The sequence below is a fragment of the Rathayibacter sp. CAU 1779 genome (assembly GCF_054551755.1).
This window is the reverse complement of the sequence record NZ_JBTOLK010000002.1, coordinates 627,710-685,380: the sequence shown is the minus strand read 5'-3', so window position 1 is coordinate 685,380 and position 57,671 is coordinate 627,710. Positions and strand designations below refer to the sequence as shown.

Below are 57,671 nucleotides of genomic sequence, written 5' to 3'. Positions count from 1 at the left end.
AGCAGATCGTGTCGATGAACGGCACGAAGACGTGGAAGCTGTCCGACCTCATCAGCGTGCCATCGGGACGACCGGCGAAGATCACGGGCCGCTCCGGAGTCACGACGACGCACTCGATCTCGGGCTATGTGGACAACCAGACGCTCACGTTCACAGCGGAGAAGGACTATCGGGGTCCGGCAGCCATCACGTTCAAGGTCGACGACGGCCGCGAGCCCGGTCAGTCCGGCGATCGGGTGACGTCGCTCGTGCTGCCGATCACGGTCGGCAACCCCGATCAATCGGATGTCGCGCCCACCTTCACGCCGCCGAACGTCACCATCGAGGCGGGGGAGAACCCGACGACGGTGGATCTGCGTGCGTCCAGCTACCACCCGAATCCGGACATCCTCAGCAAACTGACGTACACCGACTTCTCCGGCGCCTCCGGGGGCATCGTGGCGACGCCGAGTGGATCGACGCTGTCCGTCTCCGCGCCCTTCGGCACACAGCCGGGCACCACGGCGACCATCCACTTCAAGGTCAACTCGGCGACCACCTCCATCGATGGATCCGTGAACGTCAAGGTGGTCAGCTCGACGAGGCCGCTCGCGCAACAGAAGAATGCCCCGAAAAGCGATAACACGAAGCGCGGGACGAGTAAGACGTGGTCGGCGGCCGCGAGCGACTCGACGTGGGTCAATCCGTTCCCCGGGCATCCGCTCACCATCACGAGCGCGAAGATCGTCAGCGGGCCGACGCAGCCGACGGTGAAGTTCACGGGGACGTCGATCACGGTGGACGTGCCGTCCGGCTCCACGATCGGAACGGTCAGCGTGCAGTACACCGTCGAGGATGCGACGAAGGATCCGGCCCGCACGAAGGCGACCATCGGTCAGTACGACGTGGTCATCCACGACGTGCCGTCGACGCCGTCCGCCCCGACGGCGAAGGCCAACGGTGACGGATCGATCAACGTCACCCTGAGCAAGGCTCCGGCGAACAACGGTCTGCAGATCACGTCGTACGACATCTACGCGAACGGCTCGAAGGTGAAGAACGTCACCTCGCTCGACACGTACGCCATCTCCGTGACGAACGGCACCGCGTACACGTTCAAGGTCGTGGCGAACAACGACGACGGACCGAGCGCGCAATCAGCTGCGAGCAATTCGGTGACGACATACGGCACGCCCGCGGCGGTGGCGAAGCCATCTGCGAGCGAGACGGGTGATTCGCCCAACGGAAAGGTCAGCTTCAGCTGGACCAAGTTGACAGACGCTCAAACCAAGGGCGGGCTGCAGACCTATGAGTGGCAGCTGAGCGGCAGTGCGAGCAGGTCGGGACAGACGACCGGGGCCAGCGCCTCGGTCAGCGGTCTGAGCAAGGGCAGCTACTCCGTGAAGGTGCGCGCCGTGAACAAGGGCGGCATCCAGGGGCCTTGGTCGACGGCCAGCAACACGGTGAGCGTTCCCGAGCCGCAGCCCACCGCGGCTGTGGCCAAGGGTGCGTCGAGTGGCGTCGGGATCGACAGGTACCTCTGCGTCAGCTACACGAACCTGCCCAGCGGCAGCTACAACCTCGTCGGAGCGATCAACGGCGACTCATCGTGGGCATCTGGGAACAAGAGGACGGCCACGCTGAGCGGCAACGGCCACTTCTGCTTCACGTCCTACCTGGGCCAGCGCAACTCGGACAACATCTCCGTCTCACTCTCCGGACCGTGGACCTACACGGCCAGCACAACGAGCTGGGACTCCCTTCCCGCGAACAACTGGGGACCGAACTGATGTCGACGACACGACTCAAGAGAAGAGGATCACCATGGCAGTGACTGCGGAGCAGGCGGCGTGGTTTGCTGGTGCGTTTGGTCAGTTGGTGGCGAACGTTGACAAGGCGATCCTGGGGAAGGAGCACGCGATCAAGCTTGTCGTGACGGCGATGTTGTCGGGTGGTCATGTGCTTTTGGAGGATGTGCCTGGTACGGGGAAGACGGTTCTTGCGAAGGCGTTGGCGAACACGATTCAGGGGACGCAGTCGCGTGTTCAGTTCACGCCGGATCTGTTGCCGTCCGACGTGACGGGTGTGACTATCTACGACCAGTCGAACGGTCGTTTCGAGTTCCATCCGGGTCCGATTTTCGCGTCGGTGGTGTTGGCGGACGAGATCAACCGTGCCTCCCCGAAGACCCAGTCGGCGCTCCTGGAGGTGATGGAGGAGGGCATCGTCACGGTGGATGGTGTCTCCCATCCGGTGGGCAGTCCGTTCATGGTGATTGCGACGCAGAATCCGATCGAGCAGGCGGGGACGTATACGTTGCCGGAGGCGCAGTTGGATCGGTTTCTGATTAAGACGTCGTTGGGGTATCCGGATCATGAGACGACGGTGCGGTTGTTGATGGAGTCTTCGAATCGTGCGCGTGCGGCGTCGGTGTCGGCGATTATTGCGTCGGAGTCGGTGACGACGATGTCGCAGTTGGCGGCTGATGTGCATGCGGATGGTGCGGTGATGGGGTATCTGTCCGAGTTGGTGTCTGCGACGCGTGTTGATAAGGATGCGGCGTTGGGTGTGAGTATTCGTGGTGCGTTGGCGTTGGCGCGTGCGGCGAAGACGTGGGCGATTGCTGCAGGTCGCACGTATGTGACGCCGGATGATGTGCGGGAGTTGGCTGTTCCGGTGTTGGCGCATCGTGTGATCGTGGATCCGGAGGCCGAGTTCGCTGGGGTGACGGCGGAAGACGTCGTCTCGCGTGCTATCGCCACCGTCAATCCACCCGCCTACCGAGCAGCATGACCAACGTGACGACGGCAGGGCAGCGCACGGGCTCGCAGGCATCCTTCGCCCTGCGGGAGCTGTTGCGCGCGCTCCTGGGTGGGCTGGCGGCGATCTGGCGTGCGCTGCGCCGGCTCATCGACGTGCCGTTGACCGTCGTCATCGGTGCTGCGAGGACGATCACGCCGCTCGGCTGGATCGTCGTCGGCTCCGCCGTCGTCTCGTTCGCACTCGCCTTCGTGCTCGGCTGGGCCGAGTTCGCGTACATCGGCTTCGCCCTGGCCGCGGGGATGCTCGCGGCGTGCGGCTACCTGTTCGGTCGCGCCACCTACCGGGTCGCCATCGAGCTCAACCCTCGTCGCGTCACGGCCGGAGACCGCGCGATGGGCCGCATGGAGGTCGTCAACACCGGACACCGGCCCGTGCTGCCCACCCGCATGGAGCTCGCCGTCGGCGAGGGCCTCGCCGAGTTCGTCGTGCCCAGGCTGGCGCCGGGAGCGGAAGACGAGAACCTCTTCGCAATCCCGACCGAGCGCCGTGCCCTCATCGTCGCGGGCCCCGCGGTCAGCGTCCGCGGCGACCAGCTCGGTCTGCTGCGCCGCACCACCACGTGGACGGAGCAGGTCGAACTGTTCGTGCATCCGAAGATCACGCGGATCGCCGCCACGGCCCGCGGCCTGGTGAAGGACCTCGAGGGTCAGACCACGAAGGCCATCACGGACAGTGACCTCGCGTTCCACGCGCTGCGGTCGTACGAGCCGGGTGACGACATCCGCAACGTGCATTGGCGCAGCTCAGCGCGCACCGGTCAGCTCATGGTGCGCCAATATCAGGAGACACGTCGTTCGCAGCTGCTCCTGCTGATGAGCGCCGACCGACGGTTCTACGTCTCCGACGACGAGTTCGAGCTCGCCGTGTCGGTGCTCGCGTCCATCGCCGTCGAGGTGGCGGCGGAGGAGTCCGAGCTCGACGTGGTGTGGGAGAACGCGCGCCTGCGCGAGCGGACCCCGATGACGCTGCTCGACGACACGTGCCGCATCCAGCAGATCGACAGCCGCTACGGCTCGCTGCGCGAATTCGCGCGCACGATCGGCGCACGACTGCCCGACCCGAGCCTCGTCATCGCGGTGGTGGGCAGTACCGCGACGCACAAGGAACTGCACGCGCTGTCCACGCTGTACCCGACGGACACGCCGGTGATCGTCGTGCGCACCGCTGTGGACGAGGACCCGGGGCTGCGCAAGGTGGGCAACGCCGTCGTGGCCACCGTGACAGCGCTGCCCGAGCTCGCGGGTCTGCTGCAGAGGGCAGGACGATGACGGCCGCGACCCCGACGGCCGCCATGCCCGCGGCCGGTGCGACACGCACGAACACGACGGCAGGGCGGGCCGGCCGGATCGGAACGCTGACGGCGTCCGTCTGGGTCGATCTCGGCGTGTTCGTGGTGCTCGCCGGCATCGCGATCCTCGGCTTCGCCACTGCTTTCGGGCACCTGGGCTACCTCGTCTCCGGGTTCGGCGGTCTCGTCGTCGGCTCCGCTGTCGCCCTGGCATGCGCCCTGTTCCGCGTTGCGATGCCGATGACAGTGCTTGCGGGCATCGTGGCCTACTTCCTCTTCGGCACCGCCCTCGCCCTGCCAGGCGAGGGACTGGTGGTCGTGGTCCCCACTCTCACCTCGCTGGGCGACCTGGCCACCGGCGCCGTCTTCGGCTGGTCGGATGCCGTCACCCTGCGCGCCCCGCTGGAGGCGCCGCCGTACCTCGCGGTCGTGCCCTTCGCGGCGGCACTGGTCGTCTCGCTCGTGTGTGTCTCCGTCGCCGTGCGGATGCCGTCCCGCGGACGCCGCGCGACGCTGCGGGCCGCGCTCCTCGTCGCCGGGCCGACACTGCTGTTCCTCGCGAGCATCCTCCTCGGCACCCGGGACAGCGTGTTCGCAGGCGTGCGCGGGATCGCGTTCGCCGTCATCGCGCTGTGCTGGCTGGGGTGGCGCATCCGCTCGTCCAAGCGTTCGATCGCCACCGACAGCGGCCTCACGCGGCGTGCGATCGTTGGATCCGCGGTCGTGGTGGCCGTCGCGGTCGTCGCCGGCGGCGCATTGGGCACGATCACGGCCCCGGCATCCTCGCAACGCTTCGTGGTGCGGGATGCCGTTCAGCCGCCGTTCGATCCGCTCGACTACCCGGCACCGCTGGCCTCGTTCCGCAAGTACGCGAACGACCTGCGCAAGACGAAGCTGTTCTCGGCCACGAACATCCCGAGCGGCACGCTCGTGCGGATGGCCACCATGGACAGCTACGACGGCATCGTCTGGAGCGTCACCGGCCCAGGCGAGCAGACGAACGGCTCCGGCAGTTTCGAGCTGCTCGGGAGCACGATCCCGTCGCCGTCGCTGTTCACGGCCGGTGCGACCTCCACCTCCACATTCTCGGTGCTCGGCTACGACAACGTGTGGCTGCCGACGCTCGGCTACACGAACAACCTCGAGTTCGACGAGTCCGCGGGCAATGCGGATCCGCGCGAGACGGTTCGCGTGAACACCGCGACCGGCACGACCGCCGTGACGAGTGGAGTGTCCCGCGGCATGACGTACACGGTGCAGGCGACCGCGCAGAAGATCCCGAACGACAAGGCGCTGAAGAACGTCCCCGTCGCGACGCTCGCGATGCCGAGCGTGACGAACGTGCCCGACGTGATCGCGTCGAAGGCGGAGGAGTACGCGGGCGGTTCGGCCAGCGCCATCCAGAAGCTGCGCAACATCGAGCGGTCGCTGAAGAAGCTCGGCTACCTCAGCCACGGAAGGGCGACGGATCCGGTGCCGTCCCGTGCCGGCGAGGGCGCCGACCGCATGAACGATCTGCTGCAGAAGACGCCGATGGTGGGCGACCAGGAGCAGTACACGTCGGCGTTCGCGCTCATGGCAAGGCACCTGGGCTATCCGGTGCGCGTGGTGATGGGCTTCAAGGCGCACAGCGACGGCAAGGGCACCGTGACCTACACCGGCGACGACATCACCGCGTGGGACGAGGTGGCGTTCCAGGGCGTCGGCTGGGTGCCGTTCTTCCCCACTCCGACCAAGACGGATGCGCCGAAGGACCAGACCGTCAAGCCGAAGCTGCAGCCGCAGCCGCAGGTGCGTCAGCCTCCGAACACGCCGCCGAAGGCGGACGACCTGCTCACGCCGGTGAAGACGAAGGACACCAAGCCGCCGAAGGACAAGACCGTCTTCTCCTTCCCGGTGTGGACGTACTACGCGTCCGGGGGTGTGCTGATCGTCGCGGCGGCGGTGTTCGTCCCGATGCTCGTCGTCGCGGTGCGGAAACGACGGCGGCGGCGACGCCGGGCCCGAGGCCCCGGCGACCGTCAGGCCGCAGGAGCGTGGGACGAACTCGTCGACACGTTCGGGGAGCTGGGCTATCGCGTTCCCTCCGTCGCGACGCGTCGGCAGACGGCCGCGGCGCTCCAGACGCAGTCCGCCGAGCAGGGCATCCCCCTGGAGGCCGACGCGTTGAGCAGCATCGCCGGGGAGGCGGATGCCGCCGTCTTCGACGGCACGATCGTCTCCGACGAGCGCAGCTCGCAGTTGTGGCAGCGGGTTGAGCAGATCCGCAGTTCCGTGTCGACCTCTGCCGGATGGCTCCGCCGTCGCATCGCGTCCTATCGGTTCACGAGGAGTCGCAAGCCGGGAGCCGCGTCGAGCTGAGCGCGTGCTCCCGGATGCTTCGGCGGTCGTGACCCGTGACGGACCGACCCGTGACGACGTGACGCTCGAGGCCGTGACCCGCGACGGGTGAGTGGGCAGACAGCTCGGTTCGTCCCGCATTCAGCTGCGTGCTAGCCTGCTTTCAGGCACGGCTCGGGGGAGCGCGAAGCCATCCCGTCCGACCTCGTCCACCCAGGGGGCCAGAACCCGATGCTCTCCGCCCTTTCGGCGTGGATCCGCGCGCACAAAACGCTGTCGTCGCTCATCCTGATCGCCCTTGTCGCGGCGTTGCCCGTGACGCTTGCGGTCGTGCATCAGGGATTCCCGGCCGAGGATGTCGACCTTCAGTCGCGTGACGTCTGGGTGACGAACGGCGACGCGCTGCGCGTCGGTCGGCTGAACCACCAGATCGACGAGCTCGACACCTCTGTCGCAGCGGCGTCGAAGAACCTCGACGTGCTGCAGAACGGCGGAGCGTACTTCCTCGCCGACCGGCAGAACGGCACGCTCGAGAGAGTCGACCAGGCGTACTCGACCCTGACGAACCGCGTCACGATCCCGGCCGGTGCCGCTGTCTCGTACGGCGGTGACACCGTTGCAGTGCTGTCTCGGCAGGGGAAGCTGTGGCTGCTCGACGCCTCGGGGCGCCTCTCCTTCGACCCGGCGAAGACGAAGCCGACGGCGCGTCTCGGCAAGCACGCGGCGGTCGTCGTCGCGTCCAGTGGCAAGGCGTTCGCCGTGTCGCCGGCCGACGGCAGGCTGATCGCGTTCGATCATCCGGGTGCGAGCGGATCCGCGCGTTCGTTCCGCGTCGCGCCCTCGTTCCAGCTGACGGCGGTCGGTGACACCGCCGTGGTGCTCGACAAGGCCGGGCGTCGCATCCGCACCGCCGACGGAACAGCCGTGACGCTTCCCGCCAAGGGCCTCCAGCTGCAGCAGACGAGCGAGGCGAGCGACCGCGTGGTCGTGGCATCGGGCAACTCGCTCATGGAGGTGCCGCTGAAGGGCGGCGAGGTCACCACGATCGGCTCGGGCGGATCCGCGACGTTGACCGATCCCTCTGGCGTCTCGGCGCCGGTGTGGCTGAACGGCTGCGCGTACGGCGCCTGGGCCGGTACCGCCAGGTACCTCTACGCGTGCGACGGTAAGCCGGCGCAGGCCCAGCACATCGAGCAGGCCGTGACGGGCGCCGACCTGCGATTCCGCGTGAACCACGGTGTGATCGCGCTCAACAACGTGCGTACCGGCGACGTGTGGAGCGTGGCATCCCGCATGCACCTCGTGAGCAACTGGACCGTCACGCATCCCGACGACACCGAGACGCAGAGCCAGGACGGCCAGGACAAGCCGATCGTGCAGTCCTACATCGACACCCTGGCGCAGCGCACCGCGACGAATCGGCCGCCGACGGCCGTGCCAGACACGTACGGCATCAGGGCCGGGCGTTCGACGATCCTGCCGGTGCTGTCCAACGACACGGATCCCGACGGCGACGTGCTCACGATCATGGACGTCACACCCATCTCGGCATCGCAGGGGTCGCTCGTGGCCATCGATGGCGGCCGGGCGTTGCAGCTCACGCCGGTTTCCGAGCTCACCGGCGGCATCGCGTTCCAGTACACCGTGACCGATGGTCGGGGCGGCACGTCGCACGCCCAGGTCGTCGCGACAGTGCGACCGGACTCCGAGAACGACGCACCCGCGACGGCGCGAGCGAGCGCGGTGAGCATGGAGGTCGGGCAGCGGGTCTCGTACAACGTGCTCGACGACTGGCTCGACCCCGACGGCGATCAGCTGACGCTGGTGTCGTCCGCCACTTCGACGGGCGACACCGTGAGCTTCACGCCCGACGGCACCGTCACGTACGAGAACACGACCGCCCAGTCCGGGGCGAAGACCGTGACGGTCACGGTCTCGGACGGGCGCAAGAGCGCGACCGGCGAACTGGATGTGACGGTCAAGCCGGCAGGGTCGCTGGATCCGGTCGCCACACCCGACTTCGTCACCGCCCAGCCGGGTCAGCACGTCACCGTGTCTCCGCTGCAGAACGACCGTTCGCCGTCCGGACAGCCGCTCAGTCTCGTCGGGGCGGCCGCGGACGAGGGTCCGTCGGGCGCCATCCTCTCCGCGGACGCCGACAACGGCACCGTGGACTTCAGCGCGACGACGTCCGGCACGTACTACGTGAAGTACACGCTGGGTGCCGGCTCCAAGACCGTGCCGGGGCTCATCCGCGTCGACGTGGCAGCTGCGCAGAAGGATGCCCCGCCCATCGCCGTCACGGACGTCGCCTACGTGCGCCCCGGCACATCCACGACCGTGGCGGCGCTGGACAACGACATCTCGCCCGCCGGGCGCGTGCTCGTCGTGCAGTCCGTCGCCAAGGGCCTGGATGTCGTCTCGCAAGGCATCAACGTCGAGGTGCTGGACAACGCGTACATCAAGCTGACATCCGACTCGCTGCTGCCGTCACAGGTGCAGCTCACATACACGATCTCGGATGGGCTGCACAGCGCCTCGTCCGCCATCGTCGTGATGCCTGCGGCCCCGCTCGTCACCCACCAGCCGCCTGTCGCCGTGGATGACACGGCCGTCGTCCGCGTCGGCGACATCGTCAGCATCCCGGTGCTGGACAACGACGTCTCACCCGACGACGAGTCGTTCTCGCTGATGCCGGAGCTTGCGGATGTCTCGCAGGCCGGCAAGTCTGCGACCGCGTTCGTGAGCGGGTCGCTCCTGCGCTACCAGGCGCCAACGGCTCCCGGCCAGTACAGCGTGTCGTACCGCATCACGGACGACTACGGCCAGACCGCCCAGGCGACCGTCGCCATCCAGGTGACGGCGATGAACGCGGCCAAGAACCGTCCGCCGGCACCCAAGCCGTTGACCGTGCGGGCGTTCGCCGGATCCGCGCTGCCTGTGACAGTTCCGTTGTCGGGCATCGATCCCGACGGCGACTCCGTGGTGTTCTCGGGTGTCGAAGCCGATCCGAAGCTGGGACGGATCACCGCCACCACCAGCACGTCGTTCACCTACCAGGCGTATCCCGGATCCGGCGGCACCGACGAGTTCGGCTATACGGTCGTGGACGCCCTGGGCAAGAAGGCGACGGGCACGGTGCGCGTCGGTGTGATCCCGCGTCCCGAGACGCTGAGCCCGCCGGTCGCCGTGAACGACAAAGTCGAGGTCAAGCCGGGCAGGACCGTGTCGATCCCTGTGCTGGCGAACGACTCGGACCCGAACGGCTACCCGATCTCGCTCGTCAAGAAGCTGGGCAGCGTGGACGAGGGTGTTCAGGCATCCGCTCACGGATCCCTCGTCATCGTTCGCGCGCCCCAGAAGGAGGGCGCGTACCTCGTCGGCTACAGCATCGCGAACGGCCAGGGCGGGCAGGCGAGCGCCGTCATCCAGGTCACGGTGAGCGACAAGGCCAAGCCGCAGTATCCGACGGCCGTTGACCACATCGTCGACGATGCGCACGGCCACGACACGGTCACCGTCGACGCGCGGGCGGGTGCGGTGAATCCGTCCGGGCTGGCCTCCGACCTGAAGGTGAGCGTCTCAGGCCCCGAGTCCTCTCGTGCACAGGTTGGCGACGGGCTCGTCACCGTGCGGCTGGGCGACGCGCGCACCACCATCACGTACGGCGTCACCGACCAGCAGACCGGTCTCACCGGGTCGGCGTTCATCGTCGTGCCGCGTTCTCCCGTGCACGCCTCGAAGGATGCCGCGGCGCGCGATCAGCCGACGGCAGCACCGACGAAGACGGCGACCTCGAAGCCGACCAACGCACCGAAACCCACCCCGAAGGGCACGACCACGCCCTCGAAGAAGCCGGAACCGACGCCGACGCCGACGAAGAAGCCGCCGGTGACGACGGCGCCGCCCCACATCAAGTCCGGCCTGGCCGCGCAGTTCGTCGACATGAACGGCACGAAGACCTGGAAGCTCACCGACCTCGTGACGGTGCCGTCCGGTCGCGCCGCGAAGATCACCGGCACGGCGACGGCAACGGGTGGCAGCGCGACCGGAACCGCCGGACAGTCCGTCGCCTTCGCCGCGAAGAAGGACTTCCGCGGTCCGGCGTCGATCACGTTCACCGTGGACGACGGCAAGGAAGAGGATGCGACCAGCGACCGCACGACGAAGCTGACGCTGAACTTCACTGTGGGCCGCTCCGACCAGTCGGACATCCCGCCCACCTTCACGACGCCGCCCACCATCAAGGTCGGCGCGGGTGACGCGGCGAAGACGATCGACCTGAGGAAGTCGACGTCGCATCCGAACGCGAAGATCCTTGCCGCCGTCACGTACAGCGGGCTGAAGAATCCCAACACGAGTCTGAAGGCAGCGGTCAAGGACTCGATCCTCACGGTGTCCGCCCCCACGTCCGCCAAACCCTCGACGTCGGTGATTCCGCTGACCGTGCAGGTGAAGTCCGACACGTTCACGATCAGCGGCACGGTCAACGTGATGATCGTGAGCTCGACCAAGGCATTGGCGACACAGAAGACCAAGCCGTCGGCATCCACGATGCGCAACAAGACGGTGACCCTGCAGGCGGTGAGCTCCACTTACTGGTCCAACCCGTTCACGACGCCGCTCACCATCGTGAGCGCGAAGCTCGTCAACGCTCCGTCCGGCGTCACGTTGCAAAGCACGTCGAGCACGATCTCGGTCGTGGTGAAGTCCGGTGCAGGCACCGGAACGGCCAGCATCTCGTACACCGTGCAGGACGAGACGAAGGATCCCACCCGCAACGTCACGGGAACGGCGAGCGTGACCATCCACGACGTGCCGTCGGCTCCGGCGGCGCCCACGATCGTGTCGTCCGGATCCGGATCGGTCACAGTGAAGTTCGGCTCGGCCACCGCCAACGGCCTGAACGTTACGCGCTATGACATCGTCGCCCGCAAGGGCGGTTCAGCGGTCAAGACCGTCACGGCGACAGCTCCGGGAACGGTCACCGTGACCGGGCTCACGAACGGCACCGCGTATACGTTCGTCGTGCGAGGGCACAACAGCGACGGCGACGGCGCGTACTCGTCCGCGAGCGCGTCGCGCACCCCGTACGGAACGCCGGGCGCACCTGGCAGCCTGAGCGTCTCCTCGAGCGGATACGCACCGGCGACTCTCACCGCCAGTTGGAGCGCGCCGACGATCACAGGCGGCGGCTCGATCAGCTACCAGTACAAGCTGAACAGCGGGTCGTGGACCTCGACGGGCAGCTCGCGCAGCGTCAAGCTCAGCGGCAAGGGGGCCGGAACCTATACGTTCCAGGTCCGTGCGTACAACCCGGGCAGCGGCGACTACAGCTCTGCGGGACCCTCGAAGTCGATCTCCGTGACGGATCCGCCGCCCACCGTGTCCATGGCGAAGGGCGGCACGAACCCGTACGGTGCACCGGGTCATCTCCTCTGCATCCAGTACAGCAACTTCAAGAGCGGCACCTACAACCTGACCGCGCTGTACAACGGCGATGCGTTCAGCAGCCAGGGCACCGTGAGCGTGCACCTGTCAGGCGATGGACACTACTGCCTCACGGGATCGGTCGACACTGCCGTCGCGAGCTGGGACGTGGCGGTGAAGATCACCGGCACCTTGTCCAAGACACCGTCGGTGTCTGGCAAGACCTGGAACGGCATGGCATCCAACGGCTGGGGCGTCGGATGACCCGGCCGCCGATCACCCACGACGAAAGACACCCGGTGCTCTGCACCGACGCGAGGTAAGGAACACGGATTATGGCGGTATCTCAGGAGCAGGCGGCGTGGTTTGCTGGTGCGTTTGGTCAGTTGGTGGCGAATGTTGACAAGGCGATCCTGGGGAAGGAGCACGCGATCAAGCTTGTCGTGACGGCGATGTTGTCGGGTGGTCATGTGCTTTTGGAGGATGTGCCTGGTACGGGGAAGACGGTTCTTGCGAAGGCGTTGGCGAACACGATTCAGGGGACGCAGTCGCGTGTTCAGTTCACGCCGGATCTGTTGCCGTCCGACGTGACGGGTGTGACGATCTACGACCAGTCGAACGGTCGTTTCGAGTTCCATCCGGGTCCGATTTTCGCGTCGGTGGTGTTGGCGGACGAGATCAACCGTGCCTCCCCGAAGACCCAGTCGGCGCTCCTGGAGGTGATGGAGGAGGGCATTGTCACGGTGGATGGTGTCTCCCATCCTGTGGGCAGTCCGTTCATGGTGATTGCGACGCAGAATCCGATTGAGCAGGCGGGCACGTACACGTTGCCTGAGGCGCAGTTGGATCGGTTTCTGATTAAGACGTCGTTGGGGTATCCGGATCATGAGACGACGGTGCGGTTGTTGATGGAGTCCTCGAATCGTGCGCGTGCGGCGTCGGTGTCGGCGATTATCGCGTCGGAGTCGGTGACGACGATGTCGCAGTTGGCGGCTGATGTGCATACGGATGGTGCGGTGATGGGGTATCTGTCCGAGTTGGTCAGTGCGACGCGTGCTGATAAGGATGCGGCGTTGGGTGTGAGTATTCGTGGTGCTCTTGCGTTGGCGCGTGCGGCGAAGACGTGGGCGATTGCTGCTGGTCGCACCTTTGTGACTCCGGATGATGTGCGGGAGTTGGCTGTTCCGGTGTTGGCGCATCGTGTGATCGTGGATCCGGAGGCCGAGTTCGCTGGGGTGACGGCGGAAGACGTCGTCGCCCGTGCCATCGCCACCATCAACCCACCCGCCTACCGAGCAGCATGACCAACGCCTCATGACGACCATCGCGAGCCCGCCGCCGGCGGCGCACCCAGCCCCGCCACCGCCACCGGCACCGCCGACCGGCGTTTCTCCGCAGACCCCGGGATCTCCGCAGCCCTCCGCGCAGCAGGTCACCCAGGATGCCGAGAGGGGCACTGGTCTGTCTCGTGCCGATGGTTCCGAGCGCGTCGACGGCGTCGAGCGTGGCGCCGCGAACCGTCTCGCCGCAGTGCTGCGCGCGGTCGCGCATTTTCTGGCTCCGGTCACCGCGGTCGGCTGGCTTGTGCTGGGCACCGCGGCGGTCGCCTTCGTTCTCGCCTTCGTTCTCGGCTGGGCAGAGTTCGTCTTCGTCGGCCTCACCCTGTGCGCGGCGTTCGCCCTCGCTCTCTTCTCCCTCATCGGTCGCATGTCGTTCGAGGTCTCGGCCGAGCTCGAGCCGCGCAGAGTCACGGCCGGACAGCGCGCCCTCGGCCGCCTCACCGTGCGCAACTCCGGCGGCCGTCCGACGGCGCCGACCCGTCTCGAGCTCCCCGTGGGGGCAGCGGTGGCCGAGTTCGTCGTTCCGCGGCTGGTCGCCGACGCGGAGGACGAGAACCTGTTCGCGGTGCCCACCCAGCGGCGGGCCGTCGTTGTGGCGGGCCCGGCCACGACGGTGCGCGGTGACGCGCTCGGGATTCTGCGACGAGCATCCGTGTGGACGGATCGCATCGAACTGTTCGTGCATCCGGTCGTCGTGAGGATCGCCTCGAGCAGCCAAGGTCTGGTGCGCGATCTGGAGGGCAAGGAGACCGCCCTGCTGTCGAACAGCGACCTGGCCTTCCACGCCCTGCGCGAGTACGAGCCGGGGGATGACATCCGCAACGTGCACTGGCGCACGTCGGCACGCACGGGCCGCCTCATGGTGCGTCAGTACCAGGAGACCCGGCGCTCCCAGCTGCTGCTCCTGATGGACACGGAACGCGAGCACTACGCGTCCGATGACGAGTTCGAGCTGGCGGTGTCCGCTTTCTCGTCGGTGGGTGTCGGAGCGCTCCGCGACGAGACGCCGATGCGGGCGTGGTCGACGGCGGGCGCACTCCGCACTCGCACGCACGTCTCGCTGCTCGACGACTCGTGCCGGATCGTCCCCACCGACTCCCTGCACCCTTCGCTGCGGGAGTTCGCCCGGGTGGCCGGCATGCGCGCGGCGACGCCGAGCCTGGTGGTCGTGGCCGTCGGATCGTGCACGCCCGACGAGGACGTGGCCGCCCTGTCTGCGCTGTACGGCGGGGAGACCCGGATCATCGCCCTGCGATGCGCCCCCGAACGTCCCGCCGGACAACGCCGCGTCGGACGCGCCACCGTGGTCGACCTGCCCTCTCTGGACCAGCTCAGCGGCCTCGTGGACAGGGTGAGCCGATGAGCGGGGCAACGGTCACGGCCGCGGGCACCGGAACCCGGGCGAACGTCGCACGTGATCGGGCCATTCCTGCTTCAGCATGGATCGACCTCGCCTTCCTCGTCGTCCTCACCGTGATCGCCGCCATCGGATTCCAGACCGTCTTCGGCGCCGGCACGTACGCGCTGGCCGTGGGCGGCGGCATCCTCGTCGGCGGCGGATGCGCCATCGTCGCGCGACTCCTGCGTTTCCCGTTGGTCGCGACCGCGGCGCTCGGCGTTGCGGCGTTCGTGCTGTTCGGCACGGCGTTCGCGATCCCGGGGGAGGGGCTCGACGGCGTCGTGCCGACCTTCGAGAGCATCCTCGACCTCGGCAGGGGCGCGATCTTCGGCTGGAGCGATGCCGTCACACTGCACGCGCCGCTCCAGGCGCCTCCGTACCTCGGGGTGATCCCGTTCGCTGCGACGTGGCTGACCTCGCTCGTCGGTGCGTCGATCGCGGTGCGGATGCGCCCCACCGGCTCTCATCAGGTCGCGCGTGTCGCGATGATGGCGGCCGGGCCCGCCGCGATCCTCGTCGCGACGGTGCTCCTCGGAACGAAGGACCCGGTGTTCGCCACCGCCCGAGGAGCGGCGTTCGCGGTGATCGGTCTGGTCTGGATCGGCTGGCGTGTGCGTGCCGCCCGTCCGGCGGTCCCCGGCGGATCCCGACGTGCATGGCGGACGGCCGGCAGCGCCGCAGCTCTCCTCACCGGCGCTCTCGTGGTGGGCGTCGTCGGGGGAACATTCGTGGCGCCGCCCGCGGCATCCCGAGTCGTGGTGCGGGACAGCGTTCAGCCTCCGTTCGATCCGCTGCAGTACCCGGCGCCGCTGGCCGGCTTCCGCAAGTACACGCGCGAGCTGAAGGACACGAAGCTCTTCACGATCGACGGCATCAGGCAGGGCCAGTACGTGCGGCTCGTCACGATGGACAGCTACGACGGCGTGGTGTGGTCGGTGACGGATGCGAAGGGCGGCGCCAGCTCAGGCGGCTTCCGTCTCTACGGAGGCGACATCCCCGTCTCGGCGCTCAACTCGTCGGTCTCGAGGTCCTCCGCGACGGTGACCGTCGACGGATACTCGGACGTCTGGCTGCCGACGCCCGGCTATGCGACCGGTCTCGGATTCGCCGGTCCCGACGCGGATGCGCTGGCGCAGTCCACCCGCGTCGACACGTCGGGCGGATCCGCGGCGGTCATGAAGCGCCTGAGCCGCGGTGACAGCTACTCGATCGACGTCGCGACGCTGAAGGTCCCCTCCGACACCGCTCTGCAGGACGTCGCCGTTGCGACGGTCCCGCTCGCGTCGGTGACGAACGTTCCTGACGCGATCGGCGCGAAGGCCGAGGAGTACGCGGCCAAGGCGTCGACGGCCATCCAGAAGCTGCGCAACGTCGAGCGCTCGCTGAAGAAGCTCGGATACCTGAGCCACGGCCTGGCCTCGGATCCCGTGCCGTCGTCGGCGGGGGAGAGCGCGGCCCGCATGACGGATCTGCTCACCGCCTCGCCCATGGTCGGCGACCAGGAGCAATACGCGACGGCGTTCGCGCTCATGGCCCGTCATCTCGGATACGCGTCGCGCGTGGTCCTCGGGTTCAAGCCGGCGGTGAAGGACGGATCCAGCACCGCGACGGTCACCGGCGATCAGGTGACCGCGTGGGTCGAAGTCCCGTTCGAGGGCGTCGGATGGGTGCCGTTCTTCCCGACGCCCGACAAGATGGACACCCCCCTCGAGAAAAGCGTCAAGCCGAAGATCGAGCCGCAGCCGCAGGTGCGTCAGCCGCCGCGGACCGTGCCGAAGGACGACGACCTGCTCACGCCGGTCAAGACGAAGAACGAGAGCAGCAAGAAGAAGAAGGACAACGACGTCGGCTTCACCGTTCCGGTCTGGGCGTACTACGCGGGCGGAGTCGTGCTCGCGCTGGCGCTCGCCTACTTCGTGCCATTGACCATCATCCTGGCGGTCAAGAGGCATCGTCGGCGCCGACGGTCGCGAGGTCCCGGCGACCGGTCCGCGGCCGGAGCCTGGAGCGAGCTCGTCGATCGCTACACGGAGCTCGGTCTGAAGCCGCCGTCGACCGCCACCAGGCTGCAGACGGCGCGGATGCTCCGCGGCCAGGCGGCGCAGCGCAAGCTCGACCTCTCAGCCGACGGCATCGAGTCGCTCGCCGCCGAAGTGGACGCCGCGGTGTTCGGCGGCGACTCGGTGTCGCCGGAGTCGGCGAGCGATCTGTGGTCGAGCGTGGATCGAAACGTCGGAACGACCCTGAGCGGGCTCACCTGGCTGCAGCGCAGGATCGCCGCCTTCCGGATCGCCCCTCGGCGCCGCCGCGCGACGCGCCACCCGCTCTCGGTATAGTGACGCGGGTGGACACGTCGGGTTTCATCACGCCGCCGCCGGGGCTTGTTCCTCCGCGCGACGACACGGACACCCGCACGGAGCGGATGCCACGTCGCGGCGCCTCCTTCCCGTCCTTCAACGCGCCGCCAGCGCCCGCCGTGCAGACGCCTCCTGTGCCGCGCACCTGGCTCGTCATCCTGCCGACGGGCGCGCGGATCCCCGTGAACGGATCCCTCCTCGTCGGGCGCAATCCCGTGCGCTTCGAGCCGTGGACGCGTGCCGAGCTGCTCCCCGTGGACGACCCGGTGCGCAGCGTGTCGAAGACGCACGCGCTGATCGAGGTGGTGGGGGACGGCATCCGCGTCACCGATCTGCACTCTACGAACGGAGTGAGCGTTCTGGATGCCTCGGGTGCTGCCATGCCGCTCAGCCCCGGCGCGGCGACGGCGGTCGCAGCAGGTGCGGCCGTGCTGTTCGGCAGCTACCGCGTGCAGCTCGTCGTCGCCTGACCGAGCGCGCAGGAACCGCCCTGTCCAGGGTGCTAGCCTGATCGGGTGCTGGTTGCCTCCCTTCTTCTTAGCCGCCGCGACGAGTCCTAACCTTCAGGCCTTACTCGTCGCGGAGTTTCTTCGTGGCTGAATTTCCCGGGTGCAACACCCGGACGATACGCAAGGAGATTCGACAGCATGAGCACAGCATCCGATGCCGTGCGCGCAAGCGGCACCGTCGCGGGCGCACGACCTCGCACGCAGCATCCTCGTACTTTGGCCGAGAAGGTCTGGGACGACCACCTGGTCGTGAAGGGTGAGGACGGCAGTCCCGACCTCATCTACATCGACCTGCACCTGGTGCACGAGGTGACGAGCCCGCAGGCCTTCGACGGCCTGCGTGCCGAGGGCCGGCAGGTGCGCCGGCCCGACCTCACCATCGCCACCGAGGACCACAACACCCCGACGATCGGCATCGACAAGCCGATCGCCGACCTCACCAGCCGCACGCAGATCGAGACGCTGCGCAAGAACGCCGCCGAGTTCGGCATCCGTCTGCACTCGCTGGGCGACATCGAGCAGGGCATCGTGCACGTCGTCGGCCCGCAGCTGGGCCTGACCATGCCGGGCATCACGGTGGTCTGCGGCGACTCGCACACCTCGACGCACGGCGCGTTCGGCGCCATGGCGTTCGGCATCGGCACGAGCGAGGTCGAGCACGTGCTGGCAACGCAGACGCTGCCGCTGAAGCCGTTCAAGACGATGGCGATCAACGTCGAGGGAACGCTGCGTCCCGGCGTCACGGCGAAGGACATCATCCTCGCCGTCATCGCGAAGATCGGCACCGGCGGGGGACAGGGCTACGTGCTCGAGTACCGCGGCAGCGCCATCCGCGCACTGTCGATGGATGGCCGCATGACCATCTGCAACATGTCGATCGAGGCGGGCGCCCGCGCAGGCATGGTCGCCCCCGACGAGACGACGTTCGAGTTCCTGAAGGGCCGTCCGCACGCGCCGGAAGGCGAGGACTGGGATGCCGCCGTCGAGTACTGGAAGACGCTGCCCACCGACGAGGGCGCGACGTTCGACGCCGAGGTGTTCATCGACGCCGACACGCTGGAGCCGTTCGTGACCTGGGGCACCAACCCGGGCCAAGGCGTGTCGCTGAGCGGCGTCATCCCGGCGCCTGCGAGCTTCGAGGACCCCAACGCGCAGGCCGCGGCGGAGCGCGCCCTGGAGTACATGGATCTGGCAGCGGGCACGCCGCTGAAAGACATCCACGTGGATGCCGTGTTCATGGGATCCTGCACGAACTCCCGCATCGAAGACCTGCGCGCCTTCGCCTCGATCATCAAGGGCAAGAAGAAGGCCGACGGCGTGCGCGTCATGGTCGTGCCCGGATCCGCGCGCGTGCGCTTGGAGGCCGAGGCGGAGGGCATCGACAAGGTCGTGGAGGCATTCGGAGCCGAGTGGCGTTTCGCCGGATGCTCCATGTGCCTGGGCATGAACCCCGATCAACTGGCACCTGGCGAACGCTGCGCGTCCACCTCGAACCGCAACTTCGAGGGACGACAGGGCAAGGGCGGACGCACCCACCTGGTCTCGCCGGTCGTGGCTGCTGCCACCGCCATCCGCGGCACGCTGTCCAGCCCGTGGGACCTGCGCGCTGGAGCTGAAAGCGAGAGCCCTGTGGGCTCTCGCCGCGACGCCAGCGCCGACGGGGCTGCGCCTCGTCGGGTGAACGAAGGGGAGAACTGACATGGAGAAGATCTCGACGCTGACGGGCGTCGCCGTTCCGCTGAAGCGGTCGAACGTCGACACCGACCAGATCATCCCCGCCGTGTTCCTGAAGCGGGTCACGAAGACCGGATTCGACGATGCGCTGTTCTACGCGTGGCGCCAGGACCCGGAGTTCGTGCTCAACCAGGAGCCGTTCCGCCAGGGAAAGATCCTCATCGCGGGGCCGGACTTCGGTACCGGATCGTCGCGTGAGCACGCCGTCTGGGCGCTGCGCGACTACGGCTTCACGGCCGTGCTCAGCCCGCGATTCGGCGATATCTTCCGAGGCAACTCGGGCAAGCAGGGACTGCTGACCGGAACGATCAGCGAGGCCGACCTCGAGAAGATCTGGGCGGCGATCGATGCCGCTCCGGGAATAGAGGCCACGGTCGACCTGGTTGAGCGAAAGGCGACCGTGGCCGGCCTCACCGTCGATTTCGACATCGACGATTACACTAGGTGGCGGTTGCTGGAGGGGCTCGACGACATCGGTCTCACCATGCGTGACGAGGCGCAGATCACAGAATTCGAAGCACGCCGCGAAGCATGGCGGCCCAAGACATTGCCGGTGAAAATCTAGTGAACTCTCTTCTTCAGGATGCGCAGGCGGCGGGAGCCCGAGTGGGTCTGACTGCCGAGAAGATCACCATCAACGGTGGACGTCCCCTTCGCGGGCGCATCCAGTTGAAGGGGGCGAAGAACCTCGTCACGAAGGCGATGGTGGCCGCCATCCTCGCCGACGGACCGAGCGAACTCCGCGACGTCCCGGACATCAGCGATGTCCGGGTCGTCCGCGGTCTGCTCGAGATCCACGGCGTCAAGGTCACCGACGGTCCCGACGAGGGCGTGCTGCTGCTCGACCCGACGGGCGTCGAGAGCGCCCACATGGCCGACATCGACGCTCACGCCGGGTCCAGCCGCATTCCGATCCTCTTCTGCGGACCGCTGCTGCACGCGCTCGGTGAGGCGTTCATCCCCGACCTGGGCGGATGCCGCATCGGCGACCGTCCGATCGACTACCACCTCGAGGTGCTGCGTCGGTTCGGCGCTGTCGTGGAGAAGCTGCCCAGCGGCATCCGCATGACCGCGCCGAACGGCCTGCACGGCGCGAAGGTGGAGCTGCCGTACCCGAGCGTCGGAGCGACGGAGCAGGTGCTGCTGACGGCCACGAAGGCCGACGGCATCACGGAGCTGCGCGGAGCGGCGATCGAGCCAGAGATCATGGATCTCATCAACATCCTGCAGAAGATGGGTTCCATCATCACGGTCGACACCGACCGTGTGATCCGCATCGAGGGCGTGCAGCGTCTCACCGGCTACAGCCACACGGCACTCTTCGATCGCAACGAGGCCGCCAGCTGGGCCGCAGCCGCCCTGGCAACCGAGGGCGACATCTTCGTGGGCGGCGCCCACCAGGCGGAAATGCTCACATTCCTCAATGTGTTCCGCAAGGTCGGCGGCGCGTTCGACATCCACGACGACGGCATCCGGTTCTACCACCCGGGCGGAGTGCTCAAGCCGGTCATCATCGAGACGGATGTCCACCCCGGCTTCATGACTGACTGGCAGCAGCCGCTCGTGGTCGCCCTCACCAAGGCGCACGGCGTGTCCATCGTGCACGAGACCGTGTACGAGCAGCGCTTCGGATTCGTGGACGCCCTCGTCGAGATGGGTGCGACGATCGAGATCCACAAGGAGTGCCTGGGCGGCCACCCGTGCCGTTTCGGCCAGCGCAACTTCGACCACTCCGCCGTCATCTCCGGACCGACCACGCTGCACGCGGCCGACGTCGAGGTTCCCGATCTGCGCGGCGGCTTCAGCCACCTCATCGCGGCGCTGACGGCAAACGGCACGTCGACCGTGAGCAATGTCGGCATCATCAGCCGCGGCTACGAGAACTTCATCGGCAAGCTCGAGCAGCTCGGCGCCGACTTCACGCTCGAGGGCTAGGGCAACGCTGAGCCCTTCGGCGTACTCGCCAAGGCCGGGGCGGCATACGGCATAGCGGATAATGGGCGGGTGCCGAAAACACCCGACGAACCGGATGCCGCAATCGTGCCTGCCGACCGCACCCCGAAGAAGCACCGGATCCGCAAGGAGACATTCCGCCCGAGCGTGTTCTGGGTGGGAGCCGGCATCGTCGTGCCTCTCATCGGCACGATCTCCTCGTTCAAGGTGCGCGGCAAGGAGAACCTGCCGCTCGAGGGATCCTTCGTGATCGCACCGAACCACTACAGCGAGATCGACCCGCTGGTGGTCGGGTCCATGCTGTGGCGTCACGGCCGCCAGCCGCGGTTCCTCGCCAAGGAGAGCCTGTTCAAGGTCCCGGTCGTCGGCTGGTTCCTCAGGTCGTCCGGCCAGGTGCCGGTGAGCCGCAGCCACGGGGGACGCGGCGCGCCCGTCGCGCAGGCACAGCACATCGTCGACGAGGGCTACATCGTCGTGGTCTATCCGGAGGGCACGCTCACGCGCGACCCCGACCTGTGGCCGATGCGCGGCAAGACGGGAGCCGCGCGGATCGCGCTGGACTATGACATCCCGGTGATCCCCGTCGCGCACTGGGGAACGCAGCAGATCATGGCGCGCTACTCGAAAAAGATCAGCCTGTTCCCGCGCAAGAAGATCACGTTCTCGATCGGCAAGCCCGTCGACCTCGATGAGTTCAGGGGCAAGCCGATGACCGCCACCGTGCTCAACGAGGCGACGGAGAAGATCATGCAGGCGATCACGCACGAGCTGGAGGCGCTGCGAGGCGAGAAGGCGCCGGAGACGCGCTGGGATCCGGCCGCGCACGCGCAGAGTGAGACGGGGCGCTTTGAGGGCTAAGCCGGCGCCCGCGCGGCGCGTCACGGTGCTCGGCGCGGGCAGCTGGGGGACCACGTTCGCCAAGGTGCTCGCGGACGGCGGATCCGACGTGACGCTGTGGGCACGCCGGCCAGAGGCCGCACGCGAGATCCGCGAGGCACGACGCAACAGCCAGTACCTGCCGGGCATCAACCTGCCACGGAATCTCACCGCCTCCTCGGACCTCGCGGCGGCGCTGCGCGGTGCGGACCAGGTCTTCGTGTCGGTTCCGAGCCAGACGCTGCGCGAGAACCTCATCGCCATCGAGCCGGTGCTGCCGCCCGACATCCCCGTCGTCAGTCTCATGAAGGGCGTCGAGAAGGGCACGGGGCTGCGCATGAGCGAGGTGATCGCTGAGGTGCTCGGCATCGACCCGGATCGCATCGCCGTGGCATCCGGTCCGAATCTCGCCCTGGAGATCGCCAAGAAGCAGCCGACGGCTGCCGTGGTCTCCTCGAGCAGCATCGAGACCGCGCACGAGGTGGCTCTCGCGGCGCGCAACCCGTACTTCCGGTCGTTCGTGAACACGGATGTCATCGGAACCGAATTCGGCGGCGTGCTGAAGAACCTCATCGCCGTCGCCATCGGCATCGTCGACGGCGTCGGCTACGGCGAGAACACCAAGGCGTCGATCATCACGCGCGGCCTCGTCGAGATGACGGACTTCGCTGTCGCGCACGGAGCAGAGCGCGAGACGCTGGCGGGCCTGGCCGGCCTCGGCGACCTGATCGCGACGTGCCAGTCCCCGCTGTCGCGCAACAACACGGCAGGCAGGCTCCTCGGCCAGGGCTACGCCTTCGCGGAGGTGGTCAAGCAGATGAATCAGACCGCGGAGGGACTGGCATCCGTCGCGCCGATCCTCGCCCTCGCGAAGGCCAAAGGCGTGCAGATGCCGATCGTCGAGCAGGTGGGACAGGTGCTAGCCGGTACGCTTGCACCTGCGGATCTGGCCCCCCACCTCACCACGGACGACACCCCTCGGGGTGAAAGGACTACGGATGACTCACAAGCGCGTCCTCGTGCTTCTTTTCGGCGGGCGTTCGAGCGAGCATTCGATCAGCTGCGCCACGGCGGGCGGGGTACTCGGGGCGCTTGATCGCGACCGGTACGACGTCATCCCCGTCGGCATCACGCGCGACGGCTCCTTCGTGCTCGAACGCGACGACCCCGCGGCGTTCGCGCTGGACCCGGATGCCCTTCCGGAGGTCCGCGATGACGGAAGCCGCGTGCGCTGGCCGGACTCGGCGCGCTCGCGCGAGTTGACCGTCGAGCGGGACGGCGTCGTCACATCGCTCGGGGAGGTGGATGTGGTCTTCCCCATCCTGCATGGGCTCTGGGGCGAGGACGGCACGATCCAGGGCCTGCTTGAGCTGGCCGGGATCCCGTACGTCGGATCCGGAGTGCTCGGCAGCGCGCTCGGCATGGACAAGCACTACACGAAGATCGTGCTGCAGGCAGCAGGCATCGAGGTGGCGCCGTGGGTCACGGTGACCCGCGAGGAGTGGGAGCGCTCACAGGATGCCGTTGCCGACCGGGTGCGCACCCTCGGCTCGCCCCTCTTCGTGAAGCCGGCACGTGCCGGGTCCAGCGTCGGCGTGACCAAGATCACCTCTGCCGAAGGCCTGGGCGACGCACTCGAGGTCGCGTTCGCCGAAGACGGCAAGGCCCTCGTGGAGTCTGCTGTTGCCGGGCGGGAGGTGGAGATCGGAGTGCTCGGGGCTCGTCCAGGGGAGCGACCACGGGCATCCGTCGCCGGAGAGATCGTGGTGTCCGCGCGAGGGTTCTACGACTTCGAGGCGAAGTACCTCGGCGCACTGGGCGTGGACCTCGTCTGCCCCGCGGACCTCACGCACGACCAGCTCGCCGAGATGCAGTCGCTCGCGGTGCGTGCCTTCCAGGCGATCGATGCCGCCGGGTTGTCCCGAGTGGACTTCTTCCTGACGGACGACGGCTGGGTGATCAACGAGGTCAACACCATGCCGGGCTTCACGCCCATCTCGATGTTCCCGAAGGTGTGGCAGGAATCGGGATTCAGCTACCCGGCACTCATCGACGAGCTGATCGACCTCGCGCTCCAGCGCGGCTGATTTGCGCACGTCCTGAGCTGTCTGCCGCAGATCGGTCGACGCGGCAAAGGGCAGCGGATCGCCCTTTGCCGGAACAAGTCGCGATGTTCTGCCGCCGAATGGTGGTCCCGGTCGCTGCGCCCGGGTACCCTTGAACAGTGCGATCCCGCTCGTCGCCCATCGGCGTGCGGAGGATGCAGGGCCACGCACGCGCTAGGCTCGAAGCTCCATCACCCGAACCTACGTGTTGGTGGAAAAACAACAGTCGGCTGAACACGGAGAACGCAAGGTGCGTTTTCCGCAATGAAGCGCCGATACGAAAGAGAGACAATCGTGGCCACTGGCACGGTCAAATGGTTCAATTCCGACAAGGGCTACGGGTTCATCACGCCTGACGACGGCGGCGCCGACGTGTTCGCTCACTTCTCGGCCATCACCGGGGGCGGATACCGCAACCTCGAAGAGGGCCAGAAGGTCGAGTTCGACACTGAGGCGGGTCAGAAGGGCCCGCAGGCGACGAACATCCGCGCCCTTTAAACAACAGCCTCGAACACAGCTTCGAAGCAACGTCACGGCCGGCCCGGGCGCATCCATGATGGACGCCCCGGGCCGGTCGTCGTGGTTTGTGCATCACCGCGGTGGCGACCACTGCGGTGGTGGCTGTTCCGTGCGTTCGCGCACGTGAACCCGCGCGCGCTGGCGGCTCAGTTCGTCGGAGCCGGAGTGGACGTCGCCGTCGGTGTCGCGGTGGGAGTGCCCGTCGGGGACGTCACGTCGGACGTGTCGAGGCATTTCTGCTGCTTCTGCTGCGGGATCGTGCCGATGGCATCCGCGAGCGCCGGGAGCACGTCCGCGTCCGTGACGCCGTTCTTGCCGTGCGCGATGACCACTTCGGTCGCCGGGATGCGGCCGAACGTGATGTAGCGCAGCGAAGACGACGCCGGATCGTTCTCCAGCACCCAGTCGATGCCGTTCACCGTGATGCACGGCTTCGTGGTGGGGCCGATGGGTGCGACGCCGCAGCGCAGCAGCACGACGGCGGGATCGCCCCAGGCGCCCGTCGCCTGTGCGTTCGTCTCGCGCTCTGCCTTGTCTGCAACCGTGTCGGGCAGATGCACGGTCACGTCCGCGCATCGCGGGTTGTTGGCATCCGCAGCCGGATCCAGCGCTACCGTTGGCGCGCACGCGGCGAGCAGAAGGGCCGCGGAGCAGGCGACGAGGGCGGCCAGAAGCCGGCGGGGGCGGTGGGAGGACATCGTCCTCAGAATATCCGCGGCCCCGGGGAGAGCCCTGGACGCGTCCTTGGCGTCAAGGGCCGACCCGATTGAGCTGGTGAGCGACGCACGTCGCGATGTCTGCGACTGAAGTGGGAACCCTGGGGCGCGCATTCGTCGCGTCCGGGGCCGAGCCGACCGGGTGGGTGAGCGACGCACGTCGCGATAGCGTGGCGGCATGGCGCATTCTGGGCGGGGCATGCACGACGGACCGTTCGACGATGCGGATGCTCTGACCCTCGCCCAGGCGGGGGAGCTCGCGACGCTGCGTCGCATCTTCCCCAGGCTGCCGGACTCCGCGGCGACGATCGTCGGTCCCGGCGACGACGCGGCGGTGCTCGCCGCACCCGACGGCAGGTACGTCGTGACGACGGACATGATGATCGCCGGCCCCGACTTCCGCTGGGCGTGGTCGACGCCCGAGGACATCGGCTGGAAGGCCGCAGCCACCAACCTGTCCGACGTCGCGGCGATGGGCGCGCGTCCGACCGCGCTCGTGGTCGCGATCGCGGCGCCGAACGAGACACCGGTCGCCGTGCTCGAGCAGATCGCGGACGGCCTGCGCATCGCCTGCGACGCGCTGGCGCCCGGATGCGGGGTTGTCGGCGGCGACCTGTCCGTCTCGGATGTCTTCACCCTCGCCATCACGGCCTTCGGCGACCTCGAGGGTCGGGTGCCCGTGCTCCGCTCCGGCGCCAGGCCGGGCGATGTCGTTGCGCACGCCGGCACAATGGGGCGCGCTGCGGCGGGTCTCCGCGCCCTCTTCGCCGACGGGGTCGACGGCGACGGGGTTCCGGATGCCGCGCGCGCGGCATCCGTCGCCTCTCGCGTTCCCGACGTGGCGCTGCAGCGTCGACCGGTGCCGCCGATCGAGGCCGGCCCGGCGGCGGCGTCGGCAGGAGCGACGGCCATGCTCGACGTGAGCGACGGGCTCGCGCTGGACGCGGCACGGATCGCTGCCGCATCAGGCGTGCGGATCGACCTGCACGCGGCGGCCCTCGGCGACGACCCCGCGCTTGCTCTGGCCGGCGGCGAGGATCACGCGCTGCTGGCGTGCTTCCCGCCTGACGCCGTGCTGCCGGATCCGTTCCGCACCATCGGCCGGGTCCTGTCTGCGGACGCTACCGGCACGGTCGGGGACGAATCAGCAGGGCACGAACCGGCAGGGGATGGATCCGCGGATGTCGTGCGCGTGAGCGTCGACGGTCATCCGTATCGGGGAGCGGGCGGCTGGGATCCCTACTCGGGCTGGGACGGCGTCGCCGGCTGAGCGAACCACACCGCGGTCTCGCCGTATGAGCGCCTGCGCAGCGGCTCGAGACCCTCGGGCCACGTCGGCTCGGGGGAGCGTCCGCTGCGCTCGACGAGCACGAGAGCATCCGCATCGAGCAGCGGAGTCAGGGCGGCGAGCACGTCGGCGAGCTCGGGCTCACCCACGTCGTACGGCGGATCGAGGAACGCGAGATCAACGCTCCGGTCTCCCGCGTGTGCCAGGTAGGAGCGCACCGACGACGTCCGCACATCGATGCGCGGACGGATGCCGTCGCCCGCCTTCGCCGCGGATTTCAGCACGGCAGCCGCGTTCGCCCGGCACACCGCAGCGGCCTGCGCGTTCTGCTCGACGAGCACGGCGGATGCCGCACCGCGGCTGACGGCCTCCAGCGCGAGCGCACCGGATCCGGCATACAGGTCGAGCACGTGCATGCCGTGTACGGCATCCATCGACTCGAGAGCGGAGAACATCGCCTCGCGCACGCGGTCGCTCGTCGGCCGGGTTCCGGACTTCGGAACGCTCAGGCCGAGGGATCCGGCGAACCCGGAGACGATGCGCGTCATGCCGTTCAGGCTACGGGGTCGGCGGGTTCAGAGAGCCTCGCGCACTGCAGCGATGGCGTCGGGCGTGACGCTGTAGCTGCCCACGGCGCCCGACGACAGCCGAGCGACGGCACCGGGTCGCACGAGCACTGAAGCAGTGGCGACTGCGAACGGCACGATGCTCGGCGGATCGCGCAAGACCGGCGTCAGCACCTCGGTGGTCGCAGTCAGCGGCGGACGGCGTGTGACCGAGCGGAAGAGGGCGGCGACGACCGCACGACGCGTCGCCTGGCGCTCCGCCGCGCCGAGCGCCACCGCCATCGTGGAGCGCGTACGCACGCCGGGGCGAGTGAGGACCCTCGCGTCGGGCAGGTCGTCCCCGGTCGCTCCCGCGAGCAGGAGACCAGGCAGGTCGACGCCCGCGGCCGCGACATTTCCTGGTTCGGTGATGCGCGGGTTGCATTCGATGAAGACCGGTTCGCCCCCGACGTCGAAGTAGTCGAGATCGAGGCCGCCGTGCCAGTTCAGTGCGGAACCCACCCGTGACAGGGCGTCGACGGCGGCGTCGTCCCGCACGCTGAGGCGAGCGGCGGCGCTGCCGCCGACGCCCACGGCGAGCTGTTCGCTGACGGCGACGCCCAGCGGCCGCCCGTGATCGAAGACGCCTTGCACCTGCCGGTAGCGGCCTGGAGTGCCGCGTTGGATCATGACCTCGCCGAGCGGAGCGAACTCCGCGAGGCACCGTTCCGCCTCTGCTCGGCTGCGAGCAAGGCGCACGCCTCTGCCGGCCGTCGAAACGGCCGCCTTCACCCACACCGGGTATCCGAGGAGGCCCAGGTCGTCTGCGCCGTGCACCTGACGCCACTCCGGCTGTCTGAGCCCCAGCGCATCGATGGTGCGAGCGAAGGAGATCTTCGATTGCAGGCGATCGAAGCCGGCGGCATCCGCGACCATGACAGCGGCGTGCGGGATCAAGGCCCGGCCGACGGCGAAGAGCCAGGACTGCTCGTGGGTGGGCAGCAGTGCGTCGAACCGGCCCGTCGACATCAGCCGGTCGACGGCGCGGAGGTAGCCGACGGGATCCGCGCCGGGAGCCGGCACCTCGTGCACCCGCGCGCACCAGCGACTGAACCGGGCGATGGGCAGCGCCGACCAGCAGACCGCCTCGACGCGGACGCGCCGCGCACCGAGCACGGTGACGAACTCGCGTGCCGTGAGGCTGGATGACTCCGACAACAGCACCGCCCGCCGGCTCACGATGCGCTCGGCTCGATGAACGGTTCGATCAACGACATCAGACCGGCGGCGACGAAGGTGCTCGTCGCCGCAAGGTCGCGGTCGCGGGGTGCGGGTGTGAGGCGGCCCGTTGCGTATCCGGCCGCCACGCCGAGAACCGTGCTCGTGGTCGCGCGCTCCGCAGCGATGAGCGCGCCGGGCGGAACGCCCGTCCGGCGGAGCAGGTCGTGCACTCGAGCGCGGACTTCTGCCGACGCCTCGGTGACGACGGGTCGGATCAGCAGCAGAGGGAACACCGACGGATGCCGCACAGCGACCGCGACTGCGGCATCGAGGAACGCGCGAACGGTCGTCTCGAGGTGCTCGTCGGCGAGGGGCGCTCGGATGCCGTCCACGAGTTCCACGAGGACGCCCTCGACGAGACCGTCGAGGAGCTCGTCCTTGTCTCTCACGTGGCGGTACATCGCCATGGTCGACACGGAGAGCTCGCCGGCCACGGCTCGTGTCGTCACGGCGGACAGGCCGTCCCGGTCGGCGACGGCCATGGCAGCGGCGAGCACGGCCGAGCGGTCGATGGTTCTTGGCCTGCCCATGACGCCTCCCTTCAACGATTCAGGCGTTTGTTTACAATGTACGCTTACTGAGACGACCCCGTCGACGGTTCGTGGTCGGCGGTTGCCCTTAGCCTTGTCGCATGCCGGAGGCGCGATCGAACCCAGACTCGGGTTCCCCTGTCGTCGCGTCCGCCCTGAATCTGTTCACTCCGCTGACGACCGCGATCGGAGAGCGGCAGGCTGCGGCCTTCGCTCGCGCGTTCGGACATCGCACCGTCGGCGACCTGCTGGCCCACTACCCGCGCCGATACGCGCACCGCGGAGAGCTGACCGCACTCGCCGAGCTCCCGGCGGGGGAGGACGTGACGATCGTCGCCGAGGTGAAGAAGTGCGGAACGCGGCCCATGCGGCAGCGCAGGGGGTCCATCCTCGAGGTGGCCATCTCGGACGGCACTGGCCTCATCACGCTCACCTTCTTCAACCAGGCGTGGCGGGCCAATGAGCTCGTGCCGGGCAGGCGGGGGATCTTCGCCGGCAAGGTCAATAGGTACAAGGGGGCGCTGCAGCTCACGCATCCGGACTACGAGCTCTTCGATGACGGCGCACGCGGCGACCCGTCGACTCCCGCTCCGTCGACACCGGACTTCGAGGCGTGGCAGAGCCAGCCGATCCCCATCTATCCGGCCAGCGGCACTCTGCCCAGCTGGAAGGTCGCTCGAGTGGTGCGGGAGGTGCTGCCGCACCTCGGAGCGGTGGACGATCCCGTGCCGCAGGACGTCGCGCGCGAGCACGGACTCGAGGAGTTCGGGGCGGCGCTGCGCGGCATCCACGTGCCGACGAGCGACGCCGACTGGCGACGCGCCCGAGACACGTTGCGGTACCAGGAGGCTTTCGTGCTGCAGGCGGCACTGCTTCAGGAGCGCGAGCGGCTTCGCGAGACCGCCGCAACCGCACGGATGCCTGTGGCCGACGGCTACGCGGCCCGCTTCGACGCGCACCTGCCCTTCGAGCTCACGGCCGACCAGCAGGCGGTGGGCGAGCAGATCGAGCACGACCTCGCGCAGCCGGTTCCGATGAACCGGCTCGTGCAGGGAGAGGTCGGCAGCGGCAAGACCGTCGTCGCGCTGCGGGCCATGCTGCAGGTCGCGGACAACGGAGGCCAGTCGGCGTTCCTCGCCCCCACCGAGGTGCTCGCCTCACAGCACCTGCGCTCCATCGTCGCGTCGCTCGGCCCCGATCTCGCTGCCGAGCTCATGCCCACGTTGCTCACCGGCCGACTGACCGCATCCGAGCGCAAGAAGGCGATGCTGCGCGCCGTCAGCGGTCAGGCGCAGATCGTCGTCGGGACGCACGCCCTCCTCGGCGACGCGGTGTCGTTCTTCGACCTCGGGCTCGTGGTGGTTGACGAGCAGCACAGGTTCGGCGTCGAGCAGCGCGATGTGCTGCGCGGCAAGGCGGCAACACCGCCGCACCAGCTCGTGCTCACGGCCACGCCCATCCCGCGGACCGTCGCGATGACGGTGTTCGGCGACCTCGACGTGTCGACGATCGCACAGCTGCCGGCAGGGAGGCAGAAGATCGAGAGCTTCGTCGTGCCGCTGGAGGAGCATCCGCGCTGGGAGAACCGCATCTGGGAGCGGGCGTCGGAGGAGATCGCCGCCGGCCATCAGGTGTTCGTCGTCTGCCCCGCGATCAGCGCGAAAGAAGCGGAGGACGACGCCGGTGAGCTGGTCGACGACGCGGATGACGCGCCATCGGCCACCCCCGTCGCCTCCGTCGAGCAGACGCTCGCCGCCGTGCAGGCGAACCCGTTGCTCGCCGGCAAGCGGGTGGCGGCGCTGCACGGACGGATGCCGGCAGACGAGAAGGACGCCGTCATGCGCGCCTTCGCCGCCGGCGCGCTCGATCTCATCGTGGCGACGACTGTGATCGAGGTGGGCGTCGACGTGCCGAACGCCTCGGCGATGATCGTTCTCGACGCCGACCGTTTCGGGGTCTCGCAGCTGCACCAGCTGCGCGGACGTGTCGGCCGTGGCGGCGTGCCAGGTCTGTGTCTCTTCGTCACGACCGCCGAGGCGGGCAGCCTCGCACGGGAGCGTGTCGACGCCGTCGCGGCGACCCTCGACGGATTCGAACTGGCCGAGGCCGACCTGGAGTTGCGCCGCGAGGGCGACGTGCTGGGCAGCAACCAGTCAGGCGGCCGATCCTCACTGCGACTGCTGCGCGTCGCCCGTGACGGCGCCGTGATCGAACAGGCTCGAGCGGATGCCGCTGCCGTGCTCGAGCACGATCCAGGGCTGCAGGATCACCGGGAACTGGCATCCGCCATCGCCGACCGGCTCACGGACCGCTCGAGGGACTTCCTGGCCCGAGCCTGACGGCGCGCGTCCGGAGCGGAATACGGCTCGGGATGCGCATTCGAGCACTCCCCGAACATCCCCTGCGAGTGTGCCGACGAGGGTAACAATCTGATAACCCCTCACCGCTATTCTGAAGACCTATGAGCAGGATCGCCGTTGTCCCTGGTTCGTTCGACCCCGTCACGCTGGGTCACCTCGACGTGATCGCGCGCGCGGCGCGCCTGTTCGACGAGATCCACGTGCTGGTCGTGCACAACCCCGACAAGTCGGCGATGCTCCCCATCGCTCAGCGTGTTGCGCTCATCGAGCGCTCCATCGCCGACGAGCGACTGCCCGGCAACATCCTCGTGGCAGCGTGGAGCATGGGCCTGCTCGTGGACTACTGCACGGATGTCGGAGCGAACGCGCTGATCAAGGGCATCCGCTCGCAGGTCGATGTGTCGTACGAGACGCCCATGGCGATCGTCAATCGCGATCTGGCCGGTGTCGAGACGGTCTTCATGCTGCCCAATCCGGCGAACGCTCATGTGTCGAGCTCGCTGGTGCGTCAGGTCGCCGCGCTGGGTGGCGACGTGAGCCCGTACGTACCCCGTGCGGTATACGACTATCTGCAGGAGCTATGAACAGTCTTCCGACCAAGCACCCCACGGATGCCGTGGCCGAGCTCTCCGACACCGAACCGACCATCACACCCGAGCAACTACAAGCCGCTGCCGACGAGATCGCCTCGAACGTCGAGGCGGTGATCGACGGCAAGCACGAGGCGGTGCGGGTCGCGCTCACCGTGCTGCTGGCGGAAGGCCATCTGCTCATCGAGGACGTGCCGGGTGTCGGCAAGACGATGCTGGCCAAGGCGCTCGCCAAGTCGGTCGACTGCAGCGTGAGCCGCATCCAATTCACGCCGGACCTGCTGCCATCGGACGTGACAGGCGTTTCGGTCTACAACCAGCCAGAGCGCCGGTTCGAGTTCAAGCCGGGCGCGGTGTTCGCGAACATCGTCATCGGAGACGAGATCAACCGCGCTTCTCCGAAGACGCAGTCCGCGCTCCTGGAGTGCATGGAGGAGCGGCACGTCACCGTCGACGGCTCCACGTATCCGTTGCCGGATCCGTTCATCGTGATCGCCACGCAGAATCCCGTGGAGATGGAAGGCACGTACGAACTGCCAGAGGCACAGCGCGACAGGTTCATGGCGCGCATCGCGATGGGGTATCCGGACGAGCAGGCCGAGATCGAGATGCTCACCGGACGCGACACCTCCAGTCCGCTGTCGCGCATCGGCGCTGTTGTCACCAGCGATCGCCTGCGGGAGATGATGGCGCTCGCCAGGCGGGTGTTCGCATCCGACGCCCTCAAGCAGTACGCCGTGGCCATCGCGCACGGCACCAGGGATGACGCCGATCTTCGTCTGGGCGCCAGCCCGCGCGCGACGCTCCAGCTGGTGCGTGCGGCGAAGGCGAGAGCGGCGCTCGACGGCCGGGACTTCGTGCTGCCGGACGACGTCGATGCGCTGGCCGTACCCGTGCTGGCCCACCGCTTGCTGCCGACCAGCAGGGCCATGGGGCAGCATCACGAGAGGGCCGCCGTGCTGGCCGAAGTCGTCACCCGCATCGTCGCCGCCACCCCGGTGCCGACGGGGCAGCCGAAGTAGCCTGAAACATCATGGGAGCCACACGTTCCCGGTCCGCAGCGCAGCGGCCGAGGCCGACCTGGCGTGGTGCCGGGTTGGCGATCGCGGGCGTCCTGGCGATGGTCGGAGCGGCGGTGTTCGGCCGCGTCGACCTGCTCGTGCTGGGCATCGTCCTCCTGCTCCTTCCCTTGGCCGCCGCGATCGCAATCACGATCGATCGGCCGTGGGTGAGTGTCAACCGGATCTTCGAATCCGACGTCGTGACCGCGGGCGAGAAGGCCAGGGCACGGGTGACCGTGCGCAACGAGTCGAACCGTCGCACGCCGACGTTGCGCTGGCGGGATGCGCTGCCGCCCGGGCTGACGGCATCCGGTTTCGCTCCGCTTCCGCCGCTCGGCGAGCACGCGCTGGCCAGCAGGGATCGCTCTGACACGGTCGCCGTGACGTACACGATCGGCACGCACGCGCGTGGCGTGTTCGCTGCGGGTCCGTTGCTGCTGGAGCGCACGGATCCGTTCGGGCTGGTGCGCTGCCGCTACGCGGTGGGTGCGGCGAAGCCGTTGATCGTTGTCCCGCGCATCGTGGATCTCGGCGAGGGGGAGTTCGACGTCTCTCGGAGCGAGGGATACGAGCACGAACTCGTGAAGCACAGCATCCCGAACGCGGACGAGCTGATCGCGCGGGAGTACCGGCCGGGCGATCCGATGCGCCGCGTGCACTGGAGGGCAACGGCGCGTCACGACAAGCTCATGGTCCGGCAGGAGGAGCCGCGCAGCAACCCCGAGACATGGATGCTGCTCGACACCGACGCCGGACGCCGTAACGGGCACCATCATCCGCACGGCGACGACGGCGCACGATTCGAGACGGCGGTCGATCTGGCGGCATCCGTCGGTGCCCACCTCATCGATCAGGGCTTCGTGCTGGGCGTGGCCGAGACGTCGCCCATCCAGCTGCAGGGGAGATCGGGTGCGGGCCGGGCCGGCCTCTCCGGCTTGCCGGTGTCGTCCTATGATCCGCCGAGCGGCACGTATTCGCTGCTCAACGGCCTCGCCGGCATCGCGCAGCACCCCGCAGAGTCGACGGATGCCGCCGGCGTGCTCGGCGCGGCGCTGCGACGCAACCCGCAGGCGGTGCCGGTGTTCGTGATCGTCGTCGACGGGGATCACGACGAGCTCGCGGCAATCGCCGGTCTGCGGATGCTCTGCGATCCGGCCGTCGTCTTCTTCGTCGGAGAGCGTCCGCAGTTGCGTGAGCGCTTCGAGCGGCGCGGCTGGGAGTGCGTGGACGTGCAGCCGGGCGATACGCCGGCCGTGGCGTGGCAGCGCGCAGGGATCCGATCGCAGGTGGCGCATCGTGGTTGACACGACGGCGCGGCCGACGCGCACGGACGAGACGGCGACGCGGACGACCGGCCCTTGGCAGCATCCGCGCGGCGGATCGTCATGGGACCAGCGCCCGGCATCCGACCGCTCGGTGGCCAGAGCCCGGGCGGACGAGCTGCGTCTGAGCCTGTCGCTCCTGGCCGTGATGGCGGCGCTGACCGTGGCGCTCGGCGGGCTGATCAGCGGTGCCGCCTGGTGGCTGGAGCTGCTGCTGGCCTCCGTGGTGGTGCTCGGTGTTGCGGCCGGATGCCGCGCAGCGCGTCTGCCGCGCGCGCTCGCTCCGATCCTCTCCCTGGCGGCCCTCGCACTGCTGGTCACCGGGCTCTTCGCCCCGCAGACGGCGCTGTTCGGCTTTCTGCCGACGCCGGCGACCGTGGCGGAGTTCGTGCGCCTGAGCGCCAAGGCGCAGCTGTCGTTCTACAACCAGGGAGTCCCGGCGGATCCGCTCCCCGAGTTCCTGTTCCTCATGGTCGTCGCGGGCGGCGTGATCGCGTGGGCGTCCGACATCGTCGCCATCGTGCTGCGCAGGCCGGCACTCGTCGGCGTGGTGATCATCGCCGCGCTGCTCGCGCCCGCAGCGCTCCTCGACGGCGGGATCTCGCCGTTCGCCCTTGTACTCTGCCTCATCGCCTACCTGCTGCTGTTGCGGGCGGACGTGCGCCGCACCCGCCGTTCGGGAGCCGAACTCGGCACCTCCATCGCCATCGCGGCGGGTGCGATAGTGGTGGCGCTCGTGATCGGCACGACAGCACCGGGCTTCCAGCAGGTGGGTCGGCAGGCCATCCCGTCGGCGGGCGTCGTGTTCGGACAGGGCGTGAGCGCGCTCATCGACCTGGGGGCCGACCTCCGGAGGCCCGTTCCTGTGACGGTGATCGACTACTCGACGTCGGCGTCGACGCCCGGATACCTGCGCATGACGACGCTCGACACGTTCTCCGGAGAGATCTGGCGGCACACCAAGTCGAAGTCGACGTTCTTCAGTTCCGAAGCGTCGATCGACGCTGTCCCCGGTCTGAGCAAGAGTGTGAAGACGGCGAAGACCACGACGACGGTGCACGTGCACAACATGACGAGCCAGTGGCTGCCGGCACCGTATCCGGTGCAGCGGGTGTCCGGTCTCGACGGCAGCTGGGGCTGGGAGCAGAACGACCTCACGATCTCCGGCTACACGGCGACGACCGACGACCAGATCTACACGGTGACGACGAAGACGGTGCAGCCGACGCCGCAGCAGCTCCGCACTGCGGGGGAGGACTACCCGGCGTCGGTCGAAGGGGACCTGCTCGTGCCCTCCGGCTCGCCGTCCATCATCCGCTCCACCGCGCTCGCCGTGACAGCGGATGCCGCCACCCCGTATGACAAGGCCGTCGCGCTGCAGGCTTATTTCCACGACGGCGACTTCCGATACTCGCTGAACGCGCCCAAGGACGGCGGATACGACGGCGACACCCCGGGAACCGTCGCCACGTTCCTCAAGCAGAAGGCCGGCTACTGCGTGCACTTCGCCGCAGCGATGACGCTGATGGCCCGCGACCTCGGCATCCCTGCCCGTATCGCCGTCGGGTACCTTCCCGGCAACGAGACGGGAACCACGGGCAACGCGTCGGACTACGAGGTGAGCTCGGACGACCTGCACGCCTGGCCGGAGCTGTACTTCCCTGGGGTCGGCTGGACGCCCTTCGAGCCGACCGTGGGGCGCGGCACCATTCCGTCGTACAGCACGGCGCAGGCGGCGACGCCCGAGCCGACCGACACACCGACGGGACCGTCGACGACGGCGCCGCAGAAGCGGTTCGCCACCGACGCGCCCGGAAGCACGGTCTCCAGCGCCCAGGCTACGACGGAGGCGATCTCGTCGAGCACGAGCGTGGCGGCGGTCGTGCTGATCATCCTGGGCGTGCTCATGACACCCGCGCTGCTCAGGCGGCACCTGCGCAGACGACGGCTGACGGACGTGCGCGACGGCGCGGGGAACGCGTCGGATGCGTGGGCAGAGCTGCGGGCATCCGCTCTCGATCTCGGTCTTGCCGCACCGCCGACCGAGACGCCGAGGGCGTTCGCCGAACGACTGCGGCGCACGTGGGAAGACGCACCGGAGGCGAAACCGGATGCCGTCCAGCGCCAGGACGCGACGGCCGCGTTGGCCGAACTCCTGTCGGCACTGGAGGAGGAGCGGTTCGGGCCGCCGGACACCGTCTGGGCCGATCCCGTTCTCGCGGACGATGTCGCGACCGTGGTCGGCGCCATCGCCGCGACCGCGGGCGTTGCCCGCCGGATGCGCGCGGCGCTCGTGCCGGTCTCGCTGTTCGAGGGACGACCGAGGAGCCCGGCGACGTCGCGGTCCGACGGGTAGAATCGTCGTTCGTGTCTGCAGCCGTTCGTAATCCGTACTCCGTCAATGTGCGCGACCTCCTGCACCGCCCCGGCGAGATGCGCGAGGAGTCGCTGAGCATCGACGTGCCCGACAAGCTCGGCGAGGGTCTCATCAGCGTGGACGCGGGCGAGGCGATGGAACTGGACCTGCGACTGGAGTCCGTGCACGAGGGCGTCCTGGTCTCCGGCGAAGCGACCACCGTCGCCAAGGGCGTCTGCGGCCGGTGCCTGATCGACATCAGCGAGCCCGTCCAAGTCGACTTCCAGGAGCTTTTCGCGTATTCTTCTGGGGAAGCTTTTGACTTCGAGGTTCACGACGACCACGTGGATCTTGAACCTCTGGTCAGGGATGCGGTGGTGTTGTCACTGCCGTTCCAGCCGGTGTGCCAACCGGATTGCCCTGGTCTCGATCCCGAGACCGGCGAGCGGTTGGCCGATCTGCCGGATCGCGAATCCACGAAGACCATCGATCCACGATGGGCTGCGCTCGCGGACTTCCCGGCTTCCGATGACGCCGTCGGCCAGGGCAGCAGTGCTGAGAACAGCAGTGCTGGTCGGGTCGGCTCCCCAGACAGAGAAGAGTAGAGACATGGCTGTTCCCAAGCGGAAGAAGTCGCGCGCCAACACGCACGCCCGTCGTTCGCAGTGGAAGGCGGAGGTTCCCAACCTCGTCAAGACCGTCGAGAACGGCAAGGTGACCTACAGCCTTCCGCACCACGCGAAGGTCGTCGAGGACTCGGCCGGTACCCCGCTGTTCCTGGAGTACAAGGGCCGCAAGGTCGCCGACGTCTAGTCACGTGCCGGACGCCGAACAGCGCACGGAGTCCCAGGCGCGCATCGAGAACGATGCGCGCCTGAGTCGTGCTTCGGCGGAATCGGGGGACCCTGCCGAGTTGCAGGCCCGTCTCGGTGTGAGCATCGATCCGGGGCTTCTCGAGCTCGCGCTCACGCACCGTTCGTACGCGTACGAGCATGGCGGCATCCCGAACAACGAGCGCCTGGAGTTCCTGGGCGACTCGATCCTCGGTCAGGCCGTCACCGTCAAGCTGTATCGCGACTATCCGCGGCTCGACGAGGGTGAGCTCGCCAAGCGCCGCGCGTCGCTGGTCAGCAGCGTCGCGCTCGCCGAGGTGGCGCGCGGCATCGGCCTCGGGGTCTTTGTGCTGCTCGGCCGCGGTGAGTCGCAGAGCGGCGGGGCGGACAAGTCGTCGATCCTGGCCGACACCGTCGAGGCGATCATCGGCGCCGTGTACCTGGACGCCGGGGGCGACGTCGCGACCGCTCTCGTGCTGCGGCTCATCGAGCCGCTCCTCGACGACCCGGATCGCTTCGGCGCGGCCATGGATCCCAAGACCAGCCTGCAGGAGCTCGCGGCGCACAACGAAGCGCCTCCACCGCAGTACGTGGTCACCGACACCGGACCGGACCACAACAAGACCTTCCACGCCACCGTCACCGTCGAAGGCCTCGTCACGGCCTCCGGTGAGGGGACGAGCAAGAAGAACGCCGAGATGGCCGCCGCGCTGAAGGCGTGGTCGATCGCCAACGCGGATCGTTCCGGTGCCAGAGCTTCCCGAGGTTGAGGTGGTGCGTGCCGGTCTCGAACCGGCCGTCACCTCCGCACTGATCACCTCCGTCGAGGTGCTCGACGACCGCGCGCTCACCAGGCACGACCGCACGCGCGGCGACCTGTCCGACCTCTTGACGGGCCGACGGATGCTCGGCGCGGCCCGCCGAGGCAAGTTCATCTGGCTGCCGCTGGAGTCGCGACCTGCGACGCCCGCGACGTCGTCGGCCGGTGCGGGCGCCGGCGCCGACGCAGGCGGATCCGCCGCGGATGCGCTGCTGCTGCACCTCGCGATGAGCGGGCAGGTGCTGCTGCGCGAAGCGGGAGCACCGCTGGAACGCCACGCGCGGGTTCGGCTGACGCTGGAACATCCGCTGCACGGTGAACTCGCCGTGCACTTCGTGGACCAGCGCACGTTCGGCTCGCTCGCCGTGGACCGGCTCCTCGCGACGCCGGACGGCGCGGCAGGCGGCTACGGCGTCGCCCTCGCGGCTGTGCCGGGCCAGGTCGCGCACATCGCGCGGGATCCACTCGATCCTGCGTTCGACGACGCGGGCTTCCTGCGGGCGCTGTCATCGCGACGGACGGCGGTGAAGCGAGCGCTGCTCGACCAGACGCTGATCAGCGGCGTCGGCAACATCTACGCGGACGAGGCGCTGTGGGCGTCCCGCATCCACTTCGACCAGCCCACCGCGACGCTGTCGACGCGCAAGGGGAACGAACTCCTGCGCGAGGTGCGGGCGGTGCTGCAGAAGGCGCTCGCGGAGGGCGGAACGAGTTTCGACGCGCAGTACGTCAACGTGAACGGGGCGTCGGGGTACTTCGAGCACAGCCTGAACGCCTACGGGCGGCAAGGCCTGCCGTGTCCGCGGTGCGGCACACCGATGGTGCGAGCGGCGTTCATGAACCGGTCGTCGCACTACTGCCCGCGGTGTCAGCGGATCCGCGTGCCGAAGACCGCGACGAGCTGAGCCGTTCGGCGACCGCGGAGGCTTGCCCGCGGCTCGCTTCGGACCGCCGCGGGCAGGACGCCCAGAGGTTCGGACGCCTGGATGCTGCGACATGTCCTCCACGCGGATCGACTCGGCGGGTCCCCGTTCGTGGATGACAGCGGCTCGCATGCGACTCTCCTTTTCGGGCCGGCCTTGTTACGGATCCCGCGTCATCGCAGCGTCTTCTGCCAGTTGCCGTTCAGCGCCGTGCTGCGGAAGCCGATCGCGTCGTTGATCGCGCGCATCGGTCCGTTCTCCTCGGCGTTCCAGGTGATCACCCGCCGCACATGGGGCGCGACCTGCGCGAGGCGGTCCAGATTGTGCAGCTTCATGAGCATCCCGAGACGGTGACCGCGGTGCTCGGGTGTGACGAGGGTGTCGCCCTGTTCGACGACGGGTGAGGCGTCCGCGATCTCGAGCTCCGTGTAGCCGGCCAGCCGCCCGTCCGTGCGACTGATCGCTGCTGTCGTGAGCCACGGCTTGCCGCGGTCGATGCCACGCTGCTCGATCGCACGCACGCGGGCGGCGTCCCACCGCTCGGCGTCCACGGCGATCCCCTCGTGCGGCACGTCCGTTGTCATGCGCTCGATCGCCGCCGCGTAGCCGTCCACCAGGTCGTCTGGGCAGTGCGGGAACCAGCTGCGCAACTCGTAGTCGGCGGCGTGCGCGCCGGCATCCGCTCGAAGCTCCTCGAGGCGAGCGGATGCCACGGGCAGGCTCAGCTCGCTGACCACCTCGACCTGCCCGAGGCGGTACCCGTGCGCCACGGCGAACCGCACGAAGGGGTCGTCGGCCGGCAGCCCGACGTCGCCCTCCGCGGCGTCCACGACGGGCGCGTCGGAACGGATGTCGCCGAGCAGATGCTCCGTGAAGACGGAGATGTCGACGCGTCCGCCCTCGGCCACCACGCTCTCGCCCTGCGCGAGCAGGGCGGATCCGATCCCGTGCCGACGCGCCGTCGGCAGCACCAGCACCTCGAGCTCGGCGCCTGTCGCATCCTCGTCGAGGGGGAGCCGGATGAGGAGGCGGCCGACGGGCAGACCGTCCAGGCGCGCGAGGTACAGCATCCGCATGCTGAATTCGCCCGGACGGAACCACGCGAGCTGGTCGGCAGCGTCGTACACGAAATCGTCGGATCCCCACAGGTCGAGCGAGCAGGCGTTTCCGACGTCGACGAAGTCACGGAAGTCCGTCGCATCCGCGCCGTCGGCGGATGCCGGCAACGCCACTCGTTCGATCGTGACGCGCATCTGAGCTGCCACTGCCCTTTCCCCCGGTTTTTCGGACGGCCGTCGTCCCCACTCGCCGTCGTGCCAATCAGCCGACTACCCTATCCCGCTGCCCGGCCTGAGCACTGCTGTCGGGTACCGTAGAGACGGCTTCGCGGCGAGCAGTTCGGGCCACGGACCCGTGAAGGGGGCAGCGGTTGCATCTGAAGAGCTTGACGCTCAAGGGCTTCAAGTCCTTCGCACAGCCGACCACGTTCGCCTTCGAACCCGGTGTGACCTGCATCGTCGGACCCAACGGATCCGGCAAGTCCAACGTCGTCGACGCGCTCGCCTGGGTGATGGGCGAGCAGGGCGTGAAGACCCTGCGCGGCGGCAAGATGGAAGACGTCATCTTTGCCGGCACGTCGACGCGCGGACCGCTCGGCCGTGCCGAGGTGACGCTCACCATCGACAACTCCGACGGCGCCCTGCCCATCGAGTACTCCGAGGTGACGATCAGCCGCACGCTGTTCCGCAACGGCGGCAGCGAATACGCGATCAACGGCAAGCAGTGCCGGCTGCTCGACGTGCAGGAGCTCCTCAGCGACTCCGGTCTCGGCCGTGAGATGCACGTCATCGTGGGACAAGGGCAGCTGGATGCCGTGCTGCACGCCAGTCCCGACGACCGCCGCGGCTTCATCGAGGAGGCCGCCGGCATCCTGAAGCACCGCAGGCGCAAGGAGAAGACCCTCCGCAAGCTCGAGGCGATGCAGACGAACCTGACGCGCTTGAGCGACCTGGCGGGGGAGATCCGCCGGCAGCTGAAACCGCTCGGCGCGCAGGCAGAGGTGGCGCGGGAAGCGCAGACCATCGCCGCCGTCGTGCGCGACGCCCGAGCACGCCTTCTCGCGGACGAGGTGGTCGGGCTGCGTGCGACCCTCGACGACTACTCGCGCGACGAGACGCAACGGCACAGCGAGCGCATCGTGGTGCAGGAGCAGCTCGAGCAGAAGCAGCTGCGCATCGGGCGCATCGAGCAGGAGCAGGTCGGCGACGCCGTCGACGCCGCCCGTCGCACGGCGTTCGCGCTCGAATCCGCTCAGGAGCGTCTGCGCTCCCTGTTCACCCTTGCCAACCAGCGGATGGCGCTCCTCGGCTCCCAGGGCGAGCTCACCGAGTCCGCACGCACGGTCACCCCCGACATGATCGAGGCGTCGAAGGCCGAGACCGCCCTGCTCCGCGACGGCGTGGGCGAAGCGGATGCCGCGGTCACCACCGCGCAGACCGCCACCCGTGCCGCGCGCGGCCGCCTCGACGCGCTCGACGAGCAGATCGCCGCGCAGAGCGCGCTCGTGTCGCAGCACGACCTGGAACTCACCAAGCTGGCGGGCCAGGCGGATGCCGCAGCCCAGCGGCTCGCCGCCCTCCGCGGAGAGTCGCTCCGCCAGCTGGGCCAGCTGGAGGCCGCAGAGCAGAGACGAGCGGCCGCGGAGGAGGCGCTCGCCGACAGCGAGGGCGACTCTCCGCTCGGGCCGGATGCGCAGGGCGACCTGGCCGAGGCGTACGAGCTTGCGCAGGCATCCGTCTTCGAGGCGGAAGCCGAGATCGAACGGCTTCGCGACGAGCTGCGCACTCTGGAGCGTGAGCGCGACGCGCTGTCCGGCCAGGTCACCGCGCTCGGCCGTGCCCTGGAGGCTCGCGACGGATCCGCGGCCCTGCTCGCGGCGGGACGCACCGGCGTCAAGGCACGCGTCGCCGACACGATCAAGGTCGAGCCCGGGTACGAGACGGCGATCGCGGCGGCGCTGGGATCCCTCGCGGATGCCGTCGTCGTCGCCGACCGGGGCGCGGCGATCGATGCGGCCAGGTACGCCTCCGCGGGGGACCTCGGCTCGATCGAGCTCGTGTTGGAGGGTGACGCGGCCGGTGGATCCGGATCCTCGTCTGCGCGTGCCGAATCCGCGGAGGCCGCCCTGCCGACAAGGGCGCTGCCCGACACCGGGCTGTCCGACACCGCGCGCGCGGCGGACGGGCTCCTTCTGGCCGGAACGCCCAGCATCCGCGCGCTGCTGCGGAACGTCGCCGTCGTCGACGATCTCGACCAGGCGCAGCGCATGTGGGCCGGCATCGAGGAAAGCGGTGTCGTGCTGGTGACCCGCACGGGCGAGGTGCTGTCCGCACACACGCTGCGGGGCGGATCCGGCAAGGGCGCGGGCCGCATCGAGCTGCTGGCCGAGCGGGATGCCGCCGCCGCGCGCCTCGACGAGCTGGAGACGGCCATCGCGACGGCCAAGGCCGAGCACGATCAGCAGAGGGATGCTCTGCAGGCGGCGAAACAGGCATCCGCCGCGACCCTGACGCAGCTGCGCGCGTACGACGCCCAGCTGGCCGAGCAGACCGAGAAGACCAGCAGACTCACCGCGCAGCTGGAGGCGGCGAACGCGGAAGCGGAGCGAATCGCGCGCAGCATCGCCGAGTCCGAGACGAAGGTCGGGGAAGCGGATCAGGCTGCGGCGGCCGCGAAACGCGCGCACGAGACCCATGCGTCGAAGCCGCGACCGATTCTCGACGTCAGTGAGCGGGACGCGGTGTCCGCGGAGCTCGAGGCATGCCGTGAGGCCGAGGTCCAGTCGCGACTGGCGGCGGAAACGGCGCGGGAACGTGTGCGGGCCGAAGAGGCGCGCACCGCCTCTCTCGTGCGGCGGCTGGAATCCGAGCGGGCCGCAGCAGCGGAGGCCGCGCGCCGCGAGGTCATCCGGCGCCATCAGGTCGCGGCAGCGCAGCGCGTGATCGCGGCACTGCCGAAGGTGCTCGACTCCGTGGACCGATCCGTGAGCCAGGCGCGCACAGAGCTGGCGGCGGCCGAAGCGGCACGCGCGGGCCAGAACGAGGAACTCGTCGCGCTGCGTCGCGACGAGTCGTCCTTGCGCGACAGGCTTCATGCCGTCAGCGAGAGCGTGCACGGCCTCGAGCTGCAGATCTACGAGAAGAAGCTGCACCTCTCCGCCCTGCTGGAGCGTGCGGGCAACGAGCTGGGGCTCGTAGAAGACGTGCTCGTCGCCGAATACGGCCCAGAGGCGCCGATCCCGGCCGAGACCGAGGACGGCGAAGAACGTACGTTCGTGCGTGCCGAGCAGGAGAAGCGACTGCAGGATGCCGAGCGCAAGTTCGCGAGGCTCGGTCGCGTCAATCCGCTCGCCCTCGAGGAGTTCGCCGCCCTGGAGCAGCGGCACAAGTTCCTCACCGAACAGCTCACGGACCTCACGAACACGCGCAAGGACCTGCTGACGATCATCGCCGACATCGACGAGCGGATGCAGGGCATCTTCGCCGACGCGTTCGAGGACACGCGCCGCACGTTCGCCGAGGTCTTCCCCGTGCTGTTCCCGGGCGGCAGCGGCAGCATCCGCCTCACGGATCCCGACGACCTGCTCACCACGGGCATCGAGGTGTCCGTGCGCCCTGCAGGCAAGAAGATCGAACGACTCTCGCTGCTCTCCGGCGGCGAGCGGTCTCTGGCGGCAGTGGCGTTCCTGCTCGCCATCTTCAAGGCCCGGCCGAGCCCCTTCTACATCATGGACGAAGTGGAGGCGGCGCTGGACGACGCGAACCTCGGCCGTCTGCTGACCACATTCGAAGACCTGCGCGCCGACAGCCAGCTCATCGTCATCACGCACCAGAAGCGCACGATGGAGATCGCCGACGCGCTGTACGGCGTCTCGATGCGCCAGGACGGCGTGTCCGCCGTGGTCGGGCAACGCGTGGGCGAGCGGAACGTCACAGGCCGCGATGAGGAGGACGAGCGCAGGTCCGCGTGACCTCGTCGGAATGAGGTCCTCCGGCCGACCCGTTTCCTCAGCGCGCTGTGCGCACCGCTACGTCCGGCGTCGGCGCGCGATCAGGATGAGGACGGCCCCGCCCAGCGCCACCAGCACCGCCAGCGGCCACGGCGGGTTGGATCCCGTGCCGGCGAGCGACGATCCAGGTTGGCCGGGTTCGACCGGAGGGAGCGCTTGATCGGTGTTCGTGATCGTGCAGGTCACATCGGCTTCGAAGGCGACTGCGACAGTCGAGCCCGTCACTGTCGCATTCGTGCAGCTCCAGGCCGACGCCGTATAACCTGACGGTCCTGACTCGGCCAGCGTGTACGTGCCGGCGGACACCGGGGCGTTCGTCACCGCATCCGAGCCGCTTGCTCCGCTGATGTCGGTGGGTCCGGTCGCCGAGAGATCCCAATCGCTCGCCGTGGCGGTCCCGCCGTGAACGTTGTGCACCTCCTTCACCAGGGTGAGGTGCGCGGGCCGATCCACATTCGTGAACGTGCAGACGGCGTACTGGTTCTGCAGCAGGGTGATCGTGTCATCGGACGGCGCCTCGAAGACCGGACTGTTACCGATCCTGCACTCGAGCGAGCCGAGATCGTATCCGTCAGGGCCGGACTCGCTCAACGTGTAGGTCTGACCGGGCCGCAGCCAGAGCGAGGCCCCCGCCGTCGAACCGGTGACGCTTTCCGCCGTGAGTCCGAAATCGTTGTCGCCCGGATCCGCGGTCAGAGTCCAGTCGCCTGGCTGTGCCAAACCGCCGTGGGTGTTGTCGACCGCTTTGACGAGGGTCAACTGCGCGCTCTGGTTGCGGGCCTGGCATCTCACATCGAAGCCCGGCGGGATGGTCACGCCGCCGTTCAGACCATCACTGAAGCCGGCGATGACGTCACCGGTCGTCGGGTCGATCTGGTTGCAGAACCAGCTGACGGTCGAACCGGGGATGGCCACCGCGTTCGGGTCGGCAACCTGCGCGTACCGCGGGTCGCCTCCCGACTCGGAAAGCGCGTACGTGACGCTCGGAGTGACCGCTCCTGTGACCCCGGTCGTTCCTGAGGGCCCGGGAAGAGCACCCCCCGGTGCGGCCGCATTCAGCGTCCATTCCGTGGCGGCTGCCGGGCCGTCGAGCACGTCCTTCTCGAGCGTCAGACTCGCCGGGCACGTGACCACGTTCGTGATCTGGTAGGTGTTGGCGCCTGCCTGCAGAGTCGCCGAGAACGGCAGCGCCGCGCTCGTGGGCGTGCCATTCGCCGTGGTCAGCAACTGACTGCTGATCGTGCAGAGCGAACTCTGGTCGACGGTCGCCTCTTCGTCGATGGACACCGTCTGTCCCGCTGAAAAGCCGGTCTGCACGGTCGACCAGTCGGCCGCAGCGCCATCGAGTTGCAGGTGGGTCGTCAATTCGGCCGGTTGTTCTCCCTCAGGGAACGTGACTCCGTCGACCACCCATTGTTTCGATACCTGCAGCGTGGCCGGGGGAATGGGTGCGAGGTTGTACACCGTGCAACTCACGGGGAAGTCCGATGACGCCGTCACGCTGAAGCCTGTGCCTGCATTCGTGATCGGCACGTTCGCGCCGGTGTCGACCCGTGTGCAGACCGCGTTGTCGCCGTTGATCGTGTGCAGCGTGTACCCGGCCTGCTGCATCTCGTTCACCGTGAGGTCGGCTGTCGTCGTACCGGTGAATGTCAGTGCGAAGTTGACAGCGCCTGTGCCGTCGGCGGTTTCACCACTCGCAGGGTCGATGGTGACGCCGGTCGTCGCGGTGGCAGCTCCGAACGTCCAGCCCCCGGCCGGCTGGGCCCCGGTCGTCGAGTTCGCGGGGGTGCCCGGCGGCACCACTTCCTTGACGACTGTCAGGCTCCCCGCGCAGTTGCCGAGGGCCAGCGTACGCAGCGCAGCACCCGCCGCCGTGTAGTCGGATTCCTGGTAATAGTCGCTCCCGGCGGTCTGGCCGGAGATCGCGCGGAGGTTGTCGGGCGATCCGGCGACTCCGGCACCCACGCCCATCGCGACGATGCGGGTGTCCTGTGCCTTCACTGCGTTTGCGGAGAAGGTTCCGTTCTCCACTTCACGGAAGCGGGTCCTGTTGCCCGGACCCTGCACGGGATTTCCGTAGTACGTGGGATTGCCGTCGGTGATCACGACGACGACGTCGTAGTGCTGTGTGGAGTTGGCGACCGACTGGAAAGCCTGGTCCCAGTTCGTTCCGCCTTCGGCGCCTCCGGGAAGCGCCCACCCGTTGATCATGCCGTTGACCGCCGCGGCGCCGGCAGCCGTCGAGACGGGCATGAGACCCGGACGGTTGACGTTCGCTGCGCCCGCCGCAGGGGAGTTCGTTGCGAAGGTGAAGAGCGACATGGTCGACGGTGTGCCCGTGAGAGCGTTCACCATCGTCGATGCCGCTCCCTTCAAGGCGACCAGGTCGGTCGCCGTCACTGAGTTGGAGAGATCGGCCACGATGGCGACATTGAGACCGCACTGTGGTGGGAGAACGGGGTTGGTCCGGCTGTCCTGCCAGATGCCGCCCGAGGCCGTGTCGGTGGTGTTGCCCGTCCCGATCATGAAGTTGACCAGGGAACTGTACGTCGTCCCGTTGCGGAGCTGCGTGCCGGTCTGAAAGGTGTATGCGGAGGACGCCGGAGTGGTACCGATCGCCAAGGTGGAATTCATGTAGTAGCCGGTGGGGGCACTGATCTGCCGGACGAAGAAGCGCCGATCGCGATTGGTTCCACGGGTCTGCGTATCCGGGACGGTGATGCTGCAGTCGCCGTTTGCATCCGACGTACAGGTGAACACCGGTGTATCCGACCCTGCGGTGTCGTAGAAGCCCAGCACGACACCCTCGAGATTGCTGACGGCACTCGTTCCGTTTCTATCCGATCCCGCCTTGACCGTGATGACGGCGTTGTTGCCCGTCGCCGGCGGCACGGCAGCCTGTGCCGCCGGCGCGAAAACCACGAACGTGGTCACGAGGACGGCCACTGCCGTGGCCAGGATCACAAGCTTGCGCACGATTCCCCTCCGAACCGTCGTGCTGCGCACTCTCGACGCCGGCCGGTCGTCGAACGAACGCGCATAGCTGTGCTCATGTTATGGCGATCGAGTCCCGATCGGGAACGGGGATCCGACAAAAGGTCTGGTCACAGGGCGGAAAGAGTGAGGGTCGGCGCTCGGACCGACGGTCATGCGTATCGCCGGGAGCTCTGGGTCGCGTGGCCCTTGAGGAGTTCGCTGCTCTGGAACAGCGGCACAGCTTCCCGGCCCGGCACGAGGAGATCGCCGACGCGCTGTACGTCGTCTCGACGCGCCAGGACGGCGTGTCCGCCGTGGTCGGGCAACGCGTGGAAGAGCGGGATTTCCGGAATCCCGAGCGCGAGGATGCGCCGTCCGGCGCTCGCGAGGACGAGCGCCAGTCCGCCTGACTCGCTGCACCTCGAGCGAGCGGCCCGGGCGGACCGCTGAGCTATGCGGGAAGGCGTCGTCCAGATCGAATCACGCCGTGCGGGTCTCGTGATTCCTTCAGTGCGGTGAGACGTGCGATGGCATCCGCCTCGAACGAGTCGGCCAGAGTGGAGTGGTGGTCGAGGAACGTCGGCACGTTCCCCGTCGCCGGGGTCGTCGCGACGGCCGCGCGCAGGGGGTCGAACGCCGCATCCGCTCCCGCGAGGGCGGCAGCTGTGGGAGCGATCACGCTCGAGCCGACGGAGGACGGAGCATCCAACCCTGCCGCCACGGCGCGACTGCGATCGCCGCCGAGCAGGGAGCCGCCGAACGGCCGCACCTCGAGCCGGGTGACACCGTGCGCGCTCGCCTCGCCGAAGGCCGCGACGAGACCCTCGGCCGATGTGCTGTCGTAGCCGCTGGAGACCGCGCTCCAATCCGAGTACGCCATCGGCTCCGTTGGCTCCGCCGCGATGGCGGCAAGGGACCCGATGCCGAACACCTGCATCGTGTCGGCGATCGGTGTGCCGATGGCGCGCAAGGGATCGAGGAGGGATGAGCCCGTGTCGGCGCCGCCGATGTGCAGCACATCGACGGATGCAAGCGTCTTGCCGCGGATCGGTTCCGGCACCACGGGCGCGTTCGGAAACACGATGATGCCGAAGGCAAGGCCGAGAGTGGGTTCGGACTGAGCCACCTCGAACGTCGTGGCGAGCAGTTGCGCTGCGTGCACCGGTGCGAACGTGAGTTTGCCGCCGTACAGCTCGTCGCCGTCGAACAGTGAGAACTCGATCGCGGTGACCACGCCGAACAGGGATCCGGCGCCGCGCAGCGCCCACATCAGCTCCGGATCGCTCGCCTCGGTCACGCGCAGGAACTCGCCTGACGCATCCACGAGCTCGACGGCCGTGACGGCCGGTGACTGCAGGCCGTATGCGCGCCCGAGCAACGAGTGGCCGCCTGCGAGCGAATACGCCACGACGTTCACTCCGGGGTTGCTGCCCGCAAGGGCGATCAGGCCGGTGGCATCCAGACGCGTGAGGACAGGGCCCCAGTTCACACCGGCGCCGACTCGCGCCGTGCGCGCTGTGACGTCGACGGTGATCTCGTCGAACGCGCGCGGACGGACCAGGACGACGTCATCGAGGTCGAGCGCGGCGGAGTGTCCGTTGGGCTGAGTCAGCACGCCGAGGCCGGCCGCCGCCGCGGCACGGACGATCGCCTGCACATCGGCGATGTCGGCCGGGACGGCGACCGCGGCCGGACGCTGGTCGACGCCGAGGTTCCAGGCGAGGCGTTCACGGTCGTAGCCTTCGTCGTCGGGAAGGTGGAGCTCGCCGGTCAGACGGGCTCGGACATCACGGAGGGCGGAGGGTGTCTGCATGGTGCGAACCTATTCGGCACTCCTGACATCTCCGAGGATGCACGTTCGCGGCCTCGCGGCGGATGCTCCAGGAGACTGCGCGCGCCGGCTCGGCCGTACGAGCACACTCGCACGGCTCTCACCTCAATCGCCTCTACGCTGGAGGCATGGCTGAACGTTCCTGGTCGCTCGCCGGCGCTCTGCGCGGCATGTTCGTGAAACCCACCATCGACGAGAGCACCTGGGACGACCTCGAAACGGCACTCATCACCGCCGACTTCGGCCCCGACGTCACCGACGCCATCGTCGAGGAGATGCACCAGAAGGTGAACCGCTATGCGACCACCGATCCGAAGGACTTCCAGCGGATGCTCCGGGAGACCATCGAGGAGCGTCTCGCCCGGTTCGACCCCACCCTGCACCTCTCCGAGCGCCCGGCCGTCGTGCTGGTCGTGGGCGTCAACGGCGTCGGCAAGACGACCACGATCGGCAAGTTCGCGCGGTTCCTGCGCGGCTACGACCGATCCGTCGTAGTCGGCGCGGCCGACACCTTCCGCGCCGCGGCCGTCGAGCAGCTGGCGACCTGGGCCGAGAGGGCCGGCGTGCAGATCGTGCGGCCGCAGCAGGAGCGGCAGGATCCGGCATCCGTCGCGTTCCAGACCATCGAGTACGCCAAGAACACCGGTACAGAGATCGTGATCATTGACACCGCGGGCCGCCTGCACACCAAGGGCGGCCTGATGGACGAGCTGTCGAAGATCAAGCGGGTCGTCGAGAAGCAGGCGCCCGTCGCCGAGGTGCTCCTCGTGCTCGATGCCACGACAGGGCAGAACGGACTCGCGCAGGCGCAGGCCTTCATCGAGCACGCCGGAGTCACGGGCCTGGTGCTCACCAAGCTCGACGGGTCAGCGAAGGGCGGGTTCGTGCTCTCCGTGCAGGAGCGCACCGGGCTGCCGATCAAGCTCGTCGCACAGGGCGAGGGCATCGGCGACCTCACCGGATTCACGCCGCACGTCTTCGCCCAACAGCTGGTCGGCTGAATCGGATCGACCGCCAGCACAACGACAAGGGAGCAACGGTGGCCATCGAACACGATTTCTTCGGCGTCGTCGACGAGGACTCGTCCGGCGGGCTGTACTGGTCGGAAACGGTCGAGGTGGGGGAGCAGGCCGTCGAGGTGACGCTCACCGCGGACGACGCCGGCGCGGTCGCCGAAAGCGGACTGGATGCCGCGGCAGCCGTCATCCGCTCGCTCGAGGGTCTCGACTCCCGTGGACGCGACGCGCTCATCGCCGACCTGAGCCAGCGCGAGTCGATCACGACGCAGTACATCGACCAGCGTGTCGACGACATGGGGGAGTCGCTGCTCGATCTGCTCGTGCACAACTCCGGAGACATCGCGATGGACGTGCTGCGCTCGTTGCAGCTTCTGCAGGTCGCCCTGCATCCGGATCACACGGACGACGACGAAGCGTTCGCCGTCTTCACCTACTCGATCGACCCCGATGAGACCGATGCCGTGCTCCAGGTGAGCTTCGACGACCGCGGCGACGTGGTCGCGGTCGACGACGGCGAATAGAGATCCCATCGGCCGGCGGCACCTCTAGGGCGCCATTTGCGCCCTATTGCGCCATCCGGAGTGGCGCAATAGTGCGCAAATGGCGCTGCAACGGAGGAGTGCGCGCGGGCGGATTGCCGGGATGCGCACGTTACGATTGAGCCACCATGGCAACCTTCGGCACTCTCTCCGACCGTCTGACAGAGACCTTCAGGAACCTCCGCACCAAGGGCAAGCTCTCCGCTTCGGATGTCGACGGCACCGTCCGCGAGATCCGTCGCGCGCTGCTCGACGCGGATGTCTCGCTCGACGTCGTCAAACAGTTCACCGCGACGGTGCGCGAGCGCGCCCTCAGCGACGAGGTCAACCAGGCGCTGAATCCGGCGCAGCAGGTCGTGCAGATCGTCAACGAGGAGCTCGTCGCCATCCTCGGTGGCGAGCAGCGCAGGCTCGAGTTCGCGAAGAATCCGCCGACCGTCATCATGCTCGCCGGCCTCCAGGGTGCCGGCAAGACGACGCTCGCGGGCAAGCTGGCGAAGTGGCTGAAGAAGGACGGGCACACGCCCATACTGGTCGCCGCCGACCTCCAGCGACCCAACGCCGTCACACAGCTGCAGGTGGTGGGGGAGCAGGCCGGGGTTCCGGTGTTCGCGCCAGAGCCTGGCAACGGCGTCGGCGATCCGGTGCGCGTGGCGAAGGATGCCGTCAAGCAGGCCGAGCGTCAGCAGTATGACGTCGTGATCATCGACACCGCCGGCCGTCTCGGCATCGACGCCGAGCTGATGAAGCAGGCATCGGACATCCGCAAGGCGACCAACCCCGACGAGGTGCTGTTCGTCATCGACGCGATGATCGGTCAGGACGCCGTCAACACGGCAAGGGCCTTCCAGGAAGGCGTCGACTTCACGGGCGTCGTGCTCTCCAAGCTCGACGGAGACGCGCGAGGTGGAGCGGCCCTGTCGATTGCCTCCGTGACCGGCAGGCCGATCATGTACGCCTCGACGGGTGAGGGTCTCGACGACTTCGAGCCGTTCCACCCGGATCGCATGGCCAGCCGCATCCTCGACCTGGGTGACGTTCTCACCCTCATCGAGCAGGCGCAGCAGACCTTCGACGAGGAGGAGGCCCGCAAGGTCGCGGAGAAGTTCGCGACCGACAGCTTCACGCTTGACGACTTCCTCAAGCAGATGCAGCAGCTGCGCAACATGGGCTCGATCAAGAAGATGATCGGCATGCTTCCCGGTGCCGGACAGATGCGGCAGCAGCTCGACCAGTTCGACGAGAAGGAGATCGTGCGCACGGAGGCGATCATCCAGTCGATGACACCGTCGGAGCGGCACAATCCGAAGCTGCTCAACGGATCCCGTCGTCTCCGCATCGCCAAGGGATCCGGCATGACGGTCACGGATGTCAACCAGCTCGTGCAGCGGTTCGAGCAGGCCTCGAAGATGATGAAGACCGTCGCCAAGGGCGGCGTTCCGAACGTGCCCGGCATGGGGCCGATCCCCGGCGCCGGCTACGGCGGACGCAAGCCGCAGCAGAAGAAGGGCAAGTCGTCGCGGTCGGGCAACCCGGCCAAGCGTGCTGCGGAGAACGCGGCGCTGGCATCCGGCGCGAACCCGTCGGGGGCGTCGTCTGCAGGCGGGTCCGGCTTCGGCCTCGGCGGCCAGAAGACGCCGAGCGGCGAGGACCTCGCGGCGGTGCAGAAACTCTTCGGTCGCGGCTGATACCACCCGATCAGCTGAGACTAGGCGTCCACGACGAGACCAGACGCGCCGCGCCGAGTCTCGTCGTGGACGTCTGGTCTCGGCGGACTTCGCATGCGTCAGGCGAGGCCGTTCCGCAGCTCCCTGGTGAGCGAGGAGACGACCGCGGGAAGGCTGCCGCCGTTCGCCTCGGCGACGGCGAGCTGTCGCTGGTAGCTGACCCCCTTGCCGAGGATGGTTCGCACGTCGGCGAGCTCCGCTGTGCATCCGAGCCTCTCGGCGACGGGCGTCAGGTCGGCCACGAGCGCGTGGAGTGCGTCGGACACCGGTCCCTGGGCGCCGCCGGGATCCACGATGATGTCTGCGTCGATGCCGTACCTCGCCGCCCGCCACTTGTTCTCGCGCACGAACCACGGCTGGAGCACGAGGGGGACCTCTCCGCGGTCAAGCTGGGCGGACATCCGCTCAACGAGGCAGTGGATGAGGGCAGCCAGGGCGCCGAGCTCCGTGGCCGTCGACACCCCGTCGCACGCGCGCATCTCAACGGTGCCCCAGCGCGGCGACGGACGGATGTCCCAGCGCACCTCGCTGTAGTCCCTGATCACGTCGGTGGTGATCAGGTCGTGCACGTATCCCTCGTAGTCCGCCCAGCGTTCCATCTGCCACGGAAGACCGGCGGTGGGCAGCTGCTGGAACATGAGGGCGCGGTTGGAGGCGTACCCGGTGGCGACTCCGGCCCAGAACGGACTGGAGGCGCTGAGCGCCTGCAGGTGCGGGTAGAACGTGAGCAGCCCGTTCAGGATGGGCAGCGCCTTGTCACGGTTCTCGATGCCGACGTGCACGTGCACGCCCCAGATGAGCATCTGGCGGCCCCACCACTGCGTGCGCTCCAGCAGGTGCTCGTAACGCTCGGACGGGGTCGCCTTCTGATCGAACCACTGCGCGAAGGGATGGGTGCCCGCACACATGAGCTCGACTCCGAGCGGGTCGGTCGCGCTGCGCACGCGGGTGAGAAGGTCCTTGAGGTCGGCCACGGCATCCGGAACCGTTCGATGAACGCGGCTGACCAGCTCGATGGTGTTGAGCAGAAGCTCGTGCGTGATCTGCGGATGCTCGCTGCCGTCGCCCGGCCCGAGCAGCGGAAGCACCTGGTCGGCGACCTGTACGAGGTCGCCGGTGTCGCGATCCACCAGTGCAAGCTCCCACTCGATGCCGATCGTCGAGCGCTCTGACCTCGCGAAGTCGATGTGCATCGGTCCCCCTCGCCGGGCGCGGCCCCGATGCGGCAGCGCCTGCGCCCATCATGACCGCGATCGGCCGTCGATGCCACCGTTCGGAGTGCGGATCACGCGAAATGAGCGGTCCGTGCGTCGAAGGTCCGATTATCGTTCGCGGCTCGAATCTGCAAGAATGGTCAGTCGAGTTCGAACGGGACGACCCTCTATCAGACCGTTGCGAGACTCTCCATCAGACCTCCTGCCGCGTGTGCCCCACGCCCTCGGCAGTCAGTTCGCGCGAAACTATCAAACTCACTGGAGAATTGTGGCTGTCAAGATCCGCCTCAAGCGGCTCGGAAAGATCCGCGCCCCCTACTACCGCATCGTCGTCGCCGACTCGCGCACCAAGCGCGACGGTCGTGTGATCGAGGAGATCGGAAAGTACCACCCCACCGAGAACCCCTCGTTCATCGAGGTCGACTCGGACCGTGCGCAGTACTGGCTCGGCGTCGGCGCACAGCCGACCGAGCAGGTGCTCGCCATCCTCAAGCTCACGGGCGACTGGGGCACGTTCAAGGGCGACAAGAACGCCGTCAGCACCGTGAAGACCCCCGAGGCCAAGGTCGCCTTCGTCGCCGACGAGAAGAAGAAGCCGGTGCTCAAGCCGAAGTCCGAGAAGCCGGCCCCCAAGGCCGAGCCGGCGGCCGAGGCGTCCGCTGACGAGACGACCGAGGCGTAAACACCTTGCTCGCACCCGCTCTACAGCATCTGGTCGAAGGCATCGTCGATCACCCCGACGACGTCCACGTCGTGGTGAGGGAATCTCCGCGCGGCGAGGTCCTCGAGGTTCGTGTGAACCCCGAGGACCTCGGCCGGGTCATCGGACGATCCGGTCGCACCGCGAAGGCCCTGCGTACCGTCGTCAGCGCGCTCGCCGACGGCAAGCGCGTCCGCGTCGACCTCATCGACTGACCCAGGTGAGCGGGAAGCGATCAGAGCCGAATCAGCCGAGGCAGCAGCTTCGCGTCGGCAGACTGACCAAGGCGCACGGTCTCAAGGGCGCCATCAAACTCGAGCTCTTCACGGACGATCCTGAGCATCGTTTCGTGCCGGGAGCCGAGTTCTCACTGCAGGTCCCGTCCGGATCGAAGTGGCACGGCAAGACGCTCACGCTGGCGGAGCTGCGCTGGTACAACGGGCATGCCGTCGGCTTCTTCGAGGGTGTCGGAGACCGCACGGAGGCGGAGACGCTCGTCAAGGCGATCCTCTGGGTCGATCAGGACGACTCCGTCGAAGAGGACGCCTGGTACGATCACCAGCTCGTCGGCCTGCGCGTGCTGCGCGACGGCGTCGAGATCGGCACCATCGCCCGCGTCGACCACCTCCCCGCTCAGGATCTCCTGGCCGTGAAGACCGGATCAGGCGAGGTCCTCGTGCCGTTCGTCTCGGCCATCGTGCCCGAGGTCGACGTCAAGTCGGGCACAGTCACGGTCACACCGCCGATCGGCCTCTTCGAGGAGATCCCCGAGACGGATGACGATGCCGATGCCGCAGCGGATTCCGCGGCCGAGTCGGGCGAGACCGTGCTGACGTTCGAGGAACAGGGCGAATCCGACCGGCCTTCTCGCGCCGAGGATTCGGCCGACTGAGCGCCCGCCACGTCGGGTGTCCTGAGAGGATGGCCGTCGTGGACACAGTCTCGGTGGTTGTCGCGCACTCCGAGCGCGCGACCCTGCGCGTCGGCGTCACGTTTCTCAAGGTCGACTCCGACCAGAGCATGACGGACCGCGAGGTAGAGGCGATGCGCCTCGCCCCGATCCCCACACCGACCATCCTGTGGCGCACCCCGCCCGTACTTGCGATGGCAGCCGTCCGAGGCGAGCCGCTCGGCCATCTCGGTGCCATGTCCGCTGCATCCCCGGCGGCGTGGGCGGCGGCTGGTGCGGTCGCTCGCACGCTGCACGATGCGCCGCTGCCGCCGTGGCAGGGGCGGAGCCTGGTCGGCGTCGCACAACGGCTGGACGCCGAGTGCGGGGCGCTGACAGCACGTGGCATCCTGCCGGCAGCGCTGGTCGCAGACGGTCGCCGGATAGCCGAAGCTGCGCTCCGGCCATCACGGCCCGTCTTCATGCACGGCGACTTCCAGGTCGAGCACGTGTTCGTCGCGGGCGACGAGGTCACCGGCGTGATCGACTGGTCGGAGGCCGGTCGAGGCAACGCCCTGTTCGATCTCGCCACCCTCACCCTCGGGCACGAGGAGCATCTGGCCGACGTAGTGGCGGGCTATGGAGCCGACGTCGACCTCGACGCGATCCGCTCATGGTGGGCGGTGAGGTGCCTGCTCGCCATCCGATGGCTCATCGACAACGGTTTCGACGCGTTCATGCCGGGAGCCGAGGTCGACGTGCTCAGGTCGTTGGTGTGACTCAGCCGCCCCAGGGTGCATACCCCATTCCGGGAGAGGCGGTCGCACACGTGGCGTTCGACGGGACGACGAGTGAATCGGCACGGATGCCGGCGCCGCCGTCCACGGACGTCACCTCGTAGATCAGACCGTTCTGCACATCCTTGCTCGCCGAGAACTCGATGACAGTGGCGTCTCCGTCGGTCCCCTCGACTGCGTTCGTCGCCGTGGACTCCTCGAAAGTCAGCCCGACTGGCGTGTGCGTCGTGAGGAAGGCCACCACGGTGTCGAGCGAGCTGCCGGGGACCGTCCAGTATCCCTTCGCGTCTGCCATCGGCTGGCACAGCATCCGCACCGCCAGGGACGAGGCGACGCCCTGGGGTCGCGACGTACTGGCCAGTGCGCCCGGCGGAACAATCACCGACTCGAGTCGCTGGTTCGCGGTCGACATGGACGCAGCATCCGCTGTCACTCCCGGCTTCGGGGACGGGATCGTGGAGAGGCTCGAGTCGTCCTGCACCGGAGCGGCCGTCTGCGTCGGCAGCGGCATCGGGGGCGGAGTCGCATCGTCGGGCAGCGTGAAGTCTGTGCATCCGGCAAGAGCCATGGCAAGTGCGCCCACCAGGATGCCTTCGGTGGCGAGGCGCGTGCGACGCCGGACCTCGATCGTTGCGCCGCCGTCGCTGAGAGTCACGCGCGCCAGGCTACTCGTGAACGGGTGCGACCGGCGCGCACTTTCGGGAGGAGAACCGCGCACTATCGGGAGGAGTATCGCGCACTTTCGGGAGGATCGTCGCAGCGACCGGACGTCAGAAGCCGGCGCGGGTGACCGTGACAACCGCGGTCTTGAACTCCGGCATCGAGGAGATCGGGTCGACGGCGTCGCTGGTGAGCAGGTTGGCGCTGTCCGCATCCGCGAAGTGGAACGGAAGGAACACCGTGTCCGCGCGGATGCCGGCATCCAGCCTGACGGGCGCGGTGACCCGTCCGCGGTCGTTCGCGATGACAGCGACATCGCCGTCGGCGAGGCCACGGACATCCGCGGCCGCGGGATGCAGCACGAGCTCCATGTGCGGTCGTGCTGCGACGAGCTCGGGCACGCGGCGCGTCTGCGCGCCTGACTGGTACTGCTCGAGGAGACGCCCCGTGACGAGCCACAGCTGATCGGATCCGCGCGGCGTCTCCGGAGTGGGCCGTCGCCGCACAGGCACGAAGCGTGCTCGACCGTCTGGATGCGCGAAACGCTCGTCGAACGGCCTCGGCGTGGAGCTGCCGCCGGCCGGATACGGCCAGTGCACGGGCTCGTCGGCGTCGAGCATTCCGTAGTCGATCCCCGAGTAGTCGGATTGTCCTCCGGCGGATGCGCGTCCCAGCTCCCCGAAAACCTCCTCGGCGTCGTCGTCGAAGCGCACCTCTGGGGCCAGCCGTCGGGCGAGTTCCGCGAGGATCCACAGCTCGCTGCGAACCTCACCCTGCGGGTCGATGGCACGACGCCGGCGGAGCACCCTGCCCTCGAGGTTCGTCATCGTGCCGTCCTCCTCCGCCCACTGGGTCACGGGGAGCACGACATCGGCTCGTGCCGCGGTCTCGCTCATCACGACGTCGCAGACGACGAGCGTGTCGAGGCGGTCGAGGGGGGGGGGGGGGGGGGGGGGGGGGGGGGGGGGGGG

At 68.4% G+C, this 57,671-nt stretch carries 45 protein-coding genes (1 of these 45 cut by a window edge); 35 read left to right on the top strand and 10 right to left on the bottom strand.

The window, feature by feature from the left end; translation table 11 throughout:
• From ACX9R5_RS14090 to ACX9R5_RS14015, 16 genes are all read left to right on the top strand, one after another.
• A protein-coding gene (locus ACX9R5_RS14090) for an Ig-like domain-containing protein (protein ID WP_459409649.1) crosses the window boundary here: on the top strand, positions 1 to 1,769 show its end. It extends 3,532 nt beyond the left edge of the window; only the last 1,769 of its 5,301 coding nucleotides appear in the window; its start codon lies off the left edge, out of view; it ends in the stop codon at positions 1,767 to 1,769.
• Between the two features lie 40 nt (positions 1,770 to 1,809).
• Positions 1,810 to 2,772 (top strand): AAA family ATPase, encoded by a 963-nt coding sequence (locus tag ACX9R5_RS14085; protein WP_459409692.1) that lies wholly within the window; start codon positions 1,810 to 1,812, stop codon positions 2,770 to 2,772.
• Positions 2,769 to 4,070, top strand: coding sequence for a DUF58 domain-containing protein (locus ACX9R5_RS14080; protein ID WP_459409648.1), 1,302 nt, complete (start codon positions 2,769 to 2,771; stop codon positions 4,068 to 4,070). The genes ACX9R5_RS14085 and ACX9R5_RS14080 overlap by 4 nt, the downstream gene beginning before the upstream one ends.
• The gene (locus ACX9R5_RS14075; RefSeq protein ID WP_459409647.1) at positions 4,067 to 6,451 is read left to right on the top strand and encodes a transglutaminase-like domain-containing protein; all 2,385 of its coding nucleotides are present in this window, start codon (positions 4,067 to 4,069) and stop codon (positions 6,449 to 6,451) included. Before ACX9R5_RS14080 ends, ACX9R5_RS14075 begins: the two co-directional genes overlap by 4 nt.
• Before the next feature lie 210 nt (positions 6,452 to 6,661).
• Entirely contained in the window at positions 6,662 to 12,124 is a 5,463-nt protein-coding gene (locus ACX9R5_RS14070) for an Ig-like domain-containing protein (protein ID WP_459409646.1), read from the top strand.
• 71 nt (positions 12,125 to 12,195) lie between these two features.
• Positions 12,196 to 13,164: an AAA family ATPase gene (locus ACX9R5_RS14065; protein WP_459409645.1), complete on the top strand. Its 969-nt coding sequence runs from the start codon at positions 12,196 to 12,198 to the stop codon at positions 13,162 to 13,164.
• 10 nt (positions 13,165 to 13,174) lie between these two features.
• Complete coding sequence (locus ACX9R5_RS14060) at positions 13,175 to 14,563, top strand: DUF58 domain-containing protein (RefSeq protein ID WP_459409644.1); 1,389 nt, start codon at positions 13,175 to 13,177, stop codon at positions 14,561 to 14,563.
• A complete protein-coding gene (locus ACX9R5_RS14055; RefSeq protein WP_459409643.1) occupies positions 14,560 to 16,935 on the top strand; it encodes a transglutaminase-like domain-containing protein in 2,376 nt (791 codons plus the stop codon). Before ACX9R5_RS14060 ends, ACX9R5_RS14055 begins: the two co-directional genes overlap by 4 nt.
• Positions 16,936 to 16,943: 8 nt before the next feature.
• Positions 16,944 to 17,426 (top strand): FHA domain-containing protein, encoded by a 483-nt coding sequence (locus ACX9R5_RS14050; RefSeq protein ID WP_459409642.1) that lies wholly within the window; start codon positions 16,944 to 16,946, stop codon positions 17,424 to 17,426.
• Between the two features lie 177 nt (positions 17,427 to 17,603).
• Entirely contained in the window at positions 17,604 to 19,163 is a 1,560-nt protein-coding gene (gene leuC / locus ACX9R5_RS14045; RefSeq protein ID WP_459409641.1) for a 3-isopropylmalate dehydratase large subunit, read from the top strand.
• Position 19,164: 1 nt separating this feature from the next.
• Complete coding sequence (gene leuD, locus ACX9R5_RS14040) at positions 19,165 to 19,764, top strand: 3-isopropylmalate dehydratase small subunit (protein WP_459409640.1); 600 nt, start codon at positions 19,165 to 19,167, stop codon at positions 19,762 to 19,764.
• Positions 19,764 to 21,134: a UDP-N-acetylglucosamine 1-carboxyvinyltransferase gene (murA, locus tag ACX9R5_RS14035; protein ID WP_459409639.1), complete on the top strand. Its 1,371-nt coding sequence runs from the start codon at positions 19,764 to 19,766 to the stop codon at positions 21,132 to 21,134. Before leuD ends, murA begins: the two co-directional genes overlap by 1 nt.
• A 69-nt stretch (positions 21,135 to 21,203) precedes the next feature.
• Positions 21,204 to 22,010: a lysophospholipid acyltransferase family protein gene (locus tag ACX9R5_RS14030; RefSeq protein WP_459409638.1), complete on the top strand. Its 807-nt coding sequence runs from the start codon at positions 21,204 to 21,206 to the stop codon at positions 22,008 to 22,010.
• Entirely contained in the window at positions 22,000 to 23,124 is a 1,125-nt protein-coding gene (locus tag ACX9R5_RS14025) for an NAD(P)H-dependent glycerol-3-phosphate dehydrogenase (RefSeq protein ID WP_459409637.1), read from the top strand. The genes ACX9R5_RS14030 and ACX9R5_RS14025 overlap by 11 nt, the downstream gene beginning before the upstream one ends.
• Entirely contained in the window at positions 23,027 to 24,115 is a 1,089-nt protein-coding gene (locus ACX9R5_RS14020; protein ID WP_459409636.1) for a D-alanine--D-alanine ligase family protein, read from the top strand. The genes ACX9R5_RS14025 and ACX9R5_RS14020 overlap by 98 nt, the downstream gene beginning before the upstream one ends.
• 312 nt (positions 24,116 to 24,427) lie before the next feature.
• The gene (locus ACX9R5_RS14015; protein ID WP_346769172.1) at positions 24,428 to 24,631 is read left to right on the top strand and encodes a cold-shock protein; all 204 of its coding nucleotides are present in this window, start codon (positions 24,428 to 24,430) and stop codon (positions 24,629 to 24,631) included.
• Between the two features lie 167 nt (positions 24,632 to 24,798).
• Here ACX9R5_RS14015 and ACX9R5_RS14010 read toward each other — a convergent pair whose 3' ends face one another.
• Complete coding sequence (locus tag ACX9R5_RS14010) at positions 24,799 to 25,350, bottom strand: DUF3515 family protein (protein WP_459409635.1); 552 nt, start codon at positions 25,348 to 25,350, stop codon at positions 24,799 to 24,801.
• Positions 25,351 to 25,546: 196 nt separating this feature from the next.
• On the opposite strand from ACX9R5_RS14010, the gene thiL reads away from it, so the two are divergent.
• Positions 25,547 to 26,638 carry a thiamine-phosphate kinase gene (gene thiL / locus ACX9R5_RS14005; RefSeq protein WP_459409634.1) on the top strand — a complete coding sequence of 364 codons (1,092 nt, stop codon included), beginning with the start codon at positions 25,547 to 25,549 and terminating at the stop codon, positions 26,636 to 26,638.
• On the opposite strand, the gene rsmD is transcribed toward thiL, so the two are convergent.
• From rsmD to ACX9R5_RS13990, 3 genes are read right to left on the bottom strand one after another with little or no spacing between them, the layout of a single operon-like run.
• On the bottom strand, positions 26,608 to 27,204 hold the full coding sequence (gene rsmD, locus ACX9R5_RS14000) for a 16S rRNA (guanine(966)-N(2))-methyltransferase RsmD (protein WP_459409633.1): 597 nt from the start codon (positions 27,202 to 27,204) through the stop codon (positions 26,608 to 26,610). The genes thiL and rsmD overlap by 31 nt on opposite strands.
• A gap of 27 nt (positions 27,205 to 27,231) precedes the next feature.
• Positions 27,232 to 28,440 carry an ATP-grasp domain-containing protein gene (locus tag ACX9R5_RS13995; RefSeq protein ID WP_459409632.1) on the bottom strand — a complete coding sequence of 403 codons (1,209 nt, stop codon included), beginning with the start codon at positions 28,438 to 28,440 and terminating at the stop codon, positions 27,232 to 27,234.
• A complete protein-coding gene (locus tag ACX9R5_RS13990) occupies positions 28,437 to 29,012 on the bottom strand; it encodes a TetR/AcrR family transcriptional regulator (RefSeq protein WP_459409631.1) in 576 nt (191 codons plus the stop codon). The genes ACX9R5_RS13995 and ACX9R5_RS13990 overlap by 4 nt, the downstream gene beginning before the upstream one ends.
• Positions 29,013 to 29,113: 101 nt before the next feature.
• Between ACX9R5_RS13990 and ACX9R5_RS13985 the strand changes: the two genes are divergently transcribed.
• From ACX9R5_RS13985 to mutM, 9 genes are all read left to right on the top strand, one after another.
• Positions 29,114 to 31,351, top strand: a complete 2,238-nt coding sequence (locus ACX9R5_RS13985) for an ATP-dependent DNA helicase RecG (RefSeq protein WP_459409630.1) — start codon at positions 29,114 to 29,116, stop codon at positions 31,349 to 31,351.
• Positions 31,352 to 31,473: 122 nt separating this feature from the next.
• Complete coding sequence (gene coaD, locus ACX9R5_RS13980; protein ID WP_459409629.1) at positions 31,474 to 31,956, top strand: pantetheine-phosphate adenylyltransferase; 483 nt, start codon at positions 31,474 to 31,476, stop codon at positions 31,954 to 31,956.
• Positions 31,953 to 32,984, top strand: coding sequence for an AAA family ATPase (locus ACX9R5_RS13975; protein ID WP_459409628.1), 1,032 nt, complete (start codon positions 31,953 to 31,955; stop codon positions 32,982 to 32,984). Before coaD ends, ACX9R5_RS13975 begins: the two co-directional genes overlap by 4 nt.
• An 11-nt stretch (positions 32,985 to 32,995) precedes the next feature.
• Positions 32,996 to 34,327: a DUF58 domain-containing protein gene (locus ACX9R5_RS13970; RefSeq protein ID WP_459409627.1), complete on the top strand. Its 1,332-nt coding sequence runs from the start codon at positions 32,996 to 32,998 to the stop codon at positions 34,325 to 34,327.
• Complete coding sequence (locus ACX9R5_RS13965; protein WP_459409626.1) at positions 34,320 to 36,701, top strand: transglutaminase family protein; 2,382 nt, start codon at positions 34,320 to 34,322, stop codon at positions 36,699 to 36,701. The genes ACX9R5_RS13970 and ACX9R5_RS13965 overlap by 8 nt, the downstream gene beginning before the upstream one ends.
• 77 nt (positions 36,702 to 36,778) lie before the next feature.
• Entirely contained in the window at positions 36,779 to 37,306 is a 528-nt protein-coding gene (locus ACX9R5_RS13960; RefSeq protein WP_459409691.1) for a YceD family protein, read from the top strand.
• Between the two features lie 4 nt (positions 37,307 to 37,310).
• On the top strand, positions 37,311 to 37,514 hold the full coding sequence (gene rpmF, locus ACX9R5_RS13955; protein WP_146318687.1) for a 50S ribosomal protein L32: 204 nt from the start codon (positions 37,311 to 37,313) through the stop codon (positions 37,512 to 37,514).
• A 61-nt stretch (positions 37,515 to 37,575) separates the two neighbouring features.
• Complete coding sequence (rnc, locus tag ACX9R5_RS13950; RefSeq protein ID WP_459409690.1) at positions 37,576 to 38,304, top strand: ribonuclease III; 729 nt, start codon at positions 37,576 to 37,578, stop codon at positions 38,302 to 38,304.
• Positions 38,282 to 39,259, top strand: a complete 978-nt coding sequence (gene mutM / locus ACX9R5_RS13945; RefSeq protein WP_459409625.1) for a bifunctional DNA-formamidopyrimidine glycosylase/DNA-(apurinic or apyrimidinic site) lyase — start codon at positions 38,282 to 38,284, stop codon at positions 39,257 to 39,259. Before rnc ends, mutM begins: the two co-directional genes overlap by 23 nt.
• 191 nt (positions 39,260 to 39,450) lie before the next feature.
• Here mutM and ACX9R5_RS13940 read toward each other — a convergent pair whose 3' ends face one another.
• Positions 39,451 to 40,542, bottom strand: coding sequence for a GNAT family N-acetyltransferase (locus tag ACX9R5_RS13940; protein ID WP_459409624.1), 1,092 nt, complete (start codon positions 40,540 to 40,542; stop codon positions 39,451 to 39,453).
• Positions 40,543 to 40,706: 164 nt separating this feature from the next.
• Here ACX9R5_RS13940 and smc point away from each other — a divergent pair, with 164 nt between their 5' ends.
• Positions 40,707 to 44,306 (top strand): chromosome segregation protein SMC, encoded by a 3,600-nt coding sequence (gene smc, locus ACX9R5_RS13935; RefSeq protein ID WP_459409623.1) that lies wholly within the window; start codon positions 40,707 to 40,709, stop codon positions 44,304 to 44,306.
• Positions 44,307 to 44,363: 57 nt separating this feature from the next.
• On the opposite strand, the gene ACX9R5_RS13930 is transcribed toward smc, so the two are convergent.
• The gene (locus ACX9R5_RS13930; protein ID WP_459409622.1) at positions 44,364 to 47,324 is read right to left on the bottom strand and encodes a VWA domain-containing protein; all 2,961 of its coding nucleotides are present in this window, start codon (positions 47,322 to 47,324) and stop codon (positions 44,364 to 44,366) included.
• Between the two features lie 200 nt (positions 47,325 to 47,524).
• On the opposite strand from ACX9R5_RS13930, the gene ACX9R5_RS13925 reads away from it, so the two are divergent.
• Positions 47,525 to 47,734, top strand: coding sequence for a hypothetical protein (locus tag ACX9R5_RS13925; RefSeq protein ID WP_459409694.1), 210 nt, complete (start codon positions 47,525 to 47,527; stop codon positions 47,732 to 47,734).
• A 41-nt stretch (positions 47,735 to 47,775) separates the two neighbouring features.
• Here the strand turns inward: ACX9R5_RS13925 and ACX9R5_RS13920 are convergent, their stop codons facing one another.
• Positions 47,776 to 49,137: an FAD-binding oxidoreductase gene (locus tag ACX9R5_RS13920; RefSeq protein WP_459409621.1), complete on the bottom strand. Its 1,362-nt coding sequence runs from the start codon at positions 49,135 to 49,137 to the stop codon at positions 47,776 to 47,778.
• Positions 49,138 to 49,283: 146 nt separating this feature from the next.
• Here ACX9R5_RS13920 and ftsY point away from each other — a divergent pair, with 146 nt between their 5' ends.
• The 3 genes from ftsY to ffh all read left to right on the top strand — a co-directional run bounded on the left by ftsY (position 49,284) and on the right by ffh (position 52,401).
• Entirely contained in the window at positions 49,284 to 50,156 is an 873-nt protein-coding gene (gene ftsY, locus ACX9R5_RS13915) for a signal recognition particle-docking protein FtsY (RefSeq protein ID WP_459409620.1), read from the top strand.
• Positions 50,157 to 50,194: 38 nt separating this feature from the next.
• Positions 50,195 to 50,695: a DUF2004 domain-containing protein gene (locus ACX9R5_RS13910; RefSeq protein WP_459409619.1), complete on the top strand. Its 501-nt coding sequence runs from the start codon at positions 50,195 to 50,197 to the stop codon at positions 50,693 to 50,695.
• Positions 50,696 to 50,841: 146 nt separating this feature from the next.
• Positions 50,842 to 52,401, top strand: a complete 1,560-nt coding sequence (gene ffh, locus ACX9R5_RS13905) for a signal recognition particle protein (RefSeq protein ID WP_459409618.1) — start codon at positions 50,842 to 50,844, stop codon at positions 52,399 to 52,401.
• Positions 52,402 to 52,499: 98 nt separating this feature from the next.
• Here ffh and ACX9R5_RS13900 read toward each other — a convergent pair whose 3' ends face one another.
• Positions 52,500 to 53,633, bottom strand: a complete 1,134-nt coding sequence (locus ACX9R5_RS13900; protein ID WP_459409617.1) for a glutamate--cysteine ligase — start codon at positions 53,631 to 53,633, stop codon at positions 52,500 to 52,502.
• A 289-nt stretch (positions 53,634 to 53,922) separates the two neighbouring features.
• Here ACX9R5_RS13900 and rpsP point away from each other — a divergent pair, with 289 nt between their 5' ends.
• From rpsP to ACX9R5_RS13880, 4 genes are read left to right on the top strand one after another with little or no spacing between them, the layout of a single operon-like run.
• Positions 53,923 to 54,336: a 30S ribosomal protein S16 gene (gene rpsP / locus ACX9R5_RS13895; protein WP_459409616.1), complete on the top strand. Its 414-nt coding sequence runs from the start codon at positions 53,923 to 53,925 to the stop codon at positions 54,334 to 54,336.
• A 5-nt stretch (positions 54,337 to 54,341) separates the two neighbouring features.
• Positions 54,342 to 54,569: an RNA-binding protein gene (locus ACX9R5_RS13890; RefSeq protein WP_459409615.1), complete on the top strand. Its 228-nt coding sequence runs from the start codon at positions 54,342 to 54,344 to the stop codon at positions 54,567 to 54,569.
• A gap of 5 nt (positions 54,570 to 54,574) precedes the next feature.
• A complete protein-coding gene (gene rimM / locus ACX9R5_RS13885; RefSeq protein WP_459409614.1) occupies positions 54,575 to 55,246 on the top strand; it encodes a ribosome maturation factor RimM in 672 nt (223 codons plus the stop codon).
• Positions 55,247 to 55,275: 29 nt separating this feature from the next.
• Complete coding sequence (locus tag ACX9R5_RS13880; RefSeq protein ID WP_459409613.1) at positions 55,276 to 56,022, top strand: phosphotransferase family protein; 747 nt, start codon at positions 55,276 to 55,278, stop codon at positions 56,020 to 56,022.
• 1 nt (position 56,023) lies between these two features.
• Here the strand turns inward: ACX9R5_RS13880 and ACX9R5_RS13875 are convergent, their stop codons facing one another.
• A complete protein-coding gene (locus ACX9R5_RS13875) occupies positions 56,024 to 56,695 on the bottom strand; it encodes a hypothetical protein (RefSeq protein ID WP_459409612.1) in 672 nt (223 codons plus the stop codon).
• 115 nt (positions 56,696 to 56,810) lie between these two features.
• The coding region (locus ACX9R5_RS13870) for a molybdopterin oxidoreductase family protein (RefSeq protein ID WP_459409611.1) at positions 56,811 to 57,671 on the bottom strand (861 nt) is incomplete at its 5' end.

Excerpts from the sequence above, each read along its gene's own strand:
- ACX9R5_RS13970 (WP_459409627.1), top strand. The coding sequence starts at position 32,996 with ATGGGAGCCACACGTTCCCGGTCCGCAGCGCAGCGGCCGAGGCCGACC.
- rpmF (WP_146318687.1), top strand. The coding sequence starts at position 37,311 with ATGGCTGTTCCCAAGCGGAAGAAGTCGCGCGCCAACACGCACGCCCGT.
- thiL (WP_459409634.1), top strand. The coding sequence starts at position 25,547 with ATGGCGCATTCTGGGCGGGGCATGCACGACGGACCGTTCGACGATGCG.
- ACX9R5_RS14070 (WP_459409646.1), top strand. The coding sequence starts at position 6,662 with ATGCTCTCCGCCCTTTCGGCGTGGATCCGCGCGCACAAAACGCTGTCG.
- ACX9R5_RS13920 (WP_459409621.1), bottom strand. The coding sequence starts at position 49,137 with ATGCAGACACCCTCCGCCCTCCGTGATGTCCGAGCCCGTCTGACCGGC.
- ACX9R5_RS13960 (WP_459409691.1), top strand. The coding sequence starts at position 36,779 with ATGCGCGAGGAGTCGCTGAGCATCGACGTGCCCGACAAGCTCGGCGAG.
- ACX9R5_RS14010 (WP_459409635.1), bottom strand. The coding sequence starts at position 25,350 with ATGTCCTCCCACCGCCCCCGCCGGCTTCTGGCCGCCCTCGTCGCCTGC.
- ftsY (WP_459409620.1), top strand. The coding sequence starts at position 49,284 with ATGGCTGAACGTTCCTGGTCGCTCGCCGGCGCTCTGCGCGGCATGTTC.
- ffh (WP_459409618.1), top strand. The coding sequence starts at position 50,842 with ATGGCAACCTTCGGCACTCTCTCCGACCGTCTGACAGAGACCTTCAGG.
- ACX9R5_RS14065 (WP_459409645.1), top strand. The coding sequence starts at position 12,196 with ATGGCGGTATCTCAGGAGCAGGCGGCGTGGTTTGCTGGTGCGTTTGGT.
- coaD (WP_459409629.1), top strand. The coding sequence starts at position 31,474 with ATGAGCAGGATCGCCGTTGTCCCTGGTTCGTTCGACCCCGTCACGCTG.
- leuC (WP_459409641.1), top strand. The coding sequence starts at position 17,604 with ATGAGCACAGCATCCGATGCCGTGCGCGCAAGCGGCACCGTCGCGGGC.
- leuD (WP_459409640.1), top strand. The coding sequence starts at position 19,165 with ATGGAGAAGATCTCGACGCTGACGGGCGTCGCCGTTCCGCTGAAGCGG.
- ACX9R5_RS14060 (WP_459409644.1), top strand. The coding sequence starts at position 13,175 with ATGACGACCATCGCGAGCCCGCCGCCGGCGGCGCACCCAGCCCCGCCA.
- ACX9R5_RS13990 (WP_459409631.1), bottom strand. The coding sequence starts at position 29,012 with ATGGGCAGGCCAAGAACCATCGACCGCTCGGCCGTGCTCGCCGCTGCC.
- ACX9R5_RS14075 (WP_459409647.1), top strand. The coding sequence starts at position 4,067 with ATGACGGCCGCGACCCCGACGGCCGCCATGCCCGCGGCCGGTGCGACA.
- rsmD (WP_459409633.1), bottom strand. The coding sequence starts at position 27,204 with ATGACGCGCATCGTCTCCGGGTTCGCCGGATCCCTCGGCCTGAGCGTT.
- ACX9R5_RS14055 (WP_459409643.1), top strand. The coding sequence starts at position 14,560 with ATGAGCGGGGCAACGGTCACGGCCGCGGGCACCGGAACCCGGGCGAAC.
- ACX9R5_RS14020 (WP_459409636.1), top strand. The coding sequence starts at position 23,027 with ATGACTCACAAGCGCGTCCTCGTGCTTCTTTTCGGCGGGCGTTCGAGC.
- ACX9R5_RS14080 (WP_459409648.1), top strand. The coding sequence starts at position 2,769 with ATGACCAACGTGACGACGGCAGGGCAGCGCACGGGCTCGCAGGCATCC.
- ACX9R5_RS13985 (WP_459409630.1), top strand. The coding sequence starts at position 29,114 with ATGCCGGAGGCGCGATCGAACCCAGACTCGGGTTCCCCTGTCGTCGCG.
- ACX9R5_RS13975 (WP_459409628.1), top strand. The coding sequence starts at position 31,953 with ATGAACAGTCTTCCGACCAAGCACCCCACGGATGCCGTGGCCGAGCTC.
- ACX9R5_RS13900 (WP_459409617.1), bottom strand. The coding sequence starts at position 53,633 with ATGCACATCGACTTCGCGAGGTCAGAGCGCTCGACGATCGGCATCGAG.
- ACX9R5_RS13880 (WP_459409613.1), top strand. The coding sequence starts at position 55,276 with ATGGCCGTCGTGGACACAGTCTCGGTGGTTGTCGCGCACTCCGAGCGC.